Here is a 49030-nt window from a genome sequence, read left to right as displayed (position 1 = left end):
CCATGCGGTGGCCGGAGACGTTCAGTACATCATCCACCCGACCGGTGATCCAGTAGTAGCCGTCCTCGTCGCGACGGGCACCGTCGCCGGTGAAGTAGCGGCCCGGGAAGGTGGAGAAGTAGGTCTGCTCGAAGCGCTCGTGATCGCCGAATACGGTGCGCATCTGGCCCGGCCAGGAGTCGGTGATCACCAGGTTACCCTCGGTGGCCCCCTCCAGCGGTTCGCCCATGTTGTCGACCAGCGCAGGTTGCACCCCGAAGAAGGGACGAGTCGCCGAGCCCGGTTTCAGGTCGGTGACGCCGGGCAGCGGCGTAATCAGGATGCCGCCGGTCTCGGTTTGCCACCAGGTATCGACGATGGGACAGCGCTCATCACCAATGGTGCGGTAGTACCACTCCCAGGCTTCCGGGTTGATGGGTTCACCCACCGAACCCATGATGCGCAGGCTCTGGCGTGACGTGCCGGTGACCGCTTCGTTACCCTTGGCCATCAGGGCGCGGATGGCGGTAGGGGCGGTATAGAGGATGGTGACCTGGTGCTTGTCCACCACCTGACTCATGCGGTTGGTGGCAGGGTAGTTGGGCACCCCTTCGAACATGATGGTGGTGGCACCGTTGGCAAGCGGCCCGTATACCAGATAGGAGTGACCAGTGACCCAGCCCACATCGGCGGTACACCAGTAGATATCCTCTTCGTGGTAGTCGAACACATATTTGAAGGTGAGGGTGGCATAGACCAGATAGCCGCCGGTGGTGTGCAGCACCCCTTTGGGTTTGCCGGTGGAGCCGGAGGTATAGAGGATAAAAAGCGGATCTTCGGCGTTCATCGCCTCGGGCGGGCAGTCGCTGCTGACGGCGGCGGTCGCTTCATGCCACCAGATGTCGCGGTGGTTGTGCCAGGCGACATTACCGCCGGTGCGCTTGAGCACGATCACCTTGTTGACCTGGGTTTCCGGGTTGGTGAGCGCTTCATCCACATTCTTCTTGAGCGGCACCGGACGGCCACCACGCAGCCCTTCGTCGGCGGTGATTACGATGCGCGAGCCCGAGTCGATGATGCGGCCGGCCAGTGCTTCCGGCGAGAAGCCGCCGAAGACAATGCTGTGTACCGCGCCGATGCGGGTACAGGCCAGCATGGCGATGGCGGCTTCCGGCACCATGGGCATATAGAGGCAGACCACGTCGCCGCGGTGCACCCCTTGGGCTTTCAAGACGTTGGCAAACTTGCACACTTCGCTGTGCAATTCGCGGTAGGTGAGTTTGCGATCTTCGGCAGGGTTGTCCCCTTCCCAGATGATGGCGACCTTGTCACCCCGTTCGGCGAGATGGCGATCGAGACAGTTGGCCGAGACGTTGAGCTGGCCATCTTCAAACCATTTGATGGAGACATGGCCTGGATCGTAGGAGGTGTTCTTGACCTTGGTATAGGGTTTCATCCAGTCGAGAATTTTTCCCTGCTCTCCCCAGAAGGTATCGGGATCCTCGACGGAGGCCTGATACATGGCGGCGTAGTCGCCCTTGTCCAGCAGTGCATTGCTGCTGATATGGGGTTTGACCGGGTAGACCTTGCTCTCGCTCATCTGTCACTCCTTTGAATAGATCTTTTAATGGTTTCTTAACAACTTATACCTTTGGTGGCGGGGGGCAATTAGACTTTTGGATAGGCGGCAAAAGTTGGTTACAGGACAAAGAGTGACAATTAATCGGCGAGTGGGTAAAAGGGGGCGTGTCGATTAATTGGATGTCATGATGTTTTCTCTGTTGCTCTGTGCATCCCTCTGGCAGTTTGATGCGCCAGTGCCCGCTGGCGAACCCCCGAAAGAGTTTGCGATCACCCATCAGGAGGCCTCACCTGCGCTGCGGGATCGGGTGGCCGATCAGCTTGGTCATGCATGGCAGGCCAAGGAGCCCGGTACCAGACTCACCTTCAGCGAGCCAGCTCCCCGTTATGCTGGCGAATCACCGTTGACGCGCATGCTCAATGATCGTGATGATGGTTGGGAATCCCGCTTGCAGATCGAGTGGTAATCCAGTCGGCAGCCAGGAGGCGGATGCCTCCCGGCTGGTGATGATGATTGCCTGCCGCTATCAGACGTAGCGTTGATGCAGGCGATCTCCCATATGTTCGACATGCAGTGGTTTGCTGAACAGATAGCCCTGTCCTTCGCCGCAGTTGAGTGATTGCAAGAAGGCGTGTTGTGCCTTGGTTTCAATCCCTTCGGCGGTGACCTCCATATCCAGACTGTCGGCCAGATTGATGATGGTGCGGCAGAGCTCCCGACTGTTCTTGTCTTCCGGTAATGCTTGCACAAACGCCCGGTCGATCTTGATGCGATCGATCGGCAGGGTCTTGAGCAGACTCAGTGACGAGAAGCCGGTACCAAAGTCATCGATGGCAATCTGCACGCCGAGATTTTTCAGGCGGGTAAAGAGATCCAGACTCTGTTCGACCCGCTGGATGATGCTCTCCGTCACCTCTATCTCCAGCCGTTCTGGCGGAAATCCGGTCTCGGCCAGAATAGCGGCGACCCGTTCAACGTAGCCCGGGGAGCGCATCTCCCGTACCGACACATTGACCGACAAGCGGGGCACCGGCAGTCCGGCGGCCAGCCAGTTTTGTCCCTGCTCGCAGGCATTGCGCATCACCCACTCCCCAATTTTCTCGATCAGGCCGCACTCCTCTGCCACCGGAATAAAACGGGTCGGCGCTATCATTCCCTCATTCGGATGCTGCCAGCGCAGCAGGGCCTCCAGCCCACTCAGGTGGCCGTTGGCCAGATTGGTCATGGGTTGATAGAAAATGCAGAGCTGTTCGAGCTCCAGGGCCTTGAGCAGACCCTGCTCAATCTGCATTCGCTCGCGGGCTCGAGCCGCCATGCAGGGGGTATAGAACTGGAATCCGTTGCGCCCCTGACTTTTCGCCTCGTACATGGCGCTGTCGGCGGCGCTGACCAGGGTTTCCGGGCTGTCTGCATGATCCGGATAGATGGCGATACCGATACTTGCCGAGATCGCCACCAGCTCATGGGCCAGCTCAACCGGTTCACGCAACACGGTCAGCAGGGTATTGGCCAGGGTTGCCAGCTCGTCAGGCTCCTCCAGATAGGGGATCAGCACCAGAAACTCGTCTCCCCCGAGGCGGGTCGCCAGATCGTTGTGCTGCAGGCAGCTGCGGATCCTCTCTGCCAGCCGCTTGAGCAGCTCATCGCCAACCCCGTGGCCCAGGCTGTCGTTGATCAGCTTGAAGCCATCCAGATCGATAAAGAGCAGCCCCAACCGTTTGCGATTGAGCTGCGCGGTTTTCAGCTCAAGGGCCAGCCGCTCCTGCAACAGATGACGATTGCCCAGCTCGGTCAGGGGATCGTGATAGGCAAGGTGATTCAGTTCGGCCTCCACCTTGCGAATGGCGCTGATGTCGGAGAGGGCGATCACATAGTGAGTAGTGTTGTTGAAGTTGTCATAGACAGCGCTGATCTGCTGCCAGGAGGAGAAGTAGCTGCCATCCTTGCGCAGACAAACCATCTCGCCATGCCAGGCGTTGTTACCGGGGCGCAGGTGATACCAGGGATAGTCGAGGTCGGTGTAGCGCCTGGGATGCATGATGATATCCGGGGTACGGCCTATCACCTCCTCGGCATTGTATTGGGTCAGCATGGTGAAGGCCGGGTTGACCGACAGAATATGGTGCTCGCTGTCGAGGATGATGATCCCCTCGGCCGTGGTATCGAATACCACGTTGGCCTGATGGAGTCGTTCCTCCTGACGGCGGCGGGCGGTGGCATTGTGAATGACTCCCATGACCCGGTGGCCGACCGACTCGGTGGCGGGGACATGGTCGGCATGAATATCGACCCAGTGGCGCTCGTTGAGAGCGGTGAGGTAGCTCAGGGTGAGATGGATGGGGTCATGACTTTGCAGGGCGGCCTTGAGCTGGCTGCCGGATTCCGGTTCAAAACAGTCGACGAACGCTTGCAGCCCACCGTGGAACTGGTTGGCCTCAATGCCCAGCAGCGGCTCAATCTGGCCGTCGAACAGCAGTCTGTCCTCCGCCACGTGCCACTCCCACACCCCGATTTGGGCCGCTCGCATTGCCAGTTGCAGCCGTTGTTCGGTTTCGTACTGCTCGGTGATGTCCCGTACGATGGCGAGGATGCCGTTCAGCTCTCCCTTCTCATCACGCATCGGGCTGTAGGTGGCCTGAAAGCGGCGGGAGCTGTTGTCGTACGCCGCGGTTTGGCCCGTGATGGCGATATCCACGTAGGGCATGCCGCTGCGCATGATCTGCTGAAACATGGGCTCCAGAGTCGGTGCCAGCTTGGGAACCACCTCTCTGAGGTGCTTGCCCTGATGCTCCTCGATGCTCTTGCCATTGATGTCGGCCAGCACCTGATTGACTTTACGGTAGCGAAATTCGCAGTCAAAGACGCCGATGCCCAGAGGGGCATTATCCATCACCTGTTCCAGGACGGTGTGATCTGACAGCTGGGTCAACATTGCCTCGGTGTCGGCGTTGAAAAGCTTCCCATCCATGATGACCTCGGCATTGATTGTTTTATCACTTGCATCAGTTGTCAGTATGGCACGAACTGTTTGGCCGGGAGTCAAGCGGAGTTATCTGGTTGTTTTGACGGCAAGAATAGGCAGAAAAACCTGATAAAAAGGATGGAAAAAGGGGGCGAGTGGTTATCCCTTCTGGCGACCAAACGCCTGAATACCGCGCACAAATACCAGCCAGCCGAGCAGGTGAAACGGGAGTGCAAGCAGATAGAGCAGCAGGAAGTGCGACTCGCTGCCGCTGCTGTTGATGAAGTCGATCCAGGCGGCCAGCAGCGCCAGCATGCCGGCAATCTGGAAGCGGCGGCGCAACACCACCTCGACGCCGAGATTGGCAAGGTAGAGGGTGAGCAGGATGCCAGCAAATCCGGTGAGCTGGGCGGTGCCGTAGAGCTCGCGATCCGGGTTGAACAGCAGCGCGATCAGGGGAGTAATGCCCTGATCCAGCGGGATCAGGGCCAGCAGCCAGCATGCAATCAGAAGCAGGGCTGTCTTCATCGCGGCCTCAGTCGGCGGACGGTGCCGGTTTGACCAGAGAGAGGTAGTTGGCATCCATCTTGAGGAAGACCCCCAGCAGACGGGCACTGGCGCCGTAGAAGCCAAACCGGTCGGCGGCGCGACAGGCGCTTTCGAACTTGTCGAACCAGCCCAGCAGATGGCCGTGCAGCAGCGCTTCCTGCTCGTCGAGCCAGCGTTCCCGCTCGGCCGCGCTCTTGGCTTCCGCCCCACGGATGATGAGATTGCCCATCAGATCCAGCTCGATGGCCAGATGATCCGCGGGCTCTTTGTATTTGTCGCTGACATTGATACCAAGGCGATCGAGGCGGGCCTGCATCTCGGCCATCGGTGCCTGCATCAGCAACTTGGCTTCGCCGCGGTAGAGCGATTCGTAGGGCAGGGCGCCCTGTTTGGGGTCCACCAGAAACAGCCCGGCGAAGTCGGCGGCGAGTTCCAGTTGGCGATCCGGGCGCACCAGCAGGCGCGCAATGGCCTCGTTGAGTTCGGCCACGGCTTCGCGCATCGGATCCAGGGTGGAGAGGCTTTTCAGGAAGCCTCGCACATCATAGGTGTCATATTCGGCGATCTGCTCATCACTGAGTTCGGCGGCGAACAGGGTGGAGAACCACCAGTAGAGTTCGGCCCGGCGTTCGCTGGTAGCCATAAATTCCTGCATTTTTCCTCCGTGGATGGCAATCGGGAGCCTTGATGGCTCCCGATTCTAACGACTTTAAAAATAAAGGAAACTCAAGGGGGCGCTTTCGTCCCCCCGGGGTCAGAGTGCCGGGAACATGGGGTCGATGCCCTTGGCCGATTCCGGCGCGCCGAAGGCGGTGACAGCAGGTGCCTGTCCGCGGAACTTCTCGATCTCCACCAGCGCGGTATGGGCCGTGGTGGCCTGCGCCAGGCTGGAGGAGCCGATGTCGGCGGTCAGCACGTTGGGGTCACCATAGGTACAGAGCGTCCCTACCTTGCCGCCCTCTTGCGGGCCATACCAGGCTCCTTCCTGAATGCGCACCACGCCGGGGGCGTAGTCATCGCTCACCACCAGACCAGCCAATACCTGACCGCGGCCGTTGAACACCCGCACCAGATCGCCGTCCTTGAGGCCGCGGGATTTGGCATCCTGCGGATTCATATAGACAGGTTCGCGACCCTGCACCGTGTAGGTGGCTCGGTAGTTGTCGGAGGAGCAGAGCTGGCTGTGCAGCCGCTTGTCCGGGTGGCAGGATTGCAGGTGCAGCGGGTACTGTTTGCTGCCCGGCCCACCGTGGGAGCGCTCGTAGGGTTCAATCCAGACCGGATGGCCCGGGCAATCCCCATAGCCGTAGTCGGCGATGGTCTTGGAGTAGATCTCGATAAGGCCAGACGGGGTACCGAGGGGTTCCAGATCCGGCTCCTGACGGAACGACTCGTGACGCACCCAGGGTTGGCCTGCCGGGAAGGTGACGAAGCCTTCGCCGTGCCAGAACTGGCTGAAACGGGGCAGACGAATGCCGATGCCGCGGCCCTGCAGGCGGGCGTCGTCATAGATGCTCTGGATCCACTCCAGCTTGCTCTTGCCGCCGGTGAACTCGGCCTCGCGACCGAAGCGACGGCAGAGATCGGCGAAGATGTCATAGTCATCGCGCGCCTCGAACAGCGGCTCAACCACCTTGTACATGGCCAGAATGCCCGCGTTGGAATGAGAACCCCACTGCTCGATGTCATCCCGCTCATAAGTGGTGGTGGCGGGCAGCACGATATCGGCGAAGCGGCAGCTGGCCGTCCACTGGTGATCGATGCTGACCACGGTTTCCAGCTTGCGCCAGGCCGCGACCATCTTGTTGCGATCCTGCTGGTGGTGGAACGGGTTGTTGCCGCAGAACACCGCCATCTTCATGTGGGGGTAGGTGATGGTCTGGCCGTTGAAGGCGATCTGCTTGCCCGGATTGAGGATGCTGTCGACGAAACGGGCCACCGGAATGTATTTGGAGTAGCCCTTCCAGTCGCCGTCATGGAGTGGTTTAACGCCGGGGATGACCGAGCTGAAACCTGACATGATGGGGCCGCTGGAGGTGATGGTACCCGCCCCGTTGTAGTGCCAGCCAAAGCCGTAACCGCCACCTGGCAGGCCGATCTGGCCAAGCATGGAGGCCAGAACCACCAGCATCCAGGCGTACTGTTCGCCGTGGTGCATGCGTTGCACGCACCAGCCGCCGATAAGCTGGGTACGGCCGCTGCTCATGGCGCGGGCCAGCTCGCGGATGGTCTCGGCAGGGACGCCACAGATGGCGGCGGCCCACTCGGCGTCCTTCACCTGACCATCGCTGGTGCCCAGCAGGTAGGGCAGGAACTTGTCAAAGCCGGTGGTGTAGTTCTTCAGGAACGCTTCGTCGTGGCGCTTCTCGCTGTAGAGGGTGTGGGCGATGCCCAGCATCAGCGGCACGTCGGTCTGCGGATTCAGTGTCACCTGATCGCAATTGAGGTACTTCTGGGTCTTGGATTTGACCGGATCGACACTGATCACCCGGATCTCGCCCTTGGCTACCTTCTCTTTCAGCTGTGCCCAATAGTCGTAGACGCTGTGATCCGGCACCAGCCAGCCCACCTGCAGGTTCTTGATGGGATCCGAGCCCCAGATAACGATGGTTTTGCTGTGCTCCAGCACCAGCGGCCAGGAGGTCTGCTGTTCATACACCTCCATGGCGCCCGCCACGTGGGGCAGGATCACCTGGGCGGCACCGGTGGAGTAGTCACCAGCCTTGGCCAGATAGGTGCCGTGCAGGTTCATGGCACGTCCCAGCATGGCGCCAGCGGAGTGCAGCTTGCCCACCGATTGCCAGCCGGAGTGGCCGGCATAGAGGGCGCTCGGACCATAGGTTTTCTGCACCCGCTCCAGCTCGTGATAGAAAAAATCGAGCGCCTGGGACCAGGTGACCCGCACGAAGCGGTTCTGGCCGCGTTCGCTGGTGTCGGACTGGTGGCCCTTGCGCAGCCAGTCCAGTCGCACCATGGGGTAGCGGATGCGGGAGGGGTTGTAGACCACTTCACTCAAGGCCTTGAGCATGTCGGTGGGGTGCTTGTCGTGCTCGAACGGCAGGGTCTCGACCCAGCGGCCATCGACCACCCGGGCACGGAAGGCGCCCCAGTGGGAGCCGGACTGCACCAGCTTGTCGCCAGACTCGGCAGCCATCACGGCGCGACCGAGCAGGGAGGGGCCGATCAGGGCAGAGGCACCGCTGGCCAGCAAGCCACCCAGAAAACCACGACGGGAAATATTGATCATCTTGTTATTCCTCTTTCGAATCCGGACTTAGTGGCTGCCCTGACCACCGGTATCGGCGGCATGGTTTTGCAGGTATTTGAGCAGGGTGCGCTCCTCTTCCTTGCTCAGGCGATAGTAGGCAGACATCGCCTTGAGCCCCGAGATCCAGCCGTTGGCAGTGAAGTGGGCGGGATCCGGCGCGCCGTGACAGGAGTTGCAGGTGGATTTGTACATCTCGCCGGCGTAATCCCAGATCGGCTTGAGCGAGGACTCAAAGCCCTTGCCATCGACCCAGGCCTGCACCTGAACCTGCTCCCACTTGATATGGGTGGCGCTGTCGGTCTCCTGCTTGAGCACTTTCTCGCTCGCTTTCAGTTCGTCACGGATGGTGGCGACGAAGACCCGCTTGCCCATGTATTCGCTCAGCACCCGGCCCTTGCCATCGCTCTCGCGCCACCCTTCGATGGTCACCTTGAGGCGATCGCCGCTGCGGTCCACCACGTCGATACGGGAGGCGGGCAGCAGTTTGCCGACCGGCTCGCTACTCTGCTCGCTGGCGTAGAGATCTTTTTCACCCAGGTTGTAGAGGGTCTCGGTGGCTGGCGCCTCTTGTGCGTCGCTGACCAGGGTGGCGTAAGTAGCCCGGAAGCCGCCCGCCATGTTGGGCAGTTCGTGGGCGATGCCCTTGTGGCACTCGATGCAGTTCATGTTCTTCGCCGCCGCATCTTTCATCGCCAGCGCGGCCGCCGGGGACTGTTTGGCGTGATCCATGTTGTCGTAGCTGTGGCAGGACTTGCAGGTCTTGGAGTTCTGGCTGCTCATCCGTGCCCACACCTTCTCGGCCAGATGCAGGCGCCGGTCCTCGAACTTCTCCTGGGTGTCGATGCTGTGGCCTATGTACTCCTGATAGAGGTCGTTGGCCGCCTCCATCTTGCGGGCCACCTTGCCGACAAAGTCCTTCGGCTGGTGACAGTCGGTACAGACCGCCTGTACCCCTGAGGCATTCTTGAAGTGGATGGACTCCTTGTACTCCGGATAGACGGTGTCTTTCATGGAGTGGCAGGAGATACAGAATTCGAGGCTGCTGGTTTTCTCAAAGCCGTAGTGCAGGCCGACGGTGCCCGCGAGGGTGACGCCGACGCCCACCAGAAGCAGCGCCAGTACCGACCAGCGGCGGCTGGGGGTGCGCAGGAAGTGCCACAGTTTTTTCATCATGCTCTCTCACATCACTTTTTTGATGGGAGCCATGATAGGGAGGCGTTGTGAACAGGGTTGCCGCCACAAATTAATGAAATAGGGGTATTTATGACAAAATGTGAATAGAATAATCCTCCCTTGTCGACCATCGTGAACCCTGCCCATGAGCTACCACATTCTGGTTGTTGAAGATGATGCGGTTACCCGCGAGAAGCTGACCGGCTATTTCGAGCGGGAGGGCTATCGGGTGACGGCGGTCGAAAACGGCCAGGAGATGCGCGCCGTGCTGGCGGAGCAGACGGTCGATCTGGTGATGCTGGATATCAACCTGCCGGGGGAAGATGGTCTGCTGCTGACCCGTGAACTGCGGGCGCGCAGCACGGTGGGGATCATTCTGGTCACTGGCCGCAGCGATGCGGTGGACCGAATTGTCGGCCTCGAGATGGGGGCCGACGACTATGTCACCAAGCCGTTCGAGCTCAGGGAACTGCTGGTGCGGGTCAAGAATCTGCTGTGGCGGATCTCGCTGGCGACCGCCGCGCCGAGCGAGCCTGCGGTGGCTGACGATGCGGTGCGCTTCGGCCCCTGGCGTTTTGACATCCCCCGCCGTCAGCTCAGCAAGGACGGAGTGCCGGTGCGTCTGACCAAGGCCGAATATGAAGTGCTGGTGGCCTTTGTCGCCCATGCCGGGCGGGTGCTCAGTCGGGAGCGGATCCTGACCCTCATCAGCCATCGCGGCGATGGCCCGAGCGATCGCACCATAGACGTGTTGATCCGGCGGCTGCGCGGCAAGATGGAAGCGGATCCGCGGGATCCCCAGCTGTTTGTCACCGTCCATGGTGAAGGCTATCTGTTTGCCGGTGAGATAGCCTCCTGATCCCGTTGCGGCGGCCTTGACCTGTTTGACCGGGTATCAGACCGGCGGGCGGGTATCAAATTGCGGGCAGTCGTCGCCAATCTGGTGCCAGGGCGCCTTGGAGCCGACAAAGATGTGAAACGCGGGTCGCTGGCTTGGCACATCGTCCAGTATCCCCAACCGCAGATTGATCTTGCCGCTGCTGCTCTTCTGGCTGAACAGGCTGGAACCGCAGTGACGACAGAAGGCCAGGGTGGTCTCTGCCGATTTCCGGTAGCGGCCGATGGCCTCTTCTCCCTTCACTATGGTGACCTTGCTGCCATCCAGTCCGCCGACCGAGGCGTAATCTCCCCCTGAAAACTTGCGGCATTCGCTGCAGTGGCAGTTCCCCATATAGTCGAACTGATCCGGCAGGGTCAGGGCGACGGCGCCGCACAGGCAGCTGGCATGTAACTCTTTCATCTCTTCTCCTTGAGTGTGCTGATCGGATTTGGAACGGCTATTCGACCCGATAGACGGGGCGAAAAGCGCCATCCGAGAGGGAATCGGCGGGGTCGGCCAGCGGTGCAGACAGCGTCAGAATGGGTGGCCCCATCACCCGCGGGCACTGCTCGGCATTGGCATCAGGGTGTTGCAGCAGGCAGACCGCCTGAGCGACAGCAAGGCGCCCCTGCAGCCGCATCTGATCGCTGTTGGCGGCCAGGATCTTGCCCCGGCGCAGGCCCCGCTGTACCCCGTGGCTGAAGTAGGTGCCCAGCACCCGGGGCCTGTCGAGATGGCGCTGCGCCAGCTCGTTGATTGCCACTTCGGCGGCGATGGCGCCCCCCACCAGATAGTCGAGGTCGGGATAGCGGGCCAGAGTTTGCTGCACCAGGGTGCGCTGGATTTCCCGGCTGTTGTCGCCGCGCTCGGTGCTGACCAGCTTGATGGCGCTCCCCTTGATGGCATCGGCAAAGCCCGGCTCTACGAAGTTGTTGCCGCCACTCGCCTGCGGGCCGGGGAAGAGGGCGACCGAGACCGGCTTGCTGCCGGCGGGGTGGCGCTGCGCCAGCCAGTGGCCAATCTGCCAGCCCATCTGGTACCAGGAGACTCCCACTTTGGCCTGCACCAGACCGCTGGGCAGATCGTTGACCAGCCCAAAGACCGGCAGCGGCGTGACCTTGATGGCCTCGCGCAAGCCCTGATAGCTCACCGCGCCGAGCAAGATGGCGTCGCTCCCTTCCTGCACGCAGCGCTGCAACTGCTGGCGCTGCTCGACGAGGGCGCCATAGCCCCCCGCTTCGTGGATCTGCAACTTGACTCCCAGCCGCTTCGCTTCGTCCACCATGCCCTGATTGACCGAAAGCCAGTAGGCGTCGCGCAGATGGGGGTAGAGGGCACAGAGGGTCAGCGGTTTGGTTGCGGCGGCGGGTTCCTGCCACTGCTGGCGCAGCGGCTGGCCGCTGAATTCGCCGCCGGGCCAGATATCGACCGCAAAGGCGAGGGCGGCTCGGGGAAGCATTAGCAACCAGATCAGCAACAACGGGGAGAGATAGACGCTTCGCATGGCCAGGGGTTTTGTTAAAGTGTTGGGCCATATTATCCGGTCAAAGCCGACCACAACCAAGGGACTTCCCGTGAGAATCTTTTCCGGCCTGGGTGGCAAGTTGCTGCTGGCCTTCTCCCTGATGGCGTTGCTGACCCTGAGTGCCTCCCTGCTGGGCTGGGTGGGGCTTAGCCATCTGCGCCAGCTGGAGAAAGGGGTGCAGCAGACTCTGGCCGATCAGGAGCTGGCCCGCACGCTCTCTCGCCTCAGCGGCGAGATCCAGAGCGCATCTCGGCTGCTGGCCACCGCAACCAGCGAGCAGGAGCGGGAGCATCAGGGGCGCTTGCTCACTCTGCAGGGGCAACAGCTGCAGCAGGTGCTGGCGCAACTCGGCCGTGGGCAGGGTTCAACAAGCCTCGATCAGCTCAGTCAGAGCATCATCGGCAATCTGGGTCAGCAGGGCTGGCTGGTGGGGGAGCGCCTGACCCTGATGGCGCAGGGGGAGGCGCAGCGGGCCCGTCTGGTGGCGGCAGCCGGGCAGATTGCCGAGCTGGCGCGTAGCCAGATGGAGAACGCCGAAACCGTGATGGTGGCGGGGTTGGGTTCCCTCTACCAACAGCAAGGTGAGCAGGCGACCCGGACGCTGGACCGCCTGCTGGAGCAGGATCTCGACTGGCTGGAGCAGATGACCGAGCTGCGCCATCGCACCCTGATGCAGCAGCAGCGCATCGAAGAGATGTGGCGCAGCGAACAGCAGGGGCAATTGCAGGCCCTGTTGCAGGAGGGACAGCGGGAGCTGGCTATCTTGCAATTGCGAGCCGGGGCGGTGACCGATCCGGCCCGCCGGCAGGCGGTGGAGCAGGCGCTGTCCGTGCTGGCGCAGAGCGACAAGCTGGTGCAACTGCGCAGCGACTGGCTCGGCAAGGGGGAGGCGCTGCGGGTGCTCGCCAGTGCCAACGAAGCCCTGATGAGCAGCCTCAACCAGCAGGTCGGTGAGCTGGTCAGCCGTGCCCGCGATTCGCTGGGGCAGAGCCAGCAGGCGCTAAGCCAGCGCCTCAGGCTGCTGGAGCAGGCGTTGATGGCCATTGGCCTGCTCACCCTGCTACTGCTGATGCTGCTGATGTGGCGCATGGTCTACGGCCGGATCGTCTGGCCGCTGCAACGGGCGGTGGCGGGGATGAGCCGGTTGGCGCGCGGGGATCTGGCCCCCCTTGAGCCGATCGCCAGCACCGGGCGCGATGAGCTGGCGGAGTTGGGGCGGGCCCTGCAGGTGTTTCGTGACAATGCGGTTGAGCTGGGCCGTTATCAGCGCGAGCTGGAGTCGCGGGTCGAGGAGCGCACTGGCCAGCTCAGCCACGCCAACGAGCGGCTCAATGAGGAGGTGGAGAAGCAGCGGCAGGCCCGCGCCGAGGCAGAACAGGCCAACCGCGCCAAATCGGTGTTTCTCGCCACCATGAGCCACGAGATCCGCACCCCCATGAACGGCATTCTGGGCGGTCTGACACTGCTGGAAGATACCCACCTGAGCGATACCCAGCAGCGCTATCTGGCCGCCATCGAGCACAGTGGCGAATCCCTGCTGGAGATCCTCAACGACATTCTCGACTACTCCAAGATAGAGGCGGGCCATGTGGAGGCGCGCCGCGAACCCTTCCCCCTGTTCCAGCTGGTGGATGAGCTGAGCGCGCTGTTTCGGCCAAAGGCTGCGGCCAAGGGGGTCACCCTGGCGCTGGAATATGCGTCCGGGCTGGCGCCTGTGGTCGAGGGGGATCTGGGCAAGCTGCGCCAGGTGCTCGGCAACTTGCTCGGCAATGCGGTCAAGTTTACCGCCCGTGGCCAGATTACCCTGACAGTGGCGCCCCTTGTCTGTCACGGCCCTTGTGCTGAGCCCTGCATCCGCTTCGTGGTGCGCGATACCGGCCCCGGCATTCCGGCCGATGAGCAGGAGGCGGTGTTCGAGGCGTTTCGCCAGCGCAAGCGTGATATAGGCCATCAGGGCGGCACCGGGCTGGGTCTGGCGATCAGCCGCAAGCTGGTGGCCGCCATGGGGGGCGAGCTGAACCTTGTCAGCGAATCGGGCAAGGGGTGTGAATTCAGCTTCAGCCTGCCCTTGCAACGCTCGAGTGCCCAGTTGCCTGCCGAGGCGCAACCGCTGCATCTTGGCCAGTCCCGCGACATCCTGCTGGTGGAGGATAACGAGATCAACCGGCTGGTGGCGCACGGCATGCTGACCCGCCTCGGCCATCGCGTCACCCTGGCGGAGGATGGTCGTAGCGCGCTGGCGCTGGTAACCGAGCGCCCCTTCGAGCTGGCGCTGCTCGATATCAATCTGCCCGATATGGACGGTATGACCCTGCGCGAGGATCTGGCCGCCATCAGCGAGGAGATGCATGAGCGGCCGCTGCCTGCCATCGCCATCTCGGCCCAGATGTATCCGGAGGATATTCGCCACTGCCTTGCCGCCGGGTTTGTCGATTTTGTCGGCAAGCCGGTGCGGCTGGCGGTGCTGGCGAACGCCATCGATCAACTATTTCGGCAAGAGGGCGCCTCTATCGAGCCGCAGGTGCAATTATCTGCAGCCGCGTCCTCAACTAACCAGCCAGAGTGTGCCAATCCGGTGCTGGATACCGATCTGCCCCTGCTCGGCATTGCGCGGATCCGCCAGCTGGTCGCGCTGTTTGAGTCGCAAGGGCGGGTGTTGGTAGATAAGTTGGCTCAGGGTGAGGGGAGTGAGCAACGTCAGCTGGCGCACAAGCTCAAGGGGAGTGCGCTGGCGCTTGGGTTGACCGAATTTGCCAGCCACTGTGCGTCTCTTGAGGCGGGATGCGGGGAGCCTGCGGCAATCGGGGCGCAATTTGACGCGGCGGTGAGCGGGTTGCAGCAGTGGCTGGCGGCCAACAGGGATGCGCCGTTCTGATCCCTGCTGGCGATGTACGGCGTTTAGGGAGGGTGGCCAGCCCCTGCGCTGTTATTCTATCTCCCGAAACAGCACCTGCTTGCACTTGGCACAGACCCATTCCCTGCGAAAATCGGTCAGGTGCACCATGCCTACCTCCAGCAACTCGTGGTGGCCGCAGTGATAACAGAAGATGATATCGCCATCGACTGATTCAGGGTGGGCCGCCAGATAGTCGGCTTTGGTGGGGAGTTGATCCCACGAGGTGGTGGGGACATGTTTGCGTTGGCTGGTGTAGTAGACCCAGTAGAACAGAAAAAAGACAGCCAGGATCACGAATGTCAGCAGATGGTCCATCTTGAACTCCTCCGGTTAGGTGCAGCCCCTCGGATGCATGGCTGCAATCAGCTCCATCATCATTAAATTTGTTTCGAATGAATATGTTACAGGATGGATAAAGAGGGCGTTGTGATCCCCTTCGGGTTTTGCCCGCCCGCGGCGGGATGAAAAATGTGTCGTTTGGCGGAGCGGCCAGGGTATTGAACGGGGAGGGAATCTTGCTTTTTACAACATAAATTCAACATTTTTTTAGGTGGTTGGACTGTCTCTTTGATCCAGCTCACGTTACAATGCCCGCGCCCACTTCACCTAACGCGCAAACGATTTTCAGGAGAGAAACGGATGTTGAAACGTGACATGACCATCGCCAATTATGATCCGCAATTGTGGCAGGCCATCACAGACGAAACCCGTCGTCAGGAAGAGCATATCGAGCTGATTGCGTCTGAGAACTACACCAGCCCCCGTGTCATGGAAGCCCAGGGCTCCCAGCTGACCAACAAGTACGCCGAAGGTTACCCCTCCAAGCGTTACTACGGTGGTTGCGAGTATGTGGATGTGGTCGAAACCCTGGCCATCGAGCGCGCCAAAGAGCTGTTCGGTGCCACTTACGCCAACGTGCAGCCGCACTCCGGCTCCCAGGCCAACAGCGCCGTTTACATGGCACTGCTGCAGCCGGGCGACACCGTACTGGGCATGAACCTGGCCCACGGCGGTCACCTGACCCACGGCTCTCCGGTCAACTTCTCCGGCAAGCTTTACAACATCGTGCCTTACGGTATCGATGAGTCCGGCAAGATCGACTACGACGACATGGAACGTCAGGCTGTCGAGCACAAGCCGAAGATGATGATCGGTGGCTTCTCCGCCTACTCCGGCATCGTTGACTGGGCCCGCATGCGCGAAATCGCCGACAAGGTCGGTGCCTACCTGTTCGTCGACATGGCCCACGTGGCGGGTCTGATTGCCGCTGGCGTCTACCCGAACCCGGTTCCCCACGCTCACGTGGTCACCTCCACCACCCACAAGACCCTGGCCGGTCCGCGCGGTGGTTTGATCCTCTCCGCCGCTGACGACGAGGAGCTCTACAAGAAGCTCAACTCTGCCGTCTTCCCGGGTGGTCAGGGTGGCCCGCTGATGCACGTCATCGCCGGTAAAGCCGTTGCCTTCAAAGAGGCGCTGGAGCCGGAGTTCAAGACCTATCAGGCTCAGGTCGTGAAAAACGCCAAGGCGATGGCTGCCACCTTTATCGAGCGCGGTTACAAGATCGTCTCCGGTGGTACCGACAACCACCTGATGCTGGTTGACCTGATCGGCCGCGAGCTGACCGGTAAGGATGCTGACGCTGCGCTGGGCAAAGCCAACATCACCGTCAACAAGAACTCCGTGCCCAACGACCCGCGCTCCCCGTTCGTCACCTCCGGTGTACGGATTGGTACCCCGGCCATCACCCGCCGCGGTTTCAAGGAGGCCGAGTCCATCGAGCTGACCCACTGGATCTGTGACGTACTGGACAACCACGACAACGATGCCGTGCTGGCCACCGTGCGTGAGAAGGTGCTGGATATCTGCCGCCGCTTCCCGGTTTATGGCTGATAAGTCAGACCATCCGGTTTGAGACCAATGCCACCTGCGGGTGGCATTGTTTTTTCTGGCTTTTACCGGTTTTGGATGGCCGTGCTACACTGGCCGACCTAGATCCTGGCCCGCCGGGCCGGTCCCTGTTCCATTAACGCCGGAGGTCCGATGCATTGCCCATTCTGTAGTGCGGTTGATACCAAGGTGATCGATTCCCGTCTGGTGGCAGAAGGCCATCAGGTGCGCCGCCGTCGTGAGTGTCTGCTCTGTCACGAGCGTTTTACCACCTTCGAGATGGCCGAGCTGGTGATGCCCCGCGTCATCAAGTCCAACGGCTCCCGCGAGCCGTTCAACGAAGACAAGCTGCGCGCCGGCATCCTGCGGGCGCTGGAGAAGCGGCCGGTGAGCATGGAGGCCATCGAAAAGGCGGTCAACCATATCAAATCCCGCCTGCGTGCCACCGGCGAGCGCGAAGTCGCCTCCGAGCTGGTGGGCAATCTGGTGATGGATGAGCTCAAGAGTCTCGACAAGGTGGCCTATATCCGCTTTGCCTCCGTCTATCGCAGCTTCGAAGATATTCGCGAGTTCGGTGAAGAGATCGCCAAATTGGAGAAATGATGGTATCGGATGGGCAAGTGGATATCCGCTTCGCCCCTCTCTACCTCAGGACACGAAGATATTCGCGAGTTCGGCGAAGAGATCGCCAAGCTGGAGAAGTAAACCGCCATTCTCACCCATGTTGCCGCGTCCGATTACGCTGCGCTAATCGAACCTACGATACTGCGTAAAGTCGAGATGTGTTGTCAAAGGAGCCCGGATGTTTAGTCAAGATGATTACCAATGGATGAGTCGGGCCCTCGAACTGGCCCGCCGCGGCCGCTACACCACGGCCCCCAACCCCTGCGTCGGCGCCGTGCTGGTCAAAGATGGCGTGGTGGTTGGCGAAGGGTGGCATCAAAAGGCGGGCGAGCCCCATGCCGAGGTCTATGCCCTGCGCGCTGCCGGTGACAGTGCCCGTGGCGCTACCGCCTATGTAACCCTCGAACCCTGCTCCCATCACGGTCGTACTCCCCCCTGCGCCGAGGCGCTGATCAACGCCGGCGTGGCCCGGGTGGTAGCAGCCATGGTCGATCCTAATCCCCAGGTGGGTGGGCGTGGCCTGCGGATGCTCTCCGAAGCGGGCATCAAGACCGATTTCGGCCTGCTGGCGAGTGAAGCCGAAGCGCTCAACCCGGGCTTCTTCAAGCGGATGCGTACTGCCTTCCCGCGGGTGACCGTCAAGCTGGGGGCCAGCCTCGATGGCCGCACCGCCATGGCGAGCGGCGAGAGCCAGTGGATCACCTCCCCGGATGCGCGCCGCGATGTGCAACGACTGCGGGCCCGCCACGATGCGGTACTCTCCAGCGCTGAAACCGTGCTGGCCGATGGTGCTTCCCTGACCGTGCGCTGGGACGAGCTTCCCCCCTCGGTCAAGGCGAGCTATCCCAAAGAGACCCTGCGCCAGCCGCTGCGGGTCATCGTCGATTCGCAAAACCGCCTCACCCCCGACTTGCCGCTGTTCCAGAGCGAGAGTCCGGTGCTGCTGGCCCGTCATAAGGCGTCCGGCGAGTGGCCCGCATGGGTGCAGCAGCTGGAGCTGCCGCTGCTGGATGGCAAGCTGGATCTGGTCAGCCTCTTCATGCTGCTGGCCAAGCAGAACGTCAACTCGGTACTGGTCGAGGCGGGCCCGCGGCTCTGCGGCGCCCTGCTGGAGAAGGGGCTGGTGGATGAGCTGGTGCTCTATCAGGCACCCAAACTGATGGGTGACGAAGGGCGCGGCCTGTTCCATCTGCCGGGCCTGACCCGGCTGTTCCAGGCGCCCAAGCTCGCCATCAAGGACGTGCGCATGGTGGGGCCGGATATTCGCATTACCGCCAAAATAGCCTGATTTATCAATGTTCAAGGGGGCATAATCAGCCCCCGTCATCAGCAAGGTGATCTGCATGTTTACCGGAATTATCGAAGCGGTGGGAACCCTGGCCGAACTGCGTCGTCAGGGCGATGACATGGCCCTCACCGTGCACGCCCCGGGCCTGGATTTTAGCGACGTTAAACTGGGCGACTCCATCGCCACCAACGGCGTCTGCCTCACCGTGGTGGCGCTGGGCGACAAGAGTTATACCGCCGATGTGTCGCTGGAAACCCTCTCCCGTACCGGCTTTGCCGCCGCCAGAGTGGGCGATCGGGTCAACCTCGAGAAGGCGCTGATGCCCACCTCCCGTCTCGGCGGCCATCTGGTCTCCGGCCACGTAGACGGGGTAGGGGAGGTGAAAAGCGTCTCCAGCAGCGGCCGCGCCATCGAGTACTGGATCAAGGCGCCGGGCGAGCTCTCCCGCTATATCGCCGAGAAAGGCTCCATTGCGGTGGATGGCATCAGCCTCACCGTCAACGCGGTGCAGGGGGACCTTTTCCGCCTGACGATCGTGCCCCACACCGCCCAGGAGACCACCATCGCCAGCTGGAAGCCGGGCCACAAGGTTAACCTCGAGGTGGATCAGATCGCCCGCTATCTGGAGCGGCTGATGATGGGGAAAAGTCAGGAGAGCAGCGCCTCGACCCTGACCATGGAGACGCTGGCCAAGGCCGGTTTTCTCTGACGGTGTGCGCTATATCGGCCCACCAAAACGATTTTCTGTGATCCCGCTCTGATTGAAATGGAGCCGCTAGCCCCAATCTAGAGCAACATACACACGCATTTGTGTTGAGCCTGCGGGCTCAACCCCAAGCACACTGATGGAGTAGCCCATGGCGCTGAGCACAACCCAGGAAATCATTGCCGACATCAAGGCTGGCAAGATGGTGATCCTGATGGATGACGAAGACAGGGAGAACGAAGGGGACCTCATCATGGCCGCCTCCTGCGTCCGTCCGGAGGATATCAACTTCATGGCCCGCTACGGCCGTGGCCTCATCTGCCTGACCCTGACCCGGGATCGCTGCAAGCAGCTGGCGCTGCCGCTGATGGTGGATCGCAACAATGCCCAGTTCTCCACCGCCTTTACCGTCTCCATCGAAGCGGCAGAAGGGGTGACCACAGGTATTTCCGCTGCCGATCGTGCCGTGACCGTGCAGGCCGCTGTGGCGCCCAATGCCAAGGCGGCCGATCTGGTGCAGCCGGGCCACATCTTCCCGCTGATGGCGCAGGATGGCGGCGTGCTGACCCGCGCCGGCCACACCGAAGCCGGTTGCGATCTGGCTCGTCTGGCCGGTTTCGAGCCTGCCGCCGTCATCGTCGAGATCCTCAACGAAGATGGCACCATGGCGCGCCGTCCTGACCTGGAGATCTTTGCCGAGGAGCATGGCATCAAGCTCGGCACCATTGCCGACCTTATCGAGTACCGCAACCAGCACGAGACCACTGTCGAGAAGGTGGCCGAGTGCAAGTTGCCGACCGAGTTTGGCGAGTTCGACCTCATCACCTTCCGCGACACCATCGACAATCAGGTTCACTTCGCCCTGAAAAAGGGTGAGGTGCAGGCCGACCAGCCGACCCTGGTGCGCGTCCATCTGCACGATGTGCTGAGCGATCTGCTGCTGACCGACCGCCACGCCGCCCGCAGCTGGCCGCTGCCCAAATCCATGGCCCGCATCGCTAACGAGGGCGGCGTGCTGGTGATTTTGGGGGCGGAATCCCATGGCGCCGAGCTGCTGGCTAGGGTCAAGGGTTTTGAAGCCGCCGACAAGGGACTGGCACCGGAAGGAGCCAAGTGGCAGGGCACCTCGCGCCGGGTTGGTGTGGGTTCCCAGATCCTCAAGGCCCTTGGTGTAAGCAAGATGCGCCTGCTGAGTTCGCCGAAGAAGTACCATGCCCTCGGTGGTTTTGGTTTGGAAGTGGTTGAGTACATCGGCGAGTAACGTACTACCAGAGAAGTACCATCCCCTTCCGGGCGGTGTCGGTCTGGAAGTCGTGGAATTTACCGGCGAGCAAGTGCGCCGGACTGGTTACATCGCGATCATGGCCGTCTATTGCGGCCATGGTTTTTGTCGTGGGTCTGTTGTGCTAGAATGTGCGCACTTTTGACTCCGGCCCTTTTGATTGCACAGATACAGGATTTCCAATGAAGGTTATCGAAGGAAATATCGCCGCTCCTGAGGCGCGCGTTGCTATTGTTGTTGCCCGTTTCAACAGCTTCATCAACGACAGTCTGGTGAACGGCGCGGTGGACGTACTGAAGCGTCAAGGTCAAGTGCAGGACAGCAACCTGACACTGGTAAAAGTGCCGGGCGCGGTTGAAATGCCATTGGTCATCAAGAAGCTGGCCAAGAGTGGTCAATACGACGCCATCGTGGCGGTCGGTACTGTCATCCGTGGCGGCACCTACCACTTCGACCTGGTGGCAAACGAGAACAGCAAGGGCATGGCCCAGGTAATGATGGAATATGAAATTCCCGTTGCCTTCGGTGTGCTGACCACTGAAAACATTGAACAAGCCATCGAGCGTGCAGGTACCAAGGCGGGTAACAAGGGTGCAGAGGCTGCACTGGCAGCGCTCGAAATGATCAACGTCCTGAAAGAACTGGACGTGTAACGAGGAGAAGTACATTGAAACCGTCTGAGCGCCGTAAAGCCCGCCATTGCGCCACCCAGGCCATCTACCAGTGGCAGATGACCAAGGCTAACGTGGGTGACATCGAAGAGCAGTTCAAGATCGATCAGGACACCAAGGGTGTAGACCTGAACTATTTCCGCGATCTGCTGTTCGGGGTAGCCCTCCACTGCAGCGAGCTGGACAAGGTGTTTGCACCTTTCCTCTCCCGTCCGCTGGAAGAAGTGGACATGGTGGACAAGGCGATCCTGCGTCTGGCGACCTACGAGCTGACCCGTCGTGATGATGTACCGCCGCGCGTGGTCATCAACGAAGCGATCGAGCTGGCCAAAGCTTTTGCTGCCGATGACAGCCACAAGTTTGTCAACGGTGTACTGGACAAGGTGATCAAGTCGCTGAACAAGCGTTGATCCTGCTGTCCGTCAGCATCTAAGAGAGGAGCCAGCTTATTGCTGGCTTTTTACTGTATGGGTGAATTTGAGCTGATTGATAAGTACTTCAAGGTCCCCCACGCCCGCAAGGACGTGGTGATGGGCCCTGGAGATGACTGTGCCCTGCTGACCCTGCCCCCCGATACCCAGCTGGCGGTGAGCACCGACACTCTGGTGAGCGGCGTACACTTCTTTCCCGACATGGATCCGGTGGATCTCGGCTACAAGGCGCTGGCGGTCAATCTCTCCGATCTCGCCGCCATGGGGGCCGAGCCGCGCTGGGTGTCGCTGGCGCTGACTCTGCCTGCCATCAACGAAGGCTGGGTCGCCGGTTTTGCCGAAGGGTTTCTGGAGCTGGCCGAGTACTACAATGTGGCGCTGGTGGGCGGAGACATGACCCGCGGGCCGCTCTCCATCACCATCTCGGTGAAGGGATCGGTGCCTGCCGGACGAGCCCTGATGCGCAGCGGTGCCAAAGCCGGTGACGGTATCTATGTGACCGGCACCCTGGGTGATGCCGCGCTGGCGCTCTCCCACCTGCTGGGCAAACGCACCCTCAACGAGAACCAGCTGGCAGCCGTGCTGCCACGGCTCGACCACCCCCATCCCCGTATTCTGGCCGGTCAGGCGCTGCGCGGACTGGCGGGCAGTGCGCTGGATCTCTCCGATGGGCTGGCATCGGATCTCGGCCATATTCTCAAGGCCTCCGGCGTACGGGCCCAGATCGATCTCGATCTGCTGCCGCTCTCGCCGGTGCTGCAGGATGCGGTGAGCGAGCAGGAGGCGTGGCAACTGGCGCTGGCCGGTGGCGATGACTACGAGCTCTGCTTTACCGTACCGGAGGAGCACCGCGGCGCGCTCGATACGGCGCTGGCCCACAGCGGGGTCAAGTTCAGCCGCATCGGCCGCATCGTGGCGGGCGAGCCGGGCATCGACTACCTGCGTGGCGACCAAGCGGTCGAGCTGCAGCTGAAAGGGTGGGATCACTTCGCATGAGTTTGTTCAGGATAAAGCCCGAGCTGACACGACTGGATCTGAAAAATCCGCTTCATTTTTTGGCGGTGGGGTTTGGTTCCGGTCTCAGCCCCAAGGCGCCGGGCACCATGGGCACCCTGGCGGCCATTCCGCTCTACCTGCTGGTGAGCGGGCTGCCGACCCACTGGTTTATCGCCTTGCTGGCGGTGGGTTTTGTGGTCGGTATTCGTATCTGCCAGAGCGCCACCGATGCCATCGGTATGCCGGATCACGGCGCCATCGTCTGGGACGAGGTGATCGGCTTTGGCGTCACCATGATTGCAGCGCCAGCCGGTTGGGAGTGGGTGGTGGCGGGATTCGCGCTGTTCCGGTTGTTTGATGTGCTCAAGCCCTGGCCCATCTCCTGGTTTGATCGCCGGATCCACGGTGGCCTGGGCATCATGCTGGACGATCTGATCGCCGGCCTGTTCGCCCTGTTTTGTATGCAATTACTGGCATTCTGGCTCGGTTGAGAGCCACCTTCCGGGGGATGACCGTTCTGGCATCCCCCGATTTATATCTGCTTAATTTTCATTCATCGGCATATGCTGCCGTTTATCATCCATTTCACATAAATATTCACTACTCATTCGGGGCTGGTGATTGTTTTGGAAATAGTGATAAATGCTGCTTGTTGCGTTGTTGTTGAAATTAAAGTAATGATACAAATAGATGTACGGACGCACCGGCCATTTTTGTGATGAAAATCATCATTTATCTCTGCTGAATTGGTGGTTATCTGCACAAAACATTGCGGAATTGTATAACTCAATCATTTACACCCGTGGTCAAACCGTCTAAGTTACTCGCGGGTTATTCCAAAAAAATGCAAAAAACCCGCCCGGATCGCTGGTTTCGCTGCCTCATGGATTGAGCAAATATTGCCCAAGGTAACAACCGGCATCTGCGGCTGATTTACGGACGAATTATTTGGGACGGATGTCCCCCGCAGAGGTAAACATGTCCTTGCTCGAAGTAAAGAACTTGCGGATCGAGTACCCCTCCCGCTACGGGGTGCTGGCCGCGGTGAAGGATCTCTCTTTCTCTATCGAAAAGGGTGAGATTGTCGGGGTGGTCGGTGAATCCGGCGCCGGCAAGTCCACCATCGGCAACGCCGTCATCGATCTGCTGAGCCCGCCGGGTCGCATCGCCCGTGGCGATATCTATCTCAATGGCGAGCTTATCTCCGGCAAGAGCCAGAACGAGATGCGGGCCATCCGTGGCTCCCGTATCGGGTTCATCTTCCAGGACCCCATGACCTCCCTCAACCCGCTGTTCACCGTTGAGCATCAGCTGGTGGAGACCATTCTGGCCAATACCGACCTCTCTCGCGAGGCTGCTTTTGCCAAGGCATTGGAGCTGATGGGGGCGGTGGGTATTCCGCAGCCGGAGCTGCGCATCAAACAGTATCCGCACCAGTTCTCCGGTGGCATGCGTCAGCGGGTGGTTATCGCCATCGCGCTCTCCTGCGATCCGGAGCTGATCATCGCCGATGAGCCGACCACGGCGCTGGACGTCTCCATTCAGGATCAGATCCTCCAGCTTATCCGCGCCCTCTGCAAAGAGCGTCAGGTGGGCTGCATGCTGGTGACCCATGACATGGGCGTGGTCTCCAACGTTACCGACAAGGTGGCGGTGATGTATCGCGGCGATCTGGTGGAGTTCGGCCTGACCGAACAGGTGCTGGGCAGCCCCAATCACCCCTATACCCGCAGCCTCATCTCGGCGGTCCCCCGTTCCGATGTGAAGCTGGTGCGCTTCCCGCTGGTCTCCTATATCGAGGATGCCAGTGCGCCGGATACCAATATCGACCTCAAGACCCACTGGCTCGGCCAGAGTCAGGACGAGCGTGCCTATGAAGGGGCGCTGCTGCGGGTGGAGAACGTCGATCTGAAATTCGTCACCAAGGACTCCATCTTCCCGAGCCGCCGCCAGTATGTGCGCGCCTGCAACAACATCAGCTTCGAGATCTTCGAAGGGGAGACCTTCGGTCTGGTGGGGGAATCGGGCTCCGGTAAATCGACCATTGCCCGCGCCATCACAGGTCTCTATCCGCCTGATACCGGCAAAATCTTCTTCGAGGGGATCGATCTGACTGCCCTCAAGAGCGAGCGCGAGCGCCGCCCGCTGCGTCGCCAGATGCAGATGGTGTTCCAGAACCCCTATTCATCGATGAACCCGCGGATGAAGGTGCGCGACATCATTGCCGAGCCGATCCGCTTCCATCAGCTGGCGAGCAGCGAGAGCCAGATTGAGGGAATTGTCGGCGATCTGCTGGATCACGTGGGTCTTGGCCGTGGTGCTGGCCTCAAGTATCCCCACGAGTTCTCCGGCGGTCAGCGCCAGCGTATCTCCATTGCCCGCGCCCTGGCCACTCGCCCGCGCTTCCTTATCTGCGACGAGCCGACCTCGGCGCTGGATGTGTCGGTGCAGGCCCAGATCCTCAACCTGCTCAAGGATCTGCAGCAGGAGCTCAAGCTCACCATGCTGTTTATCAGCCACGATCTGCCGGTGATCCGCCAGATGTGCGACCGCATCGGGGTGATGCAGCACGGTCATCTGGTGGAAGTGGCCGAGACCGAGAAACTCTTTACCAATGCCGAGCATGAGTACAGCCGCAAGCTGATCTCCCTCATGCCGGAGTTCAAGGGAATGTCCCGTGAGGGGCTGGAAATCGCAAGCTAGGAGAGCGCCGGTGCGCCGGTCTGCTTGTCAATAAAAGTGTCATAAGAAAGCCAAAAGCATGGAGAACAAGATGAAGAAAGGATTGTCCAAGATTGCCCTGGCGCTGTTTGCCGCCGGTTTCGCCTTCAGTGTCTCAGCCGCTGATATCAAGGTGGGTGTCGCTTCTGACGCCACTTCGCTGGATCCGCAGGAGCAGCTCTCCGGTCAGACCCTGGAGATGTCGCACCTGGTATTCGATCCCCTGATGCGTTACACCCAGGACCTGCAGTTCGAGCCCCGTCTGGCCGAGAAGTTCGAGCGTGTCGATGACAAGACTGTCCGCTTCCACCTGCGCAAGGGTGTCAAGTTCCACTCCGGCAACGACTTCACCGCTGACGACGTGGTGTGGACCGTCAACCGCCTGAAATCCTCCGTCGACTTCAAGGCGATCTTCGATCCCATCAGCGAAGTGAAGAAGGTCGATGACTACACCGTCGATCTGATCACCGCCAAGCCGTTCCCGCTGGTGCTGCAGACCGTCACCTACATCTTCCCGATGGACTCCAAGTTCTACACCGGCAAGACCGAAGCGGGCAAAGACAAGGCCGAGATCGTCAAAAACGGCGACTCCTACGCCTCTACCCACGTCTCCGGTACTGGCCCGTTTACCGTCAAGTTCCGCGAGCAGGGTGTGAAGCTGGATTATGCCCGCAACGCCAACTACTGGGATAAAGCCTCCAAGGGTAACGTCGAGAACCTGACCGTGGTGCCGATCAAGGAAGATGCGACCCGTGTTGCAGCCCTGCTGGGTGGCGACGTGGACATGATCTATCCGGTTGCGCCGAACGATCTGGAGCGCGTGAAGAATGGCAAGGACTCCCAGCTGGTTACCCTGTCCGGTACCCGCGCCATCATCATCGAGCTGAACCAGAACACCAACCCGGCGCTGAAAGACAAGCGTGTACGTCAGGCCATCAACTACGCCATCAACCAGGTGGGTATCGTCGAGAAGATCAACAAGGGCTTCGGTACCCCTGCTGGCCAGCTGAGCCCGAAAGGCTATGCCGGTCATAACGAGGCGCTGGTGCCCCAGTATGATCTGGCCAAGGCCAAGGAGCTGATGAAAGAGGCCGGTTACGAGAAAGGCTTCAAGATGACCTTCATCTCCCCGGCTGCCCGCTACGTCAACGACGTCAAGATTGCCCAGGCTGTCTCCGCCATGCTGGCCAAGATCAACATCAAGGTGGATCTGAAGACCATGCCGGTGGCCCAGTACTGGCCCGAGTTTGACAAGTGCGCCGCAGACATGCAGCTGATCGGCTGGCACTCCGACACCGAAGATACCGCGAACTTCTTCGAGTTCCTGACCTTCACCAAGGACGCCAAGACCGGTATGGGTCAGTACAACTGTGCCGGTTATGCCAACGCCGAAGCTGACAAGCTGGTGATGGATGCCAACGCCGAGACCGATCCGGCCAAGCGTGCCGAGATGCTGAAGAAGGTCGAAGCCATGCTGATCGAAGATGCTGCCTACGTGCCGTTGCACTGGGAAGATCTGGCCTATGGCGCCAAGAAGAACGTCGACATCAAGCCGGTGGTCAACGTGATGAACTTCCCTTACCTGGGTGACCTGGTGGTCAGCAAGTAAGAGAACGTCGCAAGGAAGGACGGGGCGGGGTGGTCAGCTGGCCACTCCGCCCACTAACAGAAGCCTGTGCCACGACACAGGCCACGTAGAAGGACAAGCATGTTTACATTCCTGCTGAAACGGTTCTATCAGGCCGTGATAGTGATGTTCGTCATCAGCCTGGTCGCCTTCTCCATCCAGGACAACCTGGGTGACCCGTTGCGCGAGCTGGTGGGACAATCCGTCTCCGAAGCCCAGCGTCACGAGTTGCGCGAGAAGATGGGCCTTAACGATCCCTTCCTCATCAAATACAGCCGCTTTCTGAAAAATGCGGTGCATGGGGATTTGGGCACCTCCTATTTCTTCAAGCGACCCGCTCTCGAGGTGATTCTCGACAAGCTGGTGGCTACCCTTGAGCTGGTGTTTGCTGCCGCGCTCATCATCGTGGTAGTTTCCATTCCACTCGGTGTCTATTCGGCGATCCGCCCGCGCAGCATACCCACCAAGATCATCATGGCGGGGAGCAGTATCGGTATTTCGATCCCGGTATTCCTGACCGCCATCATGCTGATGTACCTCTTCTCCATCCAGCTGGGCTGGCTGCCTGCCTATGGCCGCGGCGAGACCCGTGACCTGCTGGGCTGGGAGTCGGGCTTCTTCACCTGGGATGGTATCCTGCACCTGATCCTGCCGGCGGTGTCGCTCTCTTCCATCATGCTGCCGCTGTTTATCCGGCTGGTGCGCTCCGAGATGCTGGAGCAGCTCTCCTCCGAGTACGTCAAATTCGCCCGCGCCAAGGGGCTGGACAACAACAAGGTCTACTATCAGCACGCTCTCAAAAACACCATGCTGCCGGTCATTACCGTCGGCGGGGTGCAGATCGGCACCATGGTGGCTTACACCATCCTGACCGAGAGCGTGTTCCAGTGGCCGGGCACCGGTTTCCTGTTCCTTGAGGCGATCCACCGGGTCGATACCCCGCTGATCACCGCCTACGTCATCTTCGTGGGACTGATCTTCGTGGTGACCAATACCCTGGTCGACCTGCTCTACGGGTTGATTAACCCGACCGTTAACCTGACTGCCAAGGGGTAAGCATGAGTAACGCTGTAACTGCAAGCCCAAGCCGTTGGGCACGATTCAAGAACTCCGACATCGTCTACTACTTCCTGCGGGACAAGGTAGCCATGTTCAGCTTTGCGGTGTTTGTGGTGTTCGTGCTGGCGGCGCTGCTGGCGCCCTGGCTGGCCCCGCACAACGTCTATGACCAGACCAGTTTTGATCTGATGGATGCCGAGTTGCCGCCTTCCTGGCTGGAAGGCGGCGAGGAGCGCTTCTGGCTCGGTACCGACAACCAGGGGCGGGATATCTGGAGCACCATTCTCTATGGCGCCCGTATTTCCCTCACTATCGGCCTGTTTGCGGTGGCGCTGCAACTGGTGCTCGGTATCGTCATCGGTCTGATTGCCGGTTATTTCGGTGGCCGCATCGACAACCTGTTGATGCGCTTTGCCGATGTGCAGCTGTCGTTCTCCACCATGATGGTAGCGATCATCATCTCCGCCATCTTTCAGGCAACCTTTGGCTCCGAGTTCTACTCGAAGTTCGCCATCATGATGCTGGTGGTGATCATCGGTATCGCCGAGTGGCCGCAGTACGCCCGTACTGTGCGCGCCTCTGTGCTGGCGGAGAAGAAGAAGGAGTATGTGGAGGCGGCCAAGGTGATGGGATTCCGCGCCCCGCGCATCATGTTCCGCCACATTCTGCCCAACTGCCTGTCGCCCATTCTGGTCATCTCCACCGTGCAGGTGGCCAACGCCATCATGAGCGAGGCGGCGCTCTCCTTCCTTGGTCTGGGGATGCCGGTTGATCAGCCCTCGCTTGGTTCGCTTATCAGCGTCGGCTTCAACTACATCTTCTCCGGCTCCTGGTGGATCACCGCCTTCCCGGGCATCTGTCTGGTGGTGCTGGTGCTGGTCATCAACCTGCTGGGTGACTGGCTGCGGGATGTGTTTAACCCCAAGATCTACAAAGGGTAATCCAAGTCAGAAACGCAAAATAAGAAGGGCGCCAGTAAGGCGCCCTTCTTTTGTTTGATAGCGTTGACGCGTTATCAGGCTTGCCGCCAGCTTTCGATGCTGCGCTGGATGCCTGCATCGTCCAGACCGAGCAGGGCATAGATCTCCTGCTGGGTGCCCTGTTCCACGAAGCGATCCGGCAAGCCAAGGTTGAGCACTGGCTTGCACTGCTTGCTGCGCATCAGCAGTTCGTTCACCGCCGAACCGGCGCCGCCCATGATGGCGTTGTCTTCGATGGTGACGAAGTGATCGTGGCTGGCCGCCAGCGACAGCACCAGTGCCTCATCCATCGGTTTGACAAAGCGCATATCCACCAGGGTGGCATCCAGCACTTCGGCGGCCGCTTTGGCGTGGTGCAGCAAGGTGCCAAAGGCCAGAATGGCAGTGCCCTTGCCCTCTCGCAGGATACGTCCCTTGCCGAGCTCCAGTGCCTGCATCTCTGACGAGATGGGGGCATCGCTCAGGCTGCTGCCGCGCGGGTAACGCACGGCAGCAGGGCCCTGATGGAGATAGCCGGTATAGAGCATCTGGCGGCACTCGTTCTCGTCAGATGGCGTCATCACCACCATGTTGGGCACGGTGCGCAGGAAGCTGATGTCGAACGCCCCCTGATGGGTCGGGCCATCGGCGCCCACCAGACCGGCCCGGTCGATGGCGAATAGCACCGGCAGATCTTGCAGCGCTACGTCGTGGATCACCTGATCGTAGGCGCGCTGCAGGAAGCTCGAATAGATGGCCACCACCGGCTTCTTGTCGGCGATGGCAAGACCCGCGGCGAAAGTGACCGCATGCTGCTCTGCAATGGCCACATCGAAGTAGCGATCCGGATATTGCTGGCTGAATTTTACCAGCCCCGAGCCTTCGCGCATGGCGGGGGTGATGCCGACCAGCTTCTCGTCTTTGGCGGCCATGTCGCACAGCCACTGGCCAAAGATGGCGGAGAAGGTGGGCTTGGCCCCGCTCGCCTTGGGCAGGGCGCACTCGTCCGGATTGAACTTGGGCACGGCATGATAACCGATAGGGTCTTTTTCGGCCGGCTCGTAACCCTTGCCCTTCTTGGTCTTGACATGCAGCAGCTGCGGGCCCTTGAGATTGCGCATGTTGCGCAGGGTCTCGACCAGTGCCTCGATATCGTGACCGTCGATGGGGCCGATATAGTTGAAGCCGAACTCCTCGAACAGGGTGCCGGGCACCACCATCCCCTTGAGGTGCTCTTCGGCCCGCTTGGCCAGCTCCTTGACCGGCGGCAGACCCGCCAGCACCTTCTTGCCGCCTTCGCGGATGGTGGTGTAGAGCTTGCCGGACATGACCCGGGCCAGATGGTTGTTGAGCGCACCGACATTTTCGGAGATGGACATCTCGTTGTCGTTAAGGATCACCAGCATGTCCTTGTGGACATCGCCAGCGTGGTTGAGCGCTTCAAACGCCATCCCCGCAGTAATGGCTCCGTCCCCTATCACTGCAACCACCTTGCGACCCAGTCCTTCGCTCTCGGCGGCAACCGCCATACCGAGGGCGGCACCGATGGAGGTGCTGGAGTGGCCGACGGAGAGCACGTCGTACTCGCTTTCGCCGCGCCAGGGGAAGGGGTGCAAGCCATCCTTCTGCCGGATGGTGTGGATCTGATCTCGGCGCCCGGTCAGGATCTTGTGGGGATAGGCCTGATGGCCCACGTCCCAGATCAGCCGATCGAACGGGGTGTTGTAGACGTAGTGCAGGGCCACGGTCAATTCGACCGTACCGAGACCGGAGGCAAAATGTCCGCTGGAGCGGCTGACAGAGCGCAGCAGATATTCGCGCAGCTCGTTGCACAGCACCGGCAGCCGATCTTTGGGCAAGGAACGCAGCTCGACCGGAGTGTCCGCGAGGGCCAGGTTGGGGAAATTGCTAATATCAACGCTCATATTGTTACTGTTATCCAGCGTTTAGTGGGTTCGCTCGATGATGTAATCGGCAAACGCTTCCAGAATGTCGGTATTGTAGGGCAAGGATTGCAGGGCTGTTAAGGCTTTCCCATGCAGTTCGCGAGCCAGCTCACGGGCATTTTCGAGTCCGAGCAGGGCCGGATAGGTACTTTTCTCCAGCGCCAGGTCAGAACCTTGCGGCTTGCCCAGGGTGGCGGTATCACCTGTGATGTCGAGGATGTCATCCTGCACCTGAAAGGCGAGGCCAATCGCGGCGGCATAGGTTTGCAGGGCAGCCAGCGTGGCGTCATCGACATCGGCTTTGCACAGGGCGCCGAGCGCCACGGCACATTCAATCAGCGCACCGGTCTTGTGGCGGTGTACCTGCTCCAGCTCGGCGAGCGAGATCTGGCGCCCTTCGGCCTGCAGATCCAGCGCCTGGCCGCCACACATACCGAGATAGCCGGAGGCGCGGGCGAGGGTACTCAGCATCCGCACCCGGTTGGCCATCAAGGTATCAGGCATGGGGTGATCGGCCAGAATGGAGAACGCCAGGGTCTGCAGCGCATCACCGGCCAGAATGGCGGTTCCTTCGTCAAACGCCTTGTGAACGGTTGGCTGACCACGACGCAGGTCGTCGTTATCCATGGCGGGCAGGTCATCGTGCAGCAGGGAGTAGGCGTGGATGCACTCCACGGCAGCCGCGGGGCCATCCAGCAGTTCGCTCTTGACGCCCAGCATCTCGCCGACCGCGTAGACCAGAAACGGGCGAACCCGTTTGCCGCCCAGCAGCAGGCCATAACTCATGGCATCGCGCAGACGCGGCGCCATGGCGGGCAAGGATTCAAGTTGTGCTGACAGACAGTCGTCAATACGCTGACGATGCAGACGGGAAAAATGGTCCAGCGCCACTCACTCCTCTCCTTGTTCTGGCTGGAAGGGGGCGAGCTGGTCACTGCCATCGGCTTGACTGAGCAGGATCTGGATCTTCTGTTCGGCCAGTTCCAGCTTCTGCTGACCGGCCCGAACCAGATGAACGCCCTGCTCGAACTGCTTGAGTGCCTCTTCCAGGGGTAGGGAACCTTGTTCCAGCTGATGAACGATGGTTTCCAGCTCTTCCAGAGTGGCATCAAAACTCAGACGGTCGATTTTTTTACTGGCCATGTCCATCCTCGGGGATTGAAAAAAACGGCTTATATTAACATCGACCGTCCACAGGGGGGAGGCAGAAAAGCATTGCCCTCTCAAACTCTCGCTAAACTGGCCGATAATGAGCCATCATTCTCAGTGGATGCATGCTTGCCGCATGGGTCGCAATAGCAGAAAATTCAACAGACTATAAATAGACATAAGAACCGGTGACAGGAGTAGGGACGTGGATCTAGGCAGTCTGATAGGGATAGTGCTGGGTTTCGGGGTGGTGGTGTACGGCATGCTGCTGGGTGGCCCCATGAGCATGTATGTGGATATGCCATCGGTCTACATCACTGTATTGGGCTCAATCTTCATCGCCATGATGAAGTTCAACCTTGGCCAGTTCCTGATGGCATTCAAGGTGGCGGGCAAAGCCTTTATGTACAAGGGCGACAAGCTTGAAGACCTGATTACCAAAGCCGTTGAACTGGCTGACGCGGCTCGCAAAGGGGGCTTTCTTGCGCTGGAGGCCGCAGAGATCCCCAATGCATTTATGAAAAAAGGGATCGACATGCTGGTGGATGGTCACGATGCCGAAGTGGTGCGCGCCGTGATGGAAAAGGATATCGACCTGACAGCCGAGCGCCATGTCATTGCCATCAAGGTCTTCCGTACCCTTGGGGATCTGGGCCCTGCCATGGGGATGATAGGTACGTTGGTGGGTCTGGTGGCCATGCTGGCCAACATGAGTGACCCCAAGTCGATCGGGCCGGCGATGGCGGTGGCCTTGCTTACCACCCTGTACGGTGCGATAGAGGCCAATATGTTGGCGATCCCGATTGCCGACAAGCTGGAGCTGCGCAGCGGGGAGGAGAAGCTCAGTCGTACCCTGATCCTTGATGCCATTATGGGGATTCAGGATGGCCAGAACCCGCGGGTGATCCAGTCCATGCTGCAGAACTATCTGAACCAGTCCAAACGTAATACCGGCACCGAATAGGGGGCGTTATGTCTGATTGCAAGTGCCCGCCACCAGGGCTCCCTGGTTACATGGGAACCTTTGCCGACCTGATGTCGCTGCTGATGTGCTTCTTCGTGCTGTTGCTCTCCTTTGCCGAGATGGATGTACAGAAGTTCAAGCAGATAGCCGGTTCCATGGACAAGGCATTCGGGGTACAGAACATCCTTGAGGTGAAAGATATTCCCAAGGGGACCTCGGTGATTGCCCAGGAGTTCAGGCCCGGTCGCCCTGAGCCCACGCCAATTGATACCGTGATGCAGCAGACCATCGATCTGACCCAGACCGAACTGGAGTTTCTGCCCGGCGAGTCGGATCAGGCAGGTGGTCAGGACAAGAGTGATGGCAAGCAGACGGGGGGCGATACCGCGCAGGATGCAAAGAAGGCGCAAGAACAGTCCAATACCCTGGCCAAAGCCCTCGCCGAGCAGATGAAAGATCAGATCCAGGATGGCGCCATCGAAATTGAGGCGCTGGGCCAGCAGATCATCATCCGGATCAGGGAAAAAGCGTCGTTCCCGGCCGGTTCGGCATTTCTGCAGCCTCAGTTCTGGCCGGTCATTCGCAAGGTCGCGACCCTGCTCAAGGATGTGCCGGGTGAAATCACCATCTCCGGTCACACCGACAACGTGGCGACCGAAGATGAGCTGTTCCAGTCCAACTGGGAGTTGTCGTCGCAACGGGCGGTGGCGGTGGCGCACCAGATGCTGAAGGTCCCCGGTTTTGATCAGGGACGACTTGTGGTGCAGGGGATGGCGGATTCCCAGCCATTGGTGCCCAATACCACCCCGGAAAATCGTCGGATGAACCGGCGGGTGGAGATCGCCATCATGCAGGGCAAACCGACCGTTTCGGCACCAATTTCCGTACCGGAAGGGAAGTAAGCGAAGGGAATGCCGATGACGCAAGTGGGATCTGCATCAGGGGGCTAACGTGGATTTTGTGTTGGCTTCATATTAAGATGCCTCATCCGAACCGATTGCTGCGGCCTCCTTGCAGATGGCCGCAGTTTCTATTTCCTAGCAACCCAGGTTTCGACTATGAATCATACTCCGATGACTGTTCGCGGCGCTGAGAAGCTGCGCGAAGAGCTCGATTATCTCAAGACCGAGCTTCGTCCCCAGATTATCGAAGCGATTGCCGATGCCCGTGAGCACGGCGATCTGAAGGAAAACGCCGAATACCATGCCGCTCGCGAGCAGCAGGGGTTCTGTGAAGGCCGCATTCAGGAGATTGAAGCCAAGCTCTCCAATGCGCAGGTGATCGATGTCACCAAGATGACCAACAACGGCCGCGTTATTTTTGGCGCGACTGTGACTCTGCTCAAGAGCGAGACAGAGGAAGAGGTGGTCTACCGCATCGTGGGTGACGATGAGGCTGATATCAAACAGAACCTCATCTCTGTCAACTCTCCCATTGCCCGCGCCCTGATTGGCAAGGAAGTGGACGATGTCGCCATCGTCAAGACGCCGGGCGGTGATGTGGAATACGAAGTACTGGAAGTCGCTTATATCTAAGCGAATGCTACAGACGATGAAACAGGGGGGCTGGCGCTCCCCTGTTTGTCTTTATCTATATGATTATTGATAAAAATCAGGACAGATACGCCTCGGTAAAGGCGTCCTGATGACGCTGAAACAACCAGTGGCGCAGCCGTTCTATGTTGCTCTCGCTCATTTGAAAGCTCAGCGCCCAGGTGGCATGGTCGGCATTGGCTTTGATGCGCCTTACCAGTCGTCCCTGCAGTGGAAGAGGGTCCTCTTGCTCGATACAGAGCTCGCCGTTGATGGGGGTATCGGCCACCATGTTGGTCGGCAAATTTTCCACGATGAGGCCGTTGAGGGAGAGGCTGAGCACCTGAAACAGGCCCAGGTCGCTGCAAAGCTTGGCTTTTTGTGTGAGACGCCAGGCACGCGGTTGCGCAAACCCCAGCTCCCTGATGACCGGTGCAGATAACCGGGGCTCGACGAAGCCATCTTCCCCTTGGGTAAAGCTCAGGGGAAAACGCAGCTGATGGCCTACGAAGCGGGCTTCGAGTACAAGGTGTTCGGCTTTTTGCAGCAAGCCAAGCATGGGGGCATCGAGGTGACCACTCAGAACATGGGTGTCCTGATTGCTCCCCAAGTCCCGCAGCATGGCCAGCTCATCGTCGGTCAGAATAGGATGGTGAGCCATAATGCGTGTCCGGAAGTATTCATCGCAGGTTAAGGGCTTTGCGACTACTTTGGCAAGCGACTCGGGAAGAAGTGGAATAAGGAAAGAGCGATGCTCTTTCCTTTTACTTGCGGGGCAGCTGGATTTTGGGTTCGTTGGCTTGACGATAAATGGTCAGCACATGACCCATGCTTTGCACCTTGATTGAACCGGTTTCACGGACGATAGCATCCATAACCAGTTGTTTCATTTCGCGATCTTCAGAGGCAACCTTAACCTTGATCAGCTCGTGATGGTTCAGTGCCAGATCGATCTCGGCCAGTACACCTTCGGTCAGACCATGCTGACCCAGCAGGACGACAGGCTTGAGGCTATGGGCAAGGCCCTTGAGGTACTGTTTCTGTTTATTGTTGAGAATCATCGCAATTTCTTCATAAGTCAGGGTTGAAAGGGGCGTATTCTACCCCCACTTAGCCCTTAATACTAATAACCCTTGTGGTTTTTTAAAGTCGATTATCATGACCCAGAAAAAACGTTCCCCCAGTTCAACTCGCTGGTTAAAAGAACATTTCGACGATCAATACGTCAAAAAAGCCCAGAAAATGGGCCTGCGTTCTCGTGCTGTTTTCAAGATTGACGAGATCCAGGGCAAGGATCGCTTGCTGAAACATGGCATGACCGTAGTGGATTTGGGGGCTGCCCCCGGTGGTTGGTCCCAGTTCGCGGTTGAACAGGTTGGTGATTCGGGTCGCGTCATCGCATGTGACATTTTGCCGATGGATCCCATTGCTGGTGTCGATTTCCTGCAAGGGGACTTTCGGGAGGAAACTGTACTCGGCGCCTTGCTGGAACGAGTGGGCCCCGACAAGGTCGATGTCGTGATGTCTGATATGGCGCCCAACATGAGCGGTACCCAGCAGGTGGATCAGGCTCGCGCCATGTATCTGGTCGAGCTGGCACTGGACATGTGCAATCAGGTATTGCGTAGTGACGGCAGTTTCGTAGTGAAGGTGTTTCAGGGAGAGGGCTTTGATGCCTATCTCAATGAAATTCGTAAACTTTTCTCCGCTGTCAAAATTCGTAAACCAGACTCATCCCGCGCCAGGTCACGGGAAGTCTACATTGTGGCTACCGGTTTTAAACTGTAGTACCCTAACCTTCATCGTTAACTGTCAGTCTGCGAGGTTACTGATTTGAGTGACATGGCGAAAAACTTAATCCTGTGGCTGGTCATCGCCGTCGTTTTGATGTCGGTGTTCAATAGCTTCAGCCCCAGCGATACCACCAGTCGCCAGCTGGACTATTCCAGCTTCGTTAAAGAGGTGACCCAAGAGCAGATCCGTGAAGTGCGGATGGACGGTAAGGTCATTAATGGCGTCAAGCGTACTGGTGAACGATTCACCACCATTATCCCTGCGCCGGATCCCCAGCTGCTCAACGACATGCTCAATCACAATGTCAAAGTGATGGGTGAGAAGCCGGAAGAGCCGTCTCTGTTGACCTCTATCTTCATCTCCTGGTTCCCGATGCTGCTGCTGATCGGTGTCTGGGTCTTCTTCATGCGTCAGATGCAGGGCGGCGGTGGCAAAGGTGCCATGTCGTTCGGCAAGAGCAAGGCTCGCCTGATGAGCGAAGATCAGATCAAGACCACCTTTGCTGATGTTGCAGGTTGCGATGAAGCCAAGGAAGAGGTGAAGGAGCTGGTCGACTATCTGCGCGACCCGAGCAAATTCCAGAAACTGGGTGGCAAGATCCCGACCGGTGTGCTGCTGGTTGGTCCTCCCGGTACCGGTAAGACTTTGCTGGCCAAGGCCATTGCGGGCGAGGCCAAGGTGCCGTTCTTCACCATCTCTGGTTCCGATTTCGTGGAGATGTTCGTCGGTGTCGGTGCCTCCCGGGTGCGTGACATGTTCGAACAGGCCAAGAAATCTTCCCCCTGCATCATCTTCATCGATGAAATTGATGCGGTCGGTCGCCAGCGTGGCGCCGGTCTGGGTGGTGGTCATGATGAACGTGAGCAGACTCTTAACCAGATGCTGGTCGAGATGGATGGCTTTGAAGGCAATGAAGGCATCATCGTCATTGCTGCCACCAACCGTCCTGACGTACTGGATCCGGCACTGCTGCGTCCGGGCCGTTTCGACCGTCAGGTTGTTGTCGGTCTGCCGGATGTCCGTGGTCGCGAGCAAATTCTGAAAGTGCACATGCGCAAAGTTCCGTTGGCGGATGACGTCAATCCGGCACTGATTGCCCGTGGTACCCCCGGTTTCTCCGGTGCGGATTTGGCCAACCTGGTCAACGAAGCAGCCCTCTTCTCTGCCCGCGAGAGCCGCCGAGTGGTCTCCATGGCCGAGTTCGAGAAGGCCAAGGACAAGATCATGATGGGTGCGGAACGCCGCTCCATGGTGATGAAAGAGTCCGAAAAAGAGATGACTGCGTATCATGAAGCCGGTCACGCCATCATTGGTCGTCTCGTTCCTGACCATGACCCGGTTTACAAGGTCTCCATCATTCCGCGCGGTCGTGCGCTGGGTGTGACCATGTATCTGCCGGAGCAGGATCGCTGGAGCCACTCCAAGCAGCATCTGGAGTCGATGATCTCCAGTCTGTATGGCGGTCGCCTGGCAGAAGAGCTGATCTACGGTGCCGAGAAGGTATCGACCGGCGCGTCCAACGATATCGAGCGGGCGACCGAGATTGCACGCAAGATGGTGACCCAGTGGGGTATGTCCGAGCGTCTCGGCCCAATGCTCTATGCGGAAGAAGATGGCGAGGTGTTCCTTGGTCGCAGCATGGCCAAGGCCAAGCACATGTCCGACGATACCGCTCGCGTCATCGATGCCGAGGTCAAGCAGGTCATCGACCGCAACTACGCCCGTTCCAAGCAGATCCTGCTGGATAACATGGACGTGTTGCACAGCATGAAAGATGCGCTGATGAAGTACGAGACCATCGACGCTAAACAGATCGATGATCTGATGGCGCGTCGCGAGGTACGTGCTCCGAGCAACTGGCATGACGAGCACGGTGATACCCCGCAAGGCGGTTCCACCGTGGCTGCCGAGGCCAAACCTGCCGATGAGGCTGCACCGGTGGCGGATGTCACTATCGACAAAGCCAACGACGCGCCGGCCAAATAATTGTGACTCTCCAAACCCCGGGCTTGCCCGGGGTTTTTCTTTATCAGATGGACGTGAAAATGCAGTTAACCAGCAAGGGGCTCAGCCTCTCCCTCGATCGTCCCCATGTTATGGGGATCCTCAATGTGACGCCCGACTCCTTCTCTGATGGCGGTAATTTCAACCAGTTTGAACGGGCAATGGCCCATGCGCGCCAGATGGTCTCTGACGGTGCAACCTTCATCGACATCGGTGGCGAGTCAACCCGCCCTGGTGCGCCCGATGTGAGCGAGCAGGAGGAGCTGGACAGGGTCATTCCTGTCGTAGAGCAGATGGTCCGTGAGCTGGATGTGATGATCTCCCTCGATACCTCCAAAGCGGCGGTGATGCGGGAGGGTTGCAAGATGGGTGCCCATCTGATCAACGATGTGCGGGCACTGCAAGAACCTGGAGCACTGCAAGCCGCGGCCGAAGCTCGGGTTCCGGTCTGTCTGATGCATATGCAGGGGCAGCCGAGAACCATGCAAGTCGAGCCGCACTATGACGACCTGATCGGGGAGGTACGCGCCTTTTTTGATGAGCGTATTGCGGCTTGTCTGGCGGTCGGGATCCGTCGTGAAGAGCTGTTGCTGGATCCGGGATATGGCTTTGGCAAAACCCTTGCACACAACTATCAGCTGTTGGTGGCTCAAAAGGAACTGCTTGATTATGGCTTACCGCTATTGGTGGGGATGTCGCGAAAGTCTATGATAGGCAACCTGCTGGGCCGTCCGGTGGATGAGCGTCTGGCGGGCAGTCTGGCATGCGCCCTTATCGGCATGCAGCATGGGGCCCGCATCATCAGGGTACACGATGTACGGGAGACCATGGACGCATTGCGCGTCGGTTGGCTGGCAATGACGGGACAAGATTTTATTTCCAGATAATAAAGAGAACAGACAATGGCAAGAAAGTATTTCGGTACTGATGGTGTGCGCGGCAAGGTTGGCGAATACCCGATCACTCCTGATTTTGTAATGAAATTGGGTTGGGCTGCCGGCAAGGTGCTCTCCAAGAAGGGCACCAAAAAGGTGCTGATTGGCAAAGATACCCGCATCTCCGGTTACATGCTGGAATCCGCGCTGGAAGCGGGGCTCTCCGCGGCAGGCCTTAAAGCCATTCTGATGGGGCCCATGCCCACGCCGGCGGTTGCCTACCTGACTCGCACCTTCCGTGCCGAAGCTGGCATCGTCATCAGCGCTTCCCACAACCCCTTCTACGACAACGGCATCAAGTTCTTCTCCGCCGATGGCACCAAGCTGCCCGATGATGTCGAGCTGGCTATCGAAGCCGAGCTGGATCACGAGCTCAAGTGTGTCGAGTCGGCCGAACTTGGCAAAGCGGTGCGCATTGATGATGCCGCCGGTCGCTATATCGAATTCTGCAAGAGCACCTTCCCCTCTCACATGAATCTGGATGGGGTGAAAATGGTGGTCGACTGTGGCCACGGCGCTACTTACCACATTGCGCCGTCGGTTTTCCGCGAGCTGGGTGCTGAAGTGATCACCATGGGCTGTGCCCCGGATGGTCTCAACATCAACGATGGTGTTGGTTCGACTGCACCTGATGCACTGGTTGCCAAGGTGCTGGAGTGCAAGGCCGATCTGGGGGTTGCCTTTGATGGTGATGGTGACCGTCTGATCATGGTTGACCATACCGGCTATCTCATCGACGGTGATGAAGTGCTCTATATCATCGCGCGCGATGCCCTGCGCAATGGTCGCCTCAAAGGCGGTGTCGTCGGCACCCTGATGGCCAACATGGGTCTGGAGCTGGCGCTGCAAACCCTGGGTATTCCGTTTGCCCGTGCCAAGGTAGGTGACCGCTATGTGCTGGAGATGATGGAAGAGAAGGGCTGGCGTATCGGTGGCGAGAACTCCGGCCACATTATCTGTCTTGATCAAACCACTACGGGTGATGGCATCGTGGCTGCCTTGCAGGTGCTTACCGCCATGCGCAGTGCCGAGATGCCGCTGGCCAAGTTGCGCTCCGGCATGAGCAAGTTCCCGCAGGTGCTGGTGAATGTTCGTTTTGCCGAAGGCAAGGATCCGCTGGCCGCAGATGCTGTCATGGCTGAGGTTGCCAAGGTGGAACAGGAGCTGGCTGGTCGTGGTCGCGTACTGTTGCGTAAATCAGGTACCGAACCGCTGATCCGGGTCATGGTCGAAGGGGAGCATGAACAGCAGGTTCGTGACATGGCTCAGCGCATCGCCAAACAGGTTGAATCGGCGTTTTAATGAACAACCAGGGCGGCTTTTTAGTCGCCCTGGTTGTATCTTGTTCAAACGATTCAAAAATTTAAAAATAGCACTTGTCAGCTGAGCATCCTCTGGATATTATCAGCCCCGCTTTCGCAAGGGAGTTGCCGATGGGACATCGCAAGCCGTTTGTAGCAGCCAACTGGAAGTTGCACGGTAGTAGGTCGCAGTTAGAGCAGTTTACGAGTCAGTGTCTGAAGGGCGTTGACGGAAAAGTAGATGTGGTTCTCTGTCCTTCCCATGTGCATCTCGACTTTACCGCTTCACTGCTCAACGAGCAGAAAGTAATAAAGTTGGGGACTCAGAATGTGAGTCAGCACGCTACTGGCGCTTACACTGGAGAAATCTCGTGTCAGATGCTGGTTGAGGCAGGGTGTCGTTATGTATTGGTAGGGCACTCCGAGCGCAGGCGTCTCTTTGGTGAGACCAGTTTTATCGTCGCAGAGAAGTTTGCGGCAGCCAGAGCGGCAGGCTTGATTCCCATCCTCTGTTTAGGTGAGTCAGGTGCGGCGAGGCAGGCGAGAAGAGCCTTCGAGGTGATCGCTGAAGAGCTGGATATCGTCATAGAGAAAAATGGCGCGATGGCTTTCGATAATGCTATCATCGCCTACGAGCCGATTTGGGCTGTAGGTACAGGTAAATGCGCCACACCCGAGCAGGCACAAGAGGTTCATTCCTTTATACGTGGTCGCTTGGCGGAGGATACTCCGGTAATAGGTGAGAAAGTTAGAATCATCTATGGTGGGAGCGTAACGCCGAGCAACGCGAGAGATTTGTTTGCACAGCCCGACATTGATGGCGGACTGATTGGCGGAGCAAGCCTCGATAGCGATGCGTTTTTAGGAATTGTTGAAGCGGCAAAGGGTGCAAGTTAAATGTACGAGATTCTTTTAGTCGTTTATCTGCTGGTTTCACTGGCTCTGATTGGTCTGGTGATGATTCAGCAAGGTAAAGGGGCTGATATGGGCGCCTCCTTCGGCGCAGGGGCATCGAACACAGTATTCGGCTCCGGTGGTTCAGGCAGTTTCCTGACCCGAACAACAGCAATTTTGGCTACTCTGTTTTTTGTTATCAGCTTGGTGCTCGGCTCTATGTCCAGCAACAAGGTCAAGCAGGGTAGTGAGTGGGAGAATCTGCAACAAACCCAACAGGTTGAGCAGACCAAAGCGCCAGTGAAGAAAGATACTGACGTTCCCGAGTAAGAGTTTTGCCGTGGTGGTGGAATTGGTAGACACGCTATCTTGAGGGGGTAGTGCTCTAGGGTGTGCGGGTTCGAGTCCCGCCCACGGCACCAATTAAGCAGTGAGCTCGGGAAACCGAGTGTATTATAGCCAGTCAGTCTTGTATCGAGAGAGTGAAGTGGCTATAATCTCGCACGATTTCGGACGCGGGGTGGAGCAGCATGGTAGCTCGTCGGGCTCATAACCCGAAGGTCGTCGGTTCAAATCCGGCCCCCGCAACCAAATTTCACGCATTTCCTACGCTCAGGAAGGCGGTCGCTGCGAGGCGACAATCAGGGTAAAGCGCCAAGCCCCGATTTGACATCGGGGCTTTTTGTTATGTGCAATTTACTCTGAATCGATATCTATCTGGGCTTTATGCCCTTTTTTTGTTTTTCGGAGGGTGACTTTGGCTACGTTGGAACAACGTTTGACCGATCTGCTCGAGGCTCCGGTCGTTGCCTTGGGTTTTGAACTTTGGGGTATTGAATTTATCCGTGCGGGTAAACACTCCACCTTGCGTGTCTATATCGACGGCGAGCAGGGTGTGACTGTCGAGAACTGTGCTGAGGTCAGCCATCAGGTTGGCGCCATCATGGACGTCGAAGATCCCATCACCGAGGAGTATTACCTCGAGGTATCCTCCCCCGGCCTGGATCGTCCCCTGTTCAAGGTTGCCCATTTCGAAAAATACGTTGGCCAAGAGGCGGCGGTAACGCTTCGGATGGCAACAAACAACCGCCGCAAGTTCAAAGGCGTAATCAAAGCTGTGCAAGGCGACATGATCACCCTGACAGTAGATGGTAAGGACGACGTGTTGGCTTTCACCAATATCCAAAAAGCGAACATAGTGCCGAACTTTGGTTAACGAGGCTATCGGATATGAATAAAGAGATTTTGCTGGTCGTTGACGCAGTATCCAACGAGAAAGCGGTACCCCGCGAGAAGATCTTCCAGGCTCTGGAAACCGCGCTGGCGACTGCGACCAAGAAGAAATATGAAGGCGAGATTGAAGTTCGGGTCGAAATCGATCGCAAGACCGGTGACTACGACACTTATCGCCGCTGGGTCGTCATTGCGGATCAAGCCGCGATGGAGAACCCCTATGCTGAAATCACCCTGGAAGCGGCACAAATTGATCAGCCGGAAATCCAGATCGGTGAGTATGTTGAAGACCAGATCGACTCTGTGACCTTCGACCGTATCACTACCCAGACCGCCAAGCAGGTTATCGTGCAGAAAGTGCGCGAAGCCGAGCGTTCACAAGTAGTTGATCAGTTTAAAGATAAAGAAGGCACCATCATCAGTGGTGTGGTCAAGAAGAGCAACCGCGACAACGTCATCCTGGATCTGGGCAGCAATGCTGAAGCCGTGATCTTCCGTGATGACATGTTGCCGCGTGAAACCTTCCGCCCGGGCGACCGAGTTCGTGGCCTGCTCTACGCAGTACGCCCGGAAGCCCGTGGTTCCCAACTGTTTGTCAGCCGTTCCAGCCCGGACTTCCTGAAAGAGCTGTTCCGTATCGAAGTACCGGAGATCGGTGAAGAGATGATCGAAATCATGGGTGCTGCCCGTGATCCGGGTTCCCGCGCCAAGATCGCGGTGAAGACCAACGATCGTCGTATCGACCCGATCGGTGCCTGTATCGGTATGCGCGGTGCCCGTGTGCAAGCTGTCTCCGCCGAGCTGAGCGGTGAGCGCGCCGACATCGTGCTGTACGATGACAACCCGGCCCAGTACGTGATCAATGCCATGGCACCTGCCGATGTGGCCTCCATCATCGTTGATGAAGACAACCACACCATGGATATCGCCGTGGAAGCTGCCAACCTGGCTCAGGCCATCGGTCGCAATGGTCAGAACGTGCGTCTGGCCTCCCAGCTGACCGGTTGGGAGCTGAACGTGATGACCGTTGAGGACATGCGTGCCAAGCACCAGGCCGAAAACGACCGCATCATGAACCTGTTCACCAGTACTCTGGATATCGACGACGATTTCGCCGGTCTGCTGATGGAAGAGGGCTTCTCTACCCTGGAAGAGATCGCCTTTGTACCGGTCAACGAGCTGCTGGCTATCGACGGTCTGGATGAAGACATGGTCGAAGAGCTGCGCAAGCGCGCCAAAGATGCCCTGACTACCAAGGCACTGGCCAAAGAAGAGTCTTTCGATGGTGTTGAGCCGTCCGAAGAGCTGCTCAATCTGAACGGTCTGAGCCGCGAACTGGCTTACGCTCTGGCGGGCCGTGGCGTGGGCACCCTGGAAGATTTGGCTGAGCAAGGTATCGATGACCTTGCTGATATTGAAGGGCTGACTGCCGAGAAGGCAGGTGAGCTCATTATGGCTGCTCGCAATATCTGTTGGTTCGGAGAAGAGCAGTCCGAGTAAGATCAAACGGAGGAAAATGAATGGCAGAAGTATCAGTCAAACAACTTGCCACTGACATCGACACACCGGTTGATCGTCTTCTCCAGCAGTTTGTCGATGCCGGTATCAGCAAGAGCAAGGCCGACGACATGGTCAGCGAGTCTGAGAAACAGGCTTTGCTGGCACACCTGAAGAAACAGCATGGAGGTGACGAGGTCGCCGCTCCTGCCCGCATGACCTTGCAGCGCAAGACCAAGAGCACCATCAGTGTTCAGGGGACTGGCGGCAAGAACAAGGAAGTGCAGGTAGAAGTGCGCAAGTCTCGCACCTATGTAAGACGCTCGGCGCTGGAAGATGAACAGCGTCAGGCGGAAGCCGAGGAAACAGCGCGTTTGGAAGCAGAAGAAAAAGCTCGTCGCGAGGCCGAAGAGAAGGCTCGCCTCGAAGCTGAAGAGAAGGCTCGCCGTGAGGCTGAGCAAGCTCGTCGTGAAGCTGAGGAAAAGGCGCGGATCGAGGCACAATCAAAGGCTCGACAGGCTTCACAGCCCGCCAAAGCAGCCAGTAGCACAGCTCAGCAAGAGGCAGAAAAGATGGCCAAGCGCGAAGCAGAAGAACTGAAGCGCCAACAGGAACAAACAGCTTTGAAAAAAGCTGAAGAACTCGCCGCGAAGAAAGCCGAAGAGGCTCGTCTCATGGCGGAACAGAACGCAGCCCGCTGGGCTGAAGAAGAGGCCGCTCGCGCCAAAGAGAGCAGCGACTACCATCTGACCACCAACAAGCATGCGCAAGCCGCAGAAGACGAGTTGGATCGGAAAGAAGAGACCAGCCGCCGCACTGCCGCAGCTGCCAAGGCACCGAAGAAAGCCGGTCGTCGTGAAGATGATCGCGACTCTCGCAACCCGCGTGCCCGTAAAGGCAAGCGCGGCAAGGTTGCCATGCCGAACGCCATGAAGCACGGCTTCAACAAGCCGGCTGCCGTGGTGAACCGCGACGTCGTCATCGGCGAGACCATCACTGTGGCCGAGCTGGCCAACAAGATGGCCGTCAAGGGCGTTGAAGTCATCAAGGTGATGATGAAGATGGGTGCCATGGCCACCATCAACCAAGTGATCGACCAGGAGACCGCTCAGCTGGTCGCCGAGGAGATGGGTCACAAGGTTGTGCTGCGTCGTGAGAACGAGCTGGAAGAGGCGGTACTGTCCGATCGTGACGAGACCTCCGAAGCCAAGCCGCGCGCACCGGTCGTTACCATCATGGGTCACGTTGACCACGGTAAGACCTCGCTGCTCGACTACATTCGTAAAGCCAAGGTTGCTGCTGGCGAAGCCGGTGGGATTACCCAGCATATCGGTGCTTACCACGTCCAGACTGACAGTGGCATGATCACCTTCCTGGATACTCCGGGTCACGCGGCGTTTACCTCCATGCGTGCTCGTGGTGCCAAGGCGACCGATATCGTTGTTCTGGTTGTTGCAGCTGACGACGGCGTGATGCCGCAAACCATCGAAGCTATCCAGCACGCCAAGGCTGCCGGTGTGCCGCTGGTTGTTGCGGTCAACAAGATCGACAAGCCGGAAGCGGATCCGGATCGCGTCAAGACCGAACTGGCCCGTTACAACGTCATGTCCGAAGATTGGGGTGGAGACTGCCAGTTCGTGCACGTGTCCGCCAAGTCTGGCGAAGGCATCGACGACCTGCTGGAAGCCATCCTGATCCAGGCTGAAGTACTGGAGCTGAAAGCGGTGGTTGACGGCATGGCCAACGGCGTCGTGATCGAATCCTTCCTGGATAAAGGTCGTGGTCCGGTTGCTACCGTACTGGTACAAGAAGGTACTCTGCGTCAGGGCGACATCGTTCTGTGTGGTCTCGAGTACGGCCGTGTTCGCGCCATGCGTGACGAACTGGGTCGCGAGATCAAGGAAGCGGGTCCGTCCCTGCCGGTGGAAATTCTGGGTCTGTCCGGCGTTCCCTCTGCCGGTGACGAAGCCACCGTTGTCCGTGACGAGAAGAAAGCCCGTGAAGTGGCGCTCTATCGTCAGGGCAAGTTCCGCGAAGTCAAGCTGGCTCGCCAGCAGAAGGCCAAGCTGGAAAACATGTTCGCCAACATGACCGAGGGCGAAGTGTCCGAAGTGAACGTGGTGATCAAGGCCGACGTACAAGGTTCTGTGGAAGCGATCTGCGATGCGCTGGTTAAACTCTCCACCGACGAAGTGAAGGTGAAGATCGTGGGTTCCGGCGTAGGTGGTATCACCGAAACCGACGCGACCCTGGCTGCTGCTTCCAGCGCCATCCTGGTTGGTTTCAACGTCCGTGCCGACGCATCTGCGCGCAAGGTCATCGAATCCGAGAGCCTGGATCTGCGTTACTACTCCGTCATCTATGACCTGATCGACGAAGTGAAGCAGGCCATGAGCGGCAAGCTGGCCCCTGAGTATCGTCAGGAAATCATCGGTCTGGCTGAAGTGCGTAGCGTCTTCAAGTCTCCGAAGTTCGGCGCCGTTGCCGGCTGTATGGTTACCGAAGGTGTGGTCAAGCGTTCCAACCGTATCCGCGTTCTGCGTGACAACGTGGTTATCTATGAAGGCGAGCTGGAATCCCTGCGCCGCTTCAAGGATGACGTCAACGAAGTTCGCAACGGCTACGAGTGTGGTATCGCGGTCAAGAACTACAACGACGTGCGCGAAGGCGACCAGATCGAAGTTTACGAGACTGTTGAAATCCAACGGACTCTGTAAGCCGAGAGTTAGACAAAATAGGGGGCCGCGGCCCCCTTTTATCGCAGGATAGAATATGGCCAGAGAATTCAGCCGGACCCGTCGGGTCGGACAGCAGATCCAGCGTGAAATTGCGCTGATCCTGCAGCGCGAGGTGAAAGACCCGCGCATCGGCATGGTGACCGTTTCCGATGTGGAAGTGTCCCGTGACCTCAACTATGCCAAGATTTACGTCACCTTCTTGCAGCTGGAAAATGATGCCGAGCGCATCAAGGAAGGCTTGCAGGGTCTGACCGAAGCAGCCGGATATATCCGTAGTCTGCTGGGCAGTGCCATGCGTCTGCGCGTGGTGCCCGAGCTGCGTTTCTACTACGACCAGACTCTGGTCGAGGGGATGCGTCTCTCCAACCTGGTGACCAACACTGTGCGTGAAGACAAGCGTCGCATGGCCGAATCCGGCCGTGACGAAGAAGCTGAATCCGCACCGGATGACACGACTGAGGATAAAGCCTGAGATGACCCGAAGACGTCGTTTCAAGGGCCGTGATGTGCACGGCATTCTGCTGTTGGACAAGCCGACCGGCCTGACCTCCAACGATGTGTTGCAGAAGGTCAAGCGCATCTACAATGCCGCCAAGGCCGGTCACACCGGCGCACTGGATCCGCTGGCGACCGGCATGCTGCCGATCTGCCTCGGCGAGGCCACCAAGTTCTCCCAGTATCTGCTGGAAGCGGACAAACGCTATGAGGTGACCGCCAAACTGGGCGAGCGCACCAACACCAGCGACTCCGACGGTGAGGTGGTCTCCACCCGTCCGGTGAACGTGGCTGTCGGTACCCTGATCGAGGCGCTGGACCAGTTCCGTGGCCCCATCATGCAGGTGCCCTCCATGTACTCCGCGCTCAAGCACAACGGCCGTCCGCTCTACGAATATGCCCGCGAAGGCATCGAGATCGAGCGAGAAGCCCGTCCCATCACCGTATTCGAGCTCAAACTGCTGAGCTTTGAAGGTGATGAAGTGCGCCTTGAAGTGCACTGCAGCAAAGGCACCTACATCCGCTCTCTTGTGGATGATCTGGGTGAAGTGCTGGGCTGTGGTGCCCACGTGACTCAGTTGCGCCGTACCCAGGTGGCCAGCTATCCGTACGAGCGGATGCTGACTCTGGAGCAACTCGAGTGCATCTTCGAGCAGGCCAAGGCCGAGAGCATCCCGCCGCGCGAGCAGCTGGATCCTTTGTTGCTGCCGATGGACACCGCCGTGGCAAGCTTGCCCGAGGTGAACATGCTGGCGGTTGTGGCTGCCTATGTGAATCAGGGCCAGGCCGTGCAGGTAGCGGGTGCGCCGCAAAGCGGTCAGGTTCGCATGACTGTCGGTCCGGAGCGCGAGTTCATCGGGGTTGGCGAGATTGATGATGATGGCCGCGTCGCTCCCAAGCGACTGGTGCGTTATCACGACGAGGAGTGATCCTCAGGCGGTATCAGCGCGTCTTTCCCGTTTCGCCTCTTTATCGTTGCGAAAAGGGGCGGGGACGATTATGATACCGCCCTCATTTCACGGCTGAATTAGAGATTGGCTGTGAACCTTTAAACACTCTACTGGAGTATTACCATGTCTCTAAATGCTGAGATCAAAGCTCAAATCGTTGCTGACAACGCTCGTTGCGCCAACGACACCGGTTCCCCCGAAGTGCAAGTTGCCCTGCTGACTGCCCAGATCAACCATCTGCAAGGTCACTTCAAAGAGCACTCCAAGGACCACCACGGTCGTCGCGGTCTGCTGCGCATGGTTTCCCAGCGTCGTAAGCTGCTGGACTACCTGAAGCGTAAAGATTCCGAGCGTTATGCTGCTCTGATCGCCAAGCTGGGTCTGCGTCGTTAATCGACCATCAGATTTCGCGAAAAAGGGGAACCGTCAGGTTCCCCTTTTTTATGGCTCTGTCCCAATTACGTGTTGAAAGGCTAATCTTGAAGTAGGCCATCACCTTGAGGTCTACCATCATGGATACCCCAGCCTTT

Annotated in this window: 45 protein-coding genes and 2 tRNA genes; 33 read left to right on the top strand and 14 right to left on the bottom strand. The window is 59.0% G+C overall.

The window, feature by feature from the left end; translation table 11 throughout:
- The coding region (acs, locus tag AB5Y85_RS05025) for an acetate--CoA ligase (RefSeq protein WP_368221237.1) at positions 1-1579 on the bottom strand (1579 nt) is incomplete at its 3' end.
- Between the two features lie 166 nt (positions 1580-1745).
- On the opposite strand from acs, the gene AB5Y85_RS05020 reads away from it, so the two are divergent.
- Positions 1746-2027, top strand: a complete 282-nt coding sequence (locus AB5Y85_RS05020) for a hypothetical protein (protein WP_225315392.1) — start codon at positions 1746-1748, stop codon at positions 2025-2027.
- 60 nt (positions 2028-2087) lie between these two features.
- Here the strand turns inward: AB5Y85_RS05020 and AB5Y85_RS05015 are convergent, their stop codons facing one another.
- From AB5Y85_RS05015 to torC, 5 genes are all read right to left on the bottom strand, one after another.
- Positions 2088-4493 (bottom strand): EAL domain-containing protein, encoded by a 2406-nt coding sequence (locus AB5Y85_RS05015; protein WP_257687231.1) that lies wholly within the window; start codon positions 4491-4493, stop codon positions 2088-2090.
- Positions 4494-4682: 189 nt separating this feature from the next.
- Positions 4683-5051, bottom strand: a complete 369-nt coding sequence (locus AB5Y85_RS05010) for a hypothetical protein (RefSeq protein ID WP_042080620.1) — start codon at positions 5049-5051, stop codon at positions 4683-4685.
- Between the two features lie 7 nt (positions 5052-5058).
- On the bottom strand, positions 5059-5727 hold the full coding sequence (torD, locus tag AB5Y85_RS05005; protein WP_101531272.1) for a molecular chaperone TorD: 669 nt from the start codon (positions 5725-5727) through the stop codon (positions 5059-5061).
- Between the two features lie 99 nt (positions 5728-5826).
- Complete coding sequence (gene torA, locus AB5Y85_RS05000) at positions 5827-8319, bottom strand: trimethylamine-N-oxide reductase TorA (RefSeq protein WP_257687224.1); 2493 nt, start codon at positions 8317-8319, stop codon at positions 5827-5829.
- A 27-nt stretch (positions 8320-8346) separates the two neighbouring features.
- Entirely contained in the window at positions 8347-9513 is a 1167-nt protein-coding gene (gene torC / locus AB5Y85_RS04995) for a pentaheme c-type cytochrome TorC (RefSeq protein WP_123173668.1), read from the bottom strand.
- A gap of 145 nt (positions 9514-9658) precedes the next feature.
- Here torC and torR point away from each other — a divergent pair, with 145 nt between their 5' ends.
- Positions 9659-10372, top strand: coding sequence for a two-component system response regulator TorR (gene torR, locus AB5Y85_RS04990; RefSeq protein ID WP_257687225.1), 714 nt, complete (start codon positions 9659-9661; stop codon positions 10370-10372).
- Positions 10373-10408: 36 nt separating this feature from the next.
- On the opposite strand, the gene AB5Y85_RS04985 is transcribed toward torR, so the two are convergent.
- The gene (locus tag AB5Y85_RS04985) at positions 10409-10813 is read right to left on the bottom strand and encodes a GFA family protein (protein ID WP_257687226.1); all 405 of its coding nucleotides are present in this window, start codon (positions 10811-10813) and stop codon (positions 10409-10411) included.
- Between the two features lie 37 nt (positions 10814-10850).
- On the bottom strand, positions 10851-11897 hold the full coding sequence (gene torT, locus AB5Y85_RS04980) for a TMAO reductase system periplasmic protein TorT (protein ID WP_101531268.1): 1047 nt from the start codon (positions 11895-11897) through the stop codon (positions 10851-10853).
- A gap of 70 nt (positions 11898-11967) precedes the next feature.
- Here torT and torS point away from each other — a divergent pair, with 70 nt between their 5' ends.
- Entirely contained in the window at positions 11968-14793 is a 2826-nt protein-coding gene (torS, locus tag AB5Y85_RS04975) for a TMAO reductase system sensor histidine kinase/response regulator TorS (protein WP_101531267.1), read from the top strand.
- A gap of 51 nt (positions 14794-14844) precedes the next feature.
- Here the strand turns inward: torS and AB5Y85_RS04970 are convergent, their stop codons facing one another.
- The gene (locus AB5Y85_RS04970) at positions 14845-15129 is read right to left on the bottom strand and encodes a hypothetical protein (RefSeq protein WP_005358446.1); all 285 of its coding nucleotides are present in this window, start codon (positions 15127-15129) and stop codon (positions 14845-14847) included.
- Positions 15130-15453: 324 nt separating this feature from the next.
- On the opposite strand from AB5Y85_RS04970, the gene glyA reads away from it, so the two are divergent.
- The 13 genes from glyA to AB5Y85_RS04905 all read left to right on the top strand — a co-directional run bounded on the left by glyA (position 15454) and on the right by AB5Y85_RS04905 (position 29050).
- Positions 15454-16707 (top strand): serine hydroxymethyltransferase, encoded by a 1254-nt coding sequence (gene glyA / locus AB5Y85_RS04965; RefSeq protein ID WP_005338884.1) that lies wholly within the window; start codon positions 15454-15456, stop codon positions 16705-16707.
- Between the two features lie 150 nt (positions 16708-16857).
- Positions 16858-17307, top strand: coding sequence for a transcriptional regulator NrdR (gene nrdR, locus AB5Y85_RS04960; RefSeq protein ID WP_005338880.1), 450 nt, complete (start codon positions 16858-16860; stop codon positions 17305-17307).
- A 199-nt stretch (positions 17308-17506) separates the two neighbouring features.
- Entirely contained in the window at positions 17507-18616 is a 1110-nt protein-coding gene (ribD, locus tag AB5Y85_RS04955) for a bifunctional diaminohydroxyphosphoribosylaminopyrimidine deaminase/5-amino-6-(5-phosphoribosylamino)uracil reductase RibD (RefSeq protein ID WP_101531051.1), read from the top strand.
- A 55-nt stretch (positions 18617-18671) separates the two neighbouring features.
- Positions 18672-19325, top strand: coding sequence for a riboflavin synthase (locus AB5Y85_RS04950; protein ID WP_005349507.1), 654 nt, complete (start codon positions 18672-18674; stop codon positions 19323-19325).
- A 148-nt stretch (positions 19326-19473) separates the two neighbouring features.
- A complete protein-coding gene (gene ribBA / locus AB5Y85_RS04945) occupies positions 19474-20583 on the top strand; it encodes a bifunctional 3,4-dihydroxy-2-butanone-4-phosphate synthase/GTP cyclohydrolase II (RefSeq protein ID WP_257687227.1) in 1110 nt (369 codons plus the stop codon).
- A gap of 203 nt (positions 20584-20786) precedes the next feature.
- On the top strand, positions 20787-21257 hold the full coding sequence (gene ribE / locus AB5Y85_RS04940) for a 6,7-dimethyl-8-ribityllumazine synthase (RefSeq protein WP_005338866.1): 471 nt from the start codon (positions 20787-20789) through the stop codon (positions 21255-21257).
- Between the two features lie 14 nt (positions 21258-21271).
- The gene (gene nusB, locus AB5Y85_RS04935) at positions 21272-21685 is read left to right on the top strand and encodes a transcription antitermination factor NusB (protein WP_005343514.1); all 414 of its coding nucleotides are present in this window, start codon (positions 21272-21274) and stop codon (positions 21683-21685) included.
- Between the two features lie 57 nt (positions 21686-21742).
- Positions 21743-22702, top strand: coding sequence for a thiamine-phosphate kinase (gene thiL, locus AB5Y85_RS04930; RefSeq protein WP_026034998.1), 960 nt, complete (start codon positions 21743-21745; stop codon positions 22700-22702).
- The gene (locus tag AB5Y85_RS04925; RefSeq protein WP_005349509.1) at positions 22699-23193 is read left to right on the top strand and encodes a phosphatidylglycerophosphatase A; all 495 of its coding nucleotides are present in this window, start codon (positions 22699-22701) and stop codon (positions 23191-23193) included. Before thiL ends, AB5Y85_RS04925 begins: the two co-directional genes overlap by 4 nt.
- A gap of 487 nt (positions 23194-23680) precedes the next feature.
- Entirely contained in the window at positions 23681-25405 is a 1725-nt protein-coding gene (locus AB5Y85_RS04920; RefSeq protein WP_100654430.1) for an ABC transporter ATP-binding protein, read from the top strand.
- 70 nt (positions 25406-25475) lie between these two features.
- A complete protein-coding gene (locus tag AB5Y85_RS04915) occupies positions 25476-27032 on the top strand; it encodes an ABC transporter substrate-binding protein (protein ID WP_042054176.1) in 1557 nt (518 codons plus the stop codon).
- Between the two features lie 99 nt (positions 27033-27131).
- On the top strand, positions 27132-28106 hold the full coding sequence (locus AB5Y85_RS04910) for an ABC transporter permease (RefSeq protein ID WP_201945771.1): 975 nt from the start codon (positions 27132-27134) through the stop codon (positions 28104-28106).
- A 2-nt stretch (positions 28107-28108) separates the two neighbouring features.
- A complete protein-coding gene (locus AB5Y85_RS04905; protein ID WP_040068611.1) occupies positions 28109-29050 on the top strand; it encodes an ABC transporter permease in 942 nt (313 codons plus the stop codon).
- Between the two features lie 74 nt (positions 29051-29124).
- On the opposite strand, the gene dxs is transcribed toward AB5Y85_RS04905, so the two are convergent.
- The 3 genes from dxs to xseB are packed head-to-tail and all read right to left on the bottom strand — an operon-like array spanning position 29125 to position 32157.
- Positions 29125-30993, bottom strand: coding sequence for a 1-deoxy-D-xylulose-5-phosphate synthase (gene dxs, locus AB5Y85_RS04900; RefSeq protein WP_257687228.1), 1869 nt, complete (start codon positions 30991-30993; stop codon positions 29125-29127).
- A 21-nt stretch (positions 30994-31014) separates the two neighbouring features.
- Positions 31015-31905, bottom strand: coding sequence for a (2E,6E)-farnesyl diphosphate synthase (gene ispA / locus AB5Y85_RS04895; RefSeq protein WP_005343523.1), 891 nt, complete (start codon positions 31903-31905; stop codon positions 31015-31017).
- Positions 31906-32157, bottom strand: coding sequence for an exodeoxyribonuclease VII small subunit (gene xseB, locus AB5Y85_RS04890; protein ID WP_005338838.1), 252 nt, complete (start codon positions 32155-32157; stop codon positions 31906-31908). It lies immediately after the preceding gene.
- A 211-nt stretch (positions 32158-32368) separates the two neighbouring features.
- Between xseB and pomA the strand changes: the two genes are divergently transcribed.
- The 3 genes from pomA (at position 32369) to greA (ending at position 34662) form a co-directional block, all read left to right on the top strand.
- The gene (gene pomA / locus AB5Y85_RS04885) at positions 32369-33127 is read left to right on the top strand and encodes a flagellar motor protein PomA (protein WP_005349525.1); all 759 of its coding nucleotides are present in this window, start codon (positions 32369-32371) and stop codon (positions 33125-33127) included.
- Between the two features lie 8 nt (positions 33128-33135).
- Positions 33136-34029, top strand: a complete 894-nt coding sequence (locus tag AB5Y85_RS04880) for a flagellar motor protein MotB (protein ID WP_005349528.1) — start codon at positions 33136-33138, stop codon at positions 34027-34029.
- A 156-nt stretch (positions 34030-34185) separates the two neighbouring features.
- Entirely contained in the window at positions 34186-34662 is a 477-nt protein-coding gene (gene greA / locus AB5Y85_RS04875; RefSeq protein ID WP_005338833.1) for a transcription elongation factor GreA, read from the top strand.
- Between the two features lie 76 nt (positions 34663-34738).
- Here greA and AB5Y85_RS04870 read toward each other — a convergent pair whose 3' ends face one another.
- Together AB5Y85_RS04870 and yhbY are read right to left on the bottom strand one after the other, a co-directional pair.
- The gene (locus AB5Y85_RS04870; protein ID WP_257687229.1) at positions 34739-35320 is read right to left on the bottom strand and encodes a PilZ domain-containing protein; all 582 of its coding nucleotides are present in this window, start codon (positions 35318-35320) and stop codon (positions 34739-34741) included.
- Positions 35321-35423: 103 nt separating this feature from the next.
- On the bottom strand, positions 35424-35720 hold the full coding sequence (yhbY, locus tag AB5Y85_RS04865; protein ID WP_005338829.1) for a ribosome assembly RNA-binding protein YhbY: 297 nt from the start codon (positions 35718-35720) through the stop codon (positions 35424-35426).
- 97 nt (positions 35721-35817) lie between these two features.
- On the opposite strand from yhbY, the gene rlmE reads away from it, so the two are divergent.
- The 14 genes from rlmE to rpsO all read left to right on the top strand — a co-directional run bounded on the left by rlmE (position 35818) and on the right by rpsO (position 48893).
- Positions 35818-36447 (top strand): 23S rRNA (uridine(2552)-2'-O)-methyltransferase RlmE, encoded by a 630-nt coding sequence (gene rlmE, locus AB5Y85_RS04860; protein WP_005338828.1) that lies wholly within the window; start codon positions 35818-35820, stop codon positions 36445-36447.
- A gap of 45 nt (positions 36448-36492) precedes the next feature.
- Positions 36493-38439 carry an ATP-dependent zinc metalloprotease FtsH gene (ftsH, locus tag AB5Y85_RS04855; protein WP_042060094.1) on the top strand — a complete coding sequence of 649 codons (1947 nt, stop codon included), beginning with the start codon at positions 36493-36495 and terminating at the stop codon, positions 38437-38439.
- A gap of 59 nt (positions 38440-38498) precedes the next feature.
- A complete protein-coding gene (gene folP / locus AB5Y85_RS04850) occupies positions 38499-39344 on the top strand; it encodes a dihydropteroate synthase (RefSeq protein WP_257687230.1) in 846 nt (281 codons plus the stop codon).
- Between the two features lie 15 nt (positions 39345-39359).
- Complete coding sequence (gene glmM / locus AB5Y85_RS04845) at positions 39360-40694, top strand: phosphoglucosamine mutase (protein ID WP_005338823.1); 1335 nt, start codon at positions 39360-39362, stop codon at positions 40692-40694.
- A gap of 131 nt (positions 40695-40825) precedes the next feature.
- The gene (gene tpiA / locus AB5Y85_RS04840) at positions 40826-41590 is read left to right on the top strand and encodes a triose-phosphate isomerase (protein ID WP_368221236.1); all 765 of its coding nucleotides are present in this window, start codon (positions 40826-40828) and stop codon (positions 41588-41590) included.
- Entirely contained in the window at positions 41591-41917 is a 327-nt protein-coding gene (gene secG, locus AB5Y85_RS04835; protein WP_005338811.1) for a preprotein translocase subunit SecG, read from the top strand.
- Between the two features lie 7 nt (positions 41918-41924).
- A tRNA-Leu gene (locus tag AB5Y85_RS04830) sits at positions 41925-42009 on the top strand.
- Between the two features lie 92 nt (positions 42010-42101).
- A tRNA-Met gene (locus AB5Y85_RS04825) sits at positions 42102-42178 on the top strand.
- Positions 42179-42344: 166 nt separating this feature from the next.
- Positions 42345-42803: a ribosome maturation factor RimP gene (gene rimP / locus AB5Y85_RS04820; protein ID WP_005338809.1), complete on the top strand. Its 459-nt coding sequence runs from the start codon at positions 42345-42347 to the stop codon at positions 42801-42803.
- Positions 42804-42817: 14 nt separating this feature from the next.
- Complete coding sequence (gene nusA / locus AB5Y85_RS04815; protein WP_005338808.1) at positions 42818-44320, top strand: transcription termination factor NusA; 1503 nt, start codon at positions 42818-42820, stop codon at positions 44318-44320.
- A 20-nt stretch (positions 44321-44340) separates the two neighbouring features.
- On the top strand, positions 44341-47034 hold the full coding sequence (infB, locus tag AB5Y85_RS04810; protein WP_005338806.1) for a translation initiation factor IF-2: 2694 nt from the start codon (positions 44341-44343) through the stop codon (positions 47032-47034).
- Between the two features lie 55 nt (positions 47035-47089).
- Positions 47090-47527, top strand: coding sequence for a 30S ribosome-binding factor RbfA (gene rbfA / locus AB5Y85_RS04805; protein ID WP_005338799.1), 438 nt, complete (start codon positions 47090-47092; stop codon positions 47525-47527).
- A 1-nt stretch (position 47528) separates the two neighbouring features.
- Positions 47529-48479 (top strand): tRNA pseudouridine(55) synthase TruB, encoded by a 951-nt coding sequence (gene truB, locus AB5Y85_RS04800; protein WP_005338798.1) that lies wholly within the window; start codon positions 47529-47531, stop codon positions 48477-48479.
- A gap of 144 nt (positions 48480-48623) precedes the next feature.
- Positions 48624-48893: a 30S ribosomal protein S15 gene (gene rpsO / locus AB5Y85_RS04795; protein WP_005338797.1), complete on the top strand. Its 270-nt coding sequence runs from the start codon at positions 48624-48626 to the stop codon at positions 48891-48893.
- Positions 48894-49030: the final 137 nt, after the last annotated feature.

It is taken from the genome of Aeromonas sp. R3-1, assembly GCF_040908345.1.
GTDB classification, from domain to species: domain Bacteria; phylum Pseudomonadota; class Gammaproteobacteria; order Enterobacterales; family Aeromonadaceae; genus Aeromonas; species Aeromonas veronii.
The sequence above is the reverse complement of the archived record's forward strand: the minus strand, read 5'-3'. Positions and strand labels throughout refer to the sequence as shown.

Excerpts from the sequence above, each read along its gene's own strand:
- AB5Y85_RS05020 (WP_225315392.1), top strand. The coding sequence starts at position 1,746 with ATGATGTTTTCTCTGTTGCTCTGTGCATCCCTCTGGCAGTTTGATGCG.
- AB5Y85_RS05015 (WP_257687231.1), bottom strand. The coding sequence starts at position 4,493 with ATGTTGACCCAGCTGTCAGATCACACCGTCCTGGAACAGGTGATGGAT.
- AB5Y85_RS05010 (WP_042080620.1), bottom strand. The coding sequence starts at position 5,051 with ATGAAGACAGCCCTGCTTCTGATTGCATGCTGGCTGCTGGCCCTGATC.
- torD (WP_101531272.1), bottom strand. The coding sequence starts at position 5,727 with ATGCAGGAATTTATGGCTACCAGCGAACGCCGGGCCGAACTCTACTGG.
- torA (WP_257687224.1), bottom strand. The coding sequence starts at position 8,319 with ATGATCAATATTTCCCGTCGTGGTTTTCTGGGTGGCTTGCTGGCCAGC.
- torC (WP_123173668.1), bottom strand. The coding sequence starts at position 9,513 with ATGATGAAAAAACTGTGGCACTTCCTGCGCACCCCCAGCCGCCGCTGG.
- torR (WP_257687225.1), top strand. The coding sequence starts at position 9,659 with ATGAGCTACCACATTCTGGTTGTTGAAGATGATGCGGTTACCCGCGAG.
- AB5Y85_RS04985 (WP_257687226.1), bottom strand. The coding sequence starts at position 10,813 with ATGAAAGAGTTACATGCCAGCTGCCTGTGCGGCGCCGTCGCCCTGACC.
- torT (WP_101531268.1), bottom strand. The coding sequence starts at position 11,897 with ATGCGAAGCGTCTATCTCTCCCCGTTGTTGCTGATCTGGTTGCTAATG.
- AB5Y85_RS04970 (WP_005358446.1), bottom strand. The coding sequence starts at position 15,129 with ATGGACCATCTGCTGACATTCGTGATCCTGGCTGTCTTTTTTCTGTTC.
- glyA (WP_005338884.1), top strand. The coding sequence starts at position 15,454 with ATGTTGAAACGTGACATGACCATCGCCAATTATGATCCGCAATTGTGG.
- nrdR (WP_005338880.1), top strand. The coding sequence starts at position 16,858 with ATGCATTGCCCATTCTGTAGTGCGGTTGATACCAAGGTGATCGATTCC.
- ribD (WP_101531051.1), top strand. The coding sequence starts at position 17,507 with ATGTTTAGTCAAGATGATTACCAATGGATGAGTCGGGCCCTCGAACTG.
- AB5Y85_RS04950 (WP_005349507.1), top strand. The coding sequence starts at position 18,672 with ATGTTTACCGGAATTATCGAAGCGGTGGGAACCCTGGCCGAACTGCGT.
- ribBA (WP_257687227.1), top strand. The coding sequence starts at position 19,474 with ATGGCGCTGAGCACAACCCAGGAAATCATTGCCGACATCAAGGCTGGC.
- ribE (WP_005338866.1), top strand. The coding sequence starts at position 20,787 with ATGAAGGTTATCGAAGGAAATATCGCCGCTCCTGAGGCGCGCGTTGCT.
- thiL (WP_026034998.1), top strand. The coding sequence starts at position 21,743 with ATGGGTGAATTTGAGCTGATTGATAAGTACTTCAAGGTCCCCCACGCC.
- AB5Y85_RS04925 (WP_005349509.1), top strand. The coding sequence starts at position 22,699 with ATGAGTTTGTTCAGGATAAAGCCCGAGCTGACACGACTGGATCTGAAA.
- AB5Y85_RS04920 (WP_100654430.1), top strand. The coding sequence starts at position 23,681 with ATGTCCTTGCTCGAAGTAAAGAACTTGCGGATCGAGTACCCCTCCCGC.
- AB5Y85_RS04915 (WP_042054176.1), top strand. The coding sequence starts at position 25,476 with ATGAAGAAAGGATTGTCCAAGATTGCCCTGGCGCTGTTTGCCGCCGGT.
- AB5Y85_RS04910 (WP_201945771.1), top strand. The coding sequence starts at position 27,132 with ATGTTTACATTCCTGCTGAAACGGTTCTATCAGGCCGTGATAGTGATG.
- AB5Y85_RS04905 (WP_040068611.1), top strand. The coding sequence starts at position 28,109 with ATGAGTAACGCTGTAACTGCAAGCCCAAGCCGTTGGGCACGATTCAAG.
- dxs (WP_257687228.1), bottom strand. The coding sequence starts at position 30,993 with ATGAGCGTTGATATTAGCAATTTCCCCAACCTGGCCCTCGCGGACACT.
- xseB (WP_005338838.1), bottom strand. The coding sequence starts at position 32,157 with ATGGCCAGTAAAAAAATCGACCGTCTGAGTTTTGATGCCACTCTGGAA.
- AB5Y85_RS04880 (WP_005349528.1), top strand. The coding sequence starts at position 33,136 with ATGTCTGATTGCAAGTGCCCGCCACCAGGGCTCCCTGGTTACATGGGA.
- greA (WP_005338833.1), top strand. The coding sequence starts at position 34,186 with ATGAATCATACTCCGATGACTGTTCGCGGCGCTGAGAAGCTGCGCGAA.
- AB5Y85_RS04870 (WP_257687229.1), bottom strand. The coding sequence starts at position 35,320 with ATGGCTCACCATCCTATTCTGACCGACGATGAGCTGGCCATGCTGCGG.
- yhbY (WP_005338829.1), bottom strand. The coding sequence starts at position 35,720 with ATGATTCTCAACAATAAACAGAAACAGTACCTCAAGGGCCTTGCCCAT.
- rlmE (WP_005338828.1), top strand. The coding sequence starts at position 35,818 with ATGACCCAGAAAAAACGTTCCCCCAGTTCAACTCGCTGGTTAAAAGAA.
- folP (WP_257687230.1), top strand. The coding sequence starts at position 38,499 with ATGCAGTTAACCAGCAAGGGGCTCAGCCTCTCCCTCGATCGTCCCCAT.
- glmM (WP_005338823.1), top strand. The coding sequence starts at position 39,360 with ATGGCAAGAAAGTATTTCGGTACTGATGGTGTGCGCGGCAAGGTTGGC.
- tpiA (WP_368221236.1), top strand. The coding sequence starts at position 40,826 with ATGGGACATCGCAAGCCGTTTGTAGCAGCCAACTGGAAGTTGCACGGT.
- secG (WP_005338811.1), top strand. The coding sequence starts at position 41,591 with ATGTACGAGATTCTTTTAGTCGTTTATCTGCTGGTTTCACTGGCTCTG.
- nusA (WP_005338808.1), top strand. The coding sequence starts at position 42,818 with ATGAATAAAGAGATTTTGCTGGTCGTTGACGCAGTATCCAACGAGAAA.
- infB (WP_005338806.1), top strand. The coding sequence starts at position 44,341 with ATGGCAGAAGTATCAGTCAAACAACTTGCCACTGACATCGACACACCG.
- rbfA (WP_005338799.1), top strand. The coding sequence starts at position 47,090 with ATGGCCAGAGAATTCAGCCGGACCCGTCGGGTCGGACAGCAGATCCAG.
- truB (WP_005338798.1), top strand. The coding sequence starts at position 47,529 with ATGACCCGAAGACGTCGTTTCAAGGGCCGTGATGTGCACGGCATTCTG.
- rpsO (WP_005338797.1), top strand. The coding sequence starts at position 48,624 with ATGTCTCTAAATGCTGAGATCAAAGCTCAAATCGTTGCTGACAACGCT.